Below are 56,459 nucleotides of genomic sequence, written 5' to 3'. Positions count from 1 at the left end.
ACGGCCGATGCCGCAGCACCCGCGCAGGCGGCCCGCATCGGCTTTTTTGAGCGCTACCTCACCTTGTGGGTGGCGCTGTGCATCGTGGCCGGTACGTTGCTTGGTCACGCGATGCCGGGCACGTTCGAGGCGCTGGGCCACATGGAGGTCGCCAAGGTCAACCTGCCGGTGGCAGGCCTGATCTGGCTGATGATTATTCCCATGCTGCTCAAGATCGACTTTGGCGCGATGGCGGGCGTGCGAAAGCAATGGAAGGGCATCGGCGTTACGCTGTTCATCAACTGGGCAGTGAAGCCTTTCTCCATGGCCTTGCTTGGTTGGCTCTTTATTCGCCACGTGTTCGCGGCCTGGCTGCCGGCCGATCAACTCGACTCTTACGTGGCGGGCCTGATTCTGCTCGCTGCGGCGCCATGCACGGCCATGGTGTTTGTGTGGAGCAACCTGTGCGGTGGCGAACCGACGTTTACCCTCAGCCAGGTGGCCGTGAACGACGCCATCATGGTGGTGGCGTTTGCCCCGATTGTGGGGTTGCTGCTGGGCATATCGGCGATCACGGTGCCGTGGAACACGCTGATGCTGTCGGTGGTGCTCTATATCGTGGTGCCGGTGTTGATCAGCGTTGTGCTGCGGCGTTGGGTGCTGGCGCGCGGCGGCCAGGCGGCGCTGCAACGCCTGCTGGGTCAGTTGGGGCCGATTTCGCTGGGCGCGCTTTTGCTTACGCTGGTGTTGCTGTTTGGTTTTCAGGGGCAGCAGATTCTGGCTCAGCCACTGATTATCGCGATGCTCGCCGTGCCGATTCTGATCCAGGTGTATTTCAATGCGGGCCTGGCCTACGTGCTGAATCGCAGGCTCGGCGTGCCGCATTGCGTTGCCGCGCCTTCGGCGCTTATCGGCGCCAGCAATTTCTTTGAGCTGGCCGTGGCGACGGCTGTGGGTTTGTTTGGCGTGCACTCGGGGGCCGCCTTGGCCACGGTGGTCGGCGTTCTGATTGAAGTACCGGTGATGTTGTCGGTGGTTCGCATCGTTACCGTGAGCAAGCACTGGTACGAAACCCGTACAGCCTGATCGGAGGCGCCATGCAAGGTCACTACAACGTTCTGTTCGTATGCACGGGCAATTCGGCGCGAAGTCTGCTGGCCGAGGCGATTACGAACCATGTTGGGCAGGGCCGGTTCCACGGCTACAGCGCGGGAAGCCAGCCCAAGGGCTTCGTTTATCCGCAGACACGGGATGTGCTTCGCGCAGTTGATCTGCCCACGGAGTCGCTACGCAGCAAGGGTTGGGAGGAGTTCACTCGCCCGGGCGCTCCGGTCATGGATTTCGTCATTACCGTGTGCGACCAGGTTGCCGGCGAAGTATGTCCGGCATGGCCCGGCGCCCCTATCACGGCACACTGGAACATTCCTGACCCGGCCAAGGTCACGGGGGAGCCGGAGGTGACGTACAAGGCCTTTGTGCTCGCGCGCAATCTGCTCCAACAACGCATAAGCCTGCTGATGAATCTTCGCATGGAGGCACTCGACCGCCTGGCCATCACCAGCCAGTTGGCAGCGATCGGGCAGGCCGTAGCGCCCCCAAGCATGCCCCTTTGAATAGGCCTGACCCACGTATCTCCGGGCATTCCTTTACACTGCGCGGGACCAAGCGACGTACTCATTTCTTCCATGCAGACCAAACAGGCCATTACCGTTCTCTCCGCGCTCGCCCAAGAGTCGCGTTTGGCTGTGTATCGCCTGCTGGTTGAACACGCCCCCGATGGTTTGGCCGCAAGCGCCATTGCCGAGCGATTGGGGTTGGCCAACGCCACGTTGTCTTTCCACTTGAAAGAGTTGGTGCACGCTGACCTGATCACCAGCCGGCAAGACGGCAGGTTCATCTACTACTCGCCCGTTCTTGAGGTGATGAACGATCTGGTGGGGTTCCTTACCGAAAACTGCTGCTGCGCCACAGGCAAAGCCTGCACTCCGTCCCCCAAGCCCAAAACATTGGCCGCCACGCGTCCACGAAAACGCACGGCGTGATCGGGGCGCTAGGGAAGGTTCGATAAGCTGCATGGTGCTCGTCATTCCTGCGCAGGCAGGAAGCGTTTCTCAACAGCCGACGGGCCGGTCATCCAGCGACTTGACGCTCAACGATTCACAGACAGCCGGTAAGCAGGCCTTAGGCTGTCTAAAAGCACATCCTGCTCTCGCACCCTTTTGGGGGTTCGCTGGGATGACCATCAAGGTGTGAGCATCCCCAGCGCGAGCGCCTTCGGATAACGCATGCCGCTCACAGCAAAACGCCCAGCGATGTCTCGCCGGGCGTTTTGTTTTGCGGGTGAGGGTGGGGCAGGTGAGCCACGGTGCCGCGGCCATGGGGCTCGTAGTACGTCCTACGTGACCCATCGTCGCATCGCGCCCCATCAAATGGCGGTATGCGCGGTGGTTCAGTCGCTGAGGCAACGGAACCATCAGGTATCGATGCGAGGCCCAACCTTTGTCGGTATGCCGCCTACTTGGCTTTGGCAGGTTCCAGCGACTTGCCGTCGATGAAGCGACGGATGGCAGGAATAGTGATATTGGGGGCCTCCTCCATCAACCAGTGGCCGGCGTTGGGTACCACCAGTTCCGTCACGTTAGTGGCGGCATTGCGCATGACGACAGCCTCGTTGGCGCCGAAGGATTTCTCACCGCCGATGGCGAGTACCGGCATGGTGAGCTTGGTTGTCATGGCGGCTTTGTTGTCTTCGGCGTCTTTCCTTATGGCGCGAAACTGCGCGAATGCGTCGTGCATGGCGCCGGGACGAGCATAGAGCTCGGCATAGTGTTGGCGAGTGGCTTCGTCCACCTTGGTGGGGTCGCCAGCGAACTCGTTCCAGAAGCGATCGAGGTAGATGCGCTCACGGCCAGCGACAAGGCGCTCCATATCGGGGCCGCCGAAATCGAAATGCCAAAGGGCGGGCAGGCGCACGATTTGATCCCACGGCGGAATGCCAGGTACGGGAGCATCCATGACCACCAAGCGATCCGTTTTGTCGGGGTAGCGCGTGGCATAGGCATACGCCACCATGGTGCCAATGTCATGCCCAACCACCGCCGCGTGGTCGATATGTAGCTGGGTAAGCACGCTGCGAATATCCGCCGCTTGGGTCCGCTTGTCGTACCCGTCTTCAGGGTGGGAGGACAAACCCATGCCTCGCAGGTCGGGCACCACGACGGTGTGGTTGCGCGCGAGGTCGGCAGCTAGGGGCGCCCACATGTCGCCGGTGTCACCAAAGCCATGCAGCAGCACGACGGCCGGGCCTTTGCCGCCCACGCGAACATGGATCGTCGCGCCATCGGTTTGAATATCCTGGACGCGAAAGGAGGAAGGAAAGGGTTGAACGCCGGCCACAGCGATGGCGCTGAAGCCTGCAAGCAGGCACGCCAGGAGAAACGAGCGAATCATGGTTATGACTCCCTGCAAGGGTGAAAAATGGAGTGAAGCCCCTGGAGCAAATGGGCGGCGACGGCCCTTTTCATCGCGTAGTTCAATGCAGCAGCCGTCATGTGCGCGTGATCGAGACATGGTCGTGCGCGCGTCATACCGTGCCTGGTGGCAAGGCGAAGTGGTCCGGCGCGTCGGGAAGTGACGTGGTGCTGGCAGGCACCAGGCTAAGGCTTGCGCCCATACTCAGCACAACCTTGTGGTTCGAGCACGACATATCGTTGCTCCAGAGGGTGGATGGCTGACGCCGGGCGGCGCCGCTGGAGAGACATTGCGCTATCGCCAGGGCGATGACTTACCAGTTGCGCGATGGACACGTGCGATTTCGTCGAACGTCTTAGGGCAGCGGCGCGTGTGGGTGGCCTCGTGCCAAGTGGCGGGCGCCCTGGCCGCGAGGAACGGCGATGCCAAGCGCATTTGCCGAGCAGGCTGCTTGGCTCAGCGCCGCCCGGCGGGGCTTACCTCACCGTGGATAGGCTTGCGACATAAAAGCGCCTCAGTAAGGCGTAACCATTGAACCCGGAGTTGGCGCATCAGTTCCCAACCTCCACCACCGACTGGAGGGATGAGCCCATGAAGCGTTGCAATCTGTTGAAGGGTGCTTTGATCAACGCTTGCGCAAGACGGTGAGCGGTACGAGCACGTACTTCGCGCCGAGTGAAGCAGGAGCACTTCTCGCAGAAAACCCCGGCGCCTGGACGGACTACGTGTGGCTCAATGGACGCTTGATTGGGCGTATCACTGGGGGGCAATTCCAGTCGATCCACGATGATCAAGTGGGGCGCCCCGAAGCCATCACCGACGGCGGTGGCATGTTGGTATGGCGGGCGAAGAACTTCGCATTTGATCGCACGGTGACGGTAACCAACACGGTGCCGCTCAATCTAGGCTTCCCCGGCCAGTATTACGACGCAGAATCGGGGCTGTGGAACAACGGGTTTCGTGACTACAGTCCAGCCCTTGGGCGGTATGTAGAAAGTGATCCCTTGGGGCAGGCGGCTGGTGTGAATACATATGCCTATGTGCTGGGCAACCCACTGAGCGGAGTCGATCCTAAAGGGTTGGCAGTGGGCACTTTCGGGGTGAGCGGCGTCCTAGCAAATTTGACAGGTCTCACTCCCGGGGTCGGTTACTATATTGACAGCTATGGAAACTATGGGACGTACAAGACCTTTGGTGGCGGCTTCTCAACGCTTGGGAACCTAAGCTTAGGCATAAGCGCTTCTTATTTTGGATCGACAGGTCATGGCGACCCGGTGAGTTACGAGGATTTTGTAGGCGCCTTCCTAAACGCAAGTGCTGGTGGAAATGCTGATGGCCTGGGCGGGTCCATTGACGCATATATTGATCCGCTGAACCCCAGTCACTTTGGCGTCGGAGGCACACTTAGCGTCGGGCGCCCTGGCATCTCTGCTACCGCTGGTGCAACCAATACAGAGGTATGCCCGGGCGGAAACGTTAAGGTCGACATCATGTCCGCCATCTCAAACAGAATAAACATGATGATGATGGGTGCACCTTGGTAGGAGGGCCGATGTTTTCCCCTATTCGATTTGTCTTCACAACCATAATTCTCGCCGGGTCCGTGCTTTTGATTAGCATCCCTGGGACTAGAATTGTGCGATTTTTCGTACTGACCGACGAGTTTCGGGTCGATGGTTCGCGCCTCGTTTGTGAGCAACCGCGAAACAATAGATGTGTCATGCACTACACGATAGATCGCCCCGGAATTGGTGCTGATGACTTCGTGCCTTTCGGCGAGCAATTCAGTTTCTACCCGTTGGAGAGTGGCCTTTCATTCAAAAAGAATCGGCGCGGGTTCACATACGAACTGAATGGTCGGACTGAGCGCTGGCCGGCGCTCTGGGAGCAACTGAGGATGCTAGCGCTCGGCTCCCTTGGGCTGCTGGTTTGGTACGCCATAGGAGGGCTCGGTGTTCTCAGGAGCTGGTTGAATCTCGCCTCAACTAGCCGGGTCAAACGCTCAATATAAAGCCTTGGAGTACATTGACTCTGAATTGCGCACCGAAGGCCCACCCGCAAACAAAAAGCCCGGCGATTGCTCGCCGGGCTTTTTGCTTTATTGGGGTGGGCTCTATTTAATTGACCGCCAAGATCCTTATGGAGCAAGGCTTTTAAAGCTGCGCCAGTTCAAAATGCCCCCAAAAATGCCCCCGGTGAATGCTGGCTGATTTAGGTATATTGCGCCGAGTGTGCATAGGGTGTATGCCGACCGGGGTTGACCGGTAGATTCGCGGGGGAGTTTCAGTGGCACTAATCAAATGCCCGGACTGTAGTGCGGACATCAGTGATGTTGCGCCTACGTGTATTCGATGCGGGCGTCCGCTGAGAAGCGACGGATCGTCGGGGATCAGCGGTGAACTACCGAATATGCACGCCACACAGCGGCGGGCCACCTCGCAAGCGCGATCAAGTAAGGAATTGTCGGGAGGCTTTGTTGTTTTGGTATTCGTGGCACTGGGCTTCTGGCTTTATCACCATACCGCTCCGTCTGACAGCCCCGCCCAGTCGCAACATGCGGCGACTCAGCAAGAGTCATTTGAATCGATACGCGGTAGCCGCCTAAGTGCATACGAAGCTGCCACAAACGAGATCCAAAAATCGGCCATTTTTAACGAGGCCTGTTCGTTGCTGACTTGCCGACAATCTGTGAAAGACGGAGATAGCCGGTTTCTGGCAGAGCATGCATTGCGGTGTCTTCCTGTGCATTTGTGTACAGGACGCAATGTTGGGGATGGCGGCAAGATCAAAGAATTGCCTGAAATCCTCCCGAAGCGGAGATTTGGCTACATGCGGCGTTGACGTCTTCTCAGGGTGCTAGTTTGGCTACCACGGAAGCGTCAATTTCCCCACCATACAGGCAGCGGGTGATGGCAGCGACCTGCTCACGTAGGGGCAAGTTGTACCTACTTCGAAAGTGCCTAGTCATCACATGCACGAAGAACTCCCTACCTGCTCCGATAGAGTCCGGCCTGTATACGTCAGGTTTCGTCCTGCTCCAGGCTTTGGCCCCTTCCTCCAGTGACGTCAACACGTTTGCTTCCTTTCCAAGGAAAACTTTCGACGAGATTGCGCCTAGGAACAGCGCGTCGCAGTTATCGCTACCAGGAAGCTTTCCAAGCTTCGCCTTGGCATCGTCAAGAAGATATTTTTCGAAGTCTTCATTGCTGCCAGATTGGAGTGCGTTTGATAGAGGGGTGGTTAGCGCTTGCCTAATCTGCATGGGCACTCCGCCGACCTCATCGAGAGCAAAAATTGCATCACGCAGTTGTGCGGATAGCTTTGCAATTTTTGCTCCGCGTTTCTTTCTTTCACTACTCGAGACGGCGACCAGTGCAGGCGCCCCCCGAAACCCAAGGGCAGCCGCATTGAGCAATGAAAAGCAATCGCCATCAGTGGAAGGCTCTTTGTCCTTGCTCCTGCGGCGATTAATGGCTTTCCATACAGTTGAGCAGTCTTTGTCGAAAATTATTCGGCGTGAAACCTGCTCGCACTCGCTTTCCCCAGGGGGGGGCTTTCGCGGGCCGTAGAAGGTCGCTCTGCAACAAGTGCTTGCCGATTTGGCCATAGGCTAAATACTCCTCCCAAGCCCAATCCGGCACCCATTTTGGTTTGCTATCCACGCGTGTGCCCTCGCACCTTTAAGAGTAGCCATACCGACCGGGAAAAGTGCCAAGTGTTGGAATCATTGCCCTAAGTATGGCAATTCCGGCTTTCATCTGGCCTTTCGCGTGATTGCCACCACGTTGCTTCCGGCCTTCAGTGTGTCCAAATAATCCGCCCATGCGTTCATCATCTTGCAGCGTTCTGCAAGGTGCGCGGTGCGGTTATATGCCCGGCCATTTGGGTCCTTGACCGCATGTGCCAGCTGGTGCTCGATGTAGTCGGGACGAAAATGCAGTACCTCATCCAGCACTGTACGTGCCATTGCGCGGAAGCCGTGTCCACTCATTTCATCGGTTCCATAGCCCATGCGGCGTAAGGCCGATAAGACAGCGTTGTTGCTCATCGGGCGTTGCGGACTTCGCGCGCTGGGGAAGACAAAGCGACCACGCCCAGTCAGTGCGTGCAGCTCGCGCAGGATCGCAACGGCTTGCGGTGCCAGCGGGACTAGATGAGGCTCTCGCATTTTCATCTTCTCGGCTGGAATGTTCCATTGACCGCCATCTAGATCAAATTCCGCCCATTCGGCTCGCCGCAACTCGCCCGGGCGTACGAATAGCATGGGGGCCAGTCGCAACGCGCATTTCGTCACCAGCGAGCCCTGATATGCGTCCATCGCGCGCAACAGGCCACCAATTGCGCCTGGTTCTGTGATGGCGGCGAGATGCGTTTGTTTGACTGGGGGGAGGGCACCCTTTAGGTCCGCAACTGGGTTGCGTTCCGCACGGCCAGTGGCGATGGCGTAGCGCAATATTTGTCCGCAATTTTGCAGTACGCGGTGGGCGGACTCGACCGCACCTCGGTCGACGATCCGGTTGACGGTCGCCAGCAGTTCTTTTGCGGTTATGTCCGCAATCGGTCTGTCCCCTAGCCACGGAAATACATCATTCTCCAACCGCAGCATGACCCGGCTGGCGTGCAGCTCCACCCACGTTGCTGATTGCTTTGCGTGCCATTCGCGCGCTACGACTTCAAAGCTGTTGGCGGCACGTTCCTCGCCAGCCGCTTTGGCAGCTTTGCGCTGCTCAGAGGGATCGATTCCTGCCGCCAGCAACTTTCGTGCTGCATCGCGTTTGTCGCGGGCGTCTTTTAGCCCGGTATCTGGATACGACCCCAGAGCTAGTCGTTTCTCTTTGCCCCCGTGGCGATACTTCAGGCGCCAGAGTTTTCCCCCAGCAGGCGAAACTTCGAGGTACAGGCCACCACCATCAAAAAGCCGCCGTGGCTTGTCGGCAGGTTTTGCCGAGCGGATCGCCGTATCACTCAAGGGCATGGGGGCATCGCCTATGCGATAGAAGGGGCATGCCCCCGATCATGCCCCCGTCTGGGGGCAGATTTCAACGCATGCGGTTGGACGCTATTGGACACAAAAAAGGCCGGAACCGTTGCTATAGCTAGGGTTTCCGGCCTTCGTTGTACGTCGTTGGACGCTGTATTGGTGGAGGTGGGCGGAGTCGAACCGCCGTCCGAAGGCGTTTGACGCCCGGTACTACATGCTTAGCTCACCGTTAGATCTCGTCCCGCGACAGCACAGTGTGCAAAGCGCATCGAAGGACCAGCCTGCTTGATTTAACCCTTACCGACAGGCGGCAGCTTTGGGCGATCTCGTGATAATGACCCTACATCCACGAGCACGAGCACAAGTGGGTTCGGGGCTAGGCCTTAAGCGGCCAGAGCGTAGTTGTCGTCGTTGGCAACTATAAGTTTGCGGCTGGATTAACGAGGAAAGCTGCCCCCTCGGCATGCACCAAGCCATCTCACTACCCCCGTCGAAGCCAGGACACCCCCGGGGAAAGCTGAAGCTGGTCAGGCAGTATATGGAGGCCGGTGGCCTTTCTACAAGGCCGCGCGTCAAAGGTAAGGTGTGCGCGGTCCACCAACGGAACGGATGAGCCATGGTGCGGATACGTCAGGCGGGTGTGCCCGATGCGGGCGTGATGACCGAGTTGCGTTGTGCGTTTCTGGAGGAGGAGCTGGGGCATACCCTGCCCGATGGCTTTGCCGACCAGCTACGCAGCTGGATCGAGGAGGCCGCGCTGGATGGCCGCCTGTTGTTCTGGCTGGCCGAGTTGGAGGGGCGGGTGGCCGGCTGCGTGGCGGTGAACCCGTACCCGCATATGCCCTCGACCTACTTCCCATCGGGCGTGGGTTGGTATTTGCTCAATATGTACGTGAAGCCGGCCTATCGACGGCAGGGCGTGGCGAGTGCCTTGCTCACGGCGGTGGGCGCGTCGGCGCGCGAGTACGGCGTGGATGCGGTGAACCTCCATGCAACGGCCATGGCGCATGACTTGTACGAGCGCTTCGGCTTTATCACCTCGGTGGATGCCATGAACTTGTCGCTGGCGGTGCGCGAGGCGGTACCGGCGCAACGGGTGGCGGCGGGTGAGGGCGGGTGAGGGCTGGGCTGAGTGTTTCTGGCCGCTGATGGGTAGGTTGTCGGGCGCGGAGGTCGCTGGATCCCCGCGTTCGCGGGGATGACGATCAAAGGAGTTCGCGGCGTATTTGAGCGTGGCCGTCAACGGCGCAAGCGGTGCGTTCGCGGCGATGGCGGTCCAAAAGGGCCAGTGGTGTGTTTGCGGGACGGCGGCCAGAGGCCCAGGCGATGCGACCGCGGGGATGACGATCGACGGCGCGCGGCGTGTTCGCGGGATAGCCGTCAACGGCACAGGCGAGGCCCTCGTGCCGGAGGATGGCCCAAAGCGCAGGCGGCGCGTTCGCGTGACGGGAGGGGCGAACACGTGGCCGGCTTGTTTGTGCCGATGGCCGCTGCGGGCGCGGCGGCATGTGCGTAGCGAGGGTGGCGTGCGCAGGGTAGGCCGCTGAGGTGTGACCTCAGCGGTTGTGCGCGCGCATGGTGCGCTGCTTCTCGCGCTGCCAGTCGCGTTCCTTTTCGGTTTCGCGCTTGTCGTGGGCTTGCTTGCCCTTGGCCAGGCCAATTTCCACCTTCACCTTGTTGCCTTTCCAGTACATGGCCATGGGGATGAGGGTGTAGCCCTTGCGTTCGACGGCGCCGATGAGGGTGTCGATCTCCTCTCGGTGCAGCAGCAGCTTGCGCGTGCGGCGGTCGTTGGCGATCACATGGGTGGAGGCGCTGATCAGCGGCGGGATGGATGTGCCCACCAGCTGGATTTCGTTGCGAATCACCATGGCGTAGCTGTCGCCAAAGTTGATGCGCCCGGCGCGCAGCGATTTGACCTCCCAGCCTTGCAGCTCGATGCCGGCCTCGAAGCGCTGGTCGATGTGGTACTCGTGGCGCGCGCGCTTGTTGAGCGCGATGGTGCCGCCAGCTTGTTTGTCTTTGTCCTTAGGCTTGGCCATGTCCGTTAAACTTCGGGCTGTTTGCCCTGATGAGGGTTCGGCCAACGGGGCCGTTACCCAGAGATTTTGAGAAGAGGCTGAAGTGATCGAGATCCGCCGCAGCGCCCTGGTGCGATATTCGCCGGCCCAGATGTTCGACCTCGTCAATGAGGTTGAAGCATACCCAAAGCGTTTCCCTTGGTGTGTCGCCGCGCAAGTTCTGGAGCGAAGCGATGATGTGCTGGTGGCCCGGCTGGATCTCAAGTACGCCGGGTTCCGCCAGAGCTTTACTACCCGCAATACCACGGTGCGTCCGCAGCGCCTGCACATGAGCCTGGTGGATGGCCCGTTCCGCAGCCTGGATGGGCTGTGGGAGTTCATCGCGCTGGGCGACGCTGGCTGCAAGATCAGTTTTGCGCTGGATTTCGATTACGCCGGCAAGCTGGGCGGCACGGCACTCAAGCTGGGCTTCCAGGGGCTGGCGGGCCGCATGGTGGACGATTTCTGCCGCGAGGCGGAGCGTGCCTATGGCTGAGTCCATCACGGTGGAGGTGGTGTACGCCGAGCCCGCGGGGCAAGTGGTTCGCCGTGTGTCGTTGCCGGCGGGCAGCACGGTGATGCAGGCGGTGGAGGCTTCGGGCGTGCTGCAAGCCGTGCCCGGGCTGACCATCGACCCGTCGCGGCTGGGCATTTTTTCCCGTAAGGCGACGCCGGATCAGGTGTTGGCGGAGGGCGACCGGGTGGAAATCTACCGGCCGCTTACACTGGACCCCAAGGAAGCTCGCCGGCGTCGCGCCCACGAAGGCTGACGCCGGCCAGTGGCGAAGGCTTAGTGGCCTTCGTCGCCGCTGCCGTCCTTCTTCTCGGGCGTGCCGCTGGTGTTCTTGTCACCCTGGGTTTCGTCCACCGGGTAGCTGGCGTGGTACTTCTTGGTGTCCTTGACCAGCTGCTGGGCGTCTTCGGCAAAGAAGTCGCCCTCGGTGCGCACCAGCACGTCGTTGTTGAAGGTGAGCTTGAGGCTGCGGACCTTGATGGGGCCGCCGCGATGCTGCTGGGTGGACACGTAGTTCCACTCGTTCTGATTGAACGGCGAGTTCACCGAGGGCGAACCCATGAGAACCAGCACCTGGCGCTTGGTCATGCCGGGCTGCAGCTGATCCACGTTCTTCTTGTCGAGCAGGTTGCCCTGCTGCACGTCGGGGGTATAGATGAGGCGGCAGCTGGCCAGCGAGAGGGCCAACATGGCAAAACCCAGCGTGCGAATCAGCTTGTGCATGCGTGTTGCGTCCGGATCGTAAAGGTGTCGGATGATACACTAACGGCCTTGTGGCGCCGTGTGCGTGGAGCTTGATATGGAACAGGAAACCAAAGAACTGCGCAAAGCCGGGCTGAAAGTCACCCACCCCCGTATGCGTATCCTGCAGATCTTCGAGGATGAAGAGGCGCACCACCTCACCGCCGAAGATATCTACAAGCGCCTGCTGGCCGACCAGGAAGACATCGGCCTGGCCACGGTGTACCGCGTGCTGACCCAGTTCGAGGCCGCCGGTATCGTCGTCAAGCACAATTTCGAGGGCGGCCAGGCCGTCTACGAGCTGGACCGCGGCAAGCATCATGACCACATGATCGATGTGGACAGCGGAAAGGTCATTGAGTTCGTGAGCGAGGAGATCGAGCGTCTCCAGCACGAAATCGCCGCCCGCCACGGCTACGTCATCGAAGATCACAGCCTGGTGCTGTACGTGCGCCCCAAGAAGGGCGGCAAATAAGCCATTACGCCCGTAGGGGCGACCAGGGCCGGTAGCGCCAAGCGCTGCCGGCCTTTTTGTTTGCTTGGCAGGAGGGTGCGATGCCGAGAGCCCGTGGTACCCAGGGATGCGACACCGAGGTTGGCGAGCGCGCAAAAAAAAAGCCGCGGGAGGACTCCTGTCCGCCCTGCGGCTGATCCGTTACCGGATGGCTCCATGAATAGGCGAGTTGCTCGCGCTACCCGGTACACCACCGATTCCGGCGGAACGGCATCCTGCCGTTCTTCATGCCCACCGTCCCCACGGTTGGCATGGCTCACCATCTTGCGATGGTGGCTCCCCCACATCGATGGATTGAGACTAACGAAGCCTTCACAGCCCGGCTATTGGAAAATTTCCTATGTAACCGTTGTTCATGAGCGCGCCGGATCGGCGACGTTCGTGCTGCTTCGCAGCAAAATGCGCAAATGCACGCCCTGGGCCTCGGGGCGTACGCGGAACAGACCGCCCAGCGAGGTCACCCGATCGCGCATGCCTTGCATGCCGCGGCCGCCCCGAGGAATGCGGGCCGGCAGGCCGATGCCGTTGTCGCGGATGTCCAGCAGGGCCAAGGCCGTGCCCTGGCGCTCGCCGATGCGCAGACGCAGCTGGAACAGGTCGGCGTGGGCGTGTTTGACGGCATTGGTGGCGCTTTCCTGCACCAGACGGTAGATCACGGTGCGGGTGTCGTCGTCGAGCAGGCGGGGGTCGCCGTGCAGGTCGGTGCGGTAGGCCACCCCGGCGGCGGAGAGCAGGTCGCGAATGGGGCCTTCGTCCAGGGCGCGCAAGAGGCCGAATTCGTCGAGCACGGCGGGGCGCAGGTCGTCCAGCAGGCGGTGCAGGGCGCGGCGCATGTGGCCAAGGATGGTGTTGATGGACACCCCAATGTCGTCCATGCCGGCCTGTGCCAGTCGGGATTGGGCCAGCTTGAGGTGGGTCTGGATGGCGGTAAGGTTTTGGCCCAGCTCGTCGTGCAGTTCGGCGGCCATGTGGCGGCGCTGGTTTTCCTCGGTTTGCAGGTTGCCGCGGGCGGCGTCGCGCAATTGGCGAGCAAGGTGGTCCAGGCGGCGGTTCACGGCGGCCAAGTACACGTTCTGCTCGGCCACGCGCTCGCTGCTACGACGCAGGGCGTCAGTGGCCGAGCCCAGCATCAATGCGCCAGTGCCCGCCACGGCTAGGAACAGTTCACCGGCGGCGCCGGGCGCGCCGTGGCCGGCGTAATGGTCCACCAGGGTCATGCCCATGCTGGAGATGAGCATGGCCAGGCTGGCGCCGCGCCAACCGTGGCGGAAGGCGAAGTACAGCACCGGTGCCAGCGACAGCACGCGGGCGAACTGCGGTTGCGGCGCGGCATGGGAGGACAACACCAGCAGAATCGCCATGGAGGGCAATAGCACCAGCAAGCCATCCATGAGCAGGCGCCCCAGTGCACTGCGGTTGAGTCGAGCGCGCAGCAGCATGATCAGCAGGGGCACCACCAGCAGCACGCCCACGTAGTTGCCGAGCAGATCCTGGCCCAGCGCTTGCACCATCATGTCGGGGCTGGGGCTGGCGTGGATCAGGGCCAGCAAAACGGCGTCGGTGGCCGTGGTGGCGGCGACGGTGAAGGCCGCGGACAACAGCAGGCGGGCGACGTCTTCGGGGTCGCGCAGGCTGGCGTGCAGGTTGGTGCGACGCATAAGCGTGAGGCAGATGGCCACCACCACCGGCTCGGGCAGCTCGCCCAGAATGAAGCCGCTCCAGCCCATCGGAAAGCCGTGTACCAGTGCGATCAGCCCGGTGGCGGCGAACTCCGCACCCAGCAGCCATGGCCACATGCGCCACGGCGCCAGCAGCAGAGCGCCAAAGCGCAGGCCATAGGGCAGCATCCAGTACGGTTGCTCGGTGGGCCAGAGCAAAAGCCAGAGCAGGAAGTAGGCTGCGCCAAGCAGCATGTCGGCGCCAGGGAGCGCAAAGGTCTTCGATCGCATGCGCGGGATGTTACATGGCAGACCCGGCGCGGCAGGAGGTGCCCGGGTCCGTTCGGCACGCGCGTGGCGGCCGCGGCCTAACGTGTGCGGCTAAAGGGAGCAGATGGCTCTCTCGTGTGGCGTATGGGTTGCGCGTTCACTCACTGGGGGTGCGTGGCACGGTGCGCTCTGTGAACATCGCGGCATCCGAGGCAAAGGGCCGCCAAAATCCCTATGCGGCCCCTGTCGGGACTGCTATACATACAGCCCATGTACAGCATTGTTCTGGTCGATGACCATGCCATCGTCCGCGAGGGGTTCAAGCGGCTGATCGAACTGGAACCGGATCTGGAGGTGGTTGCGGAGTGCCGCAGCGCCGACGATGCGGTGGAGGCGGTTGGCTCGCGGCGGCCCGATCTCGTGGCCCTCGATCTCTCGCTGCCCGACGGCAGCGGGCTGCCGTTGATTGAGCACCTGCGCAGCGTGGCGCCGGATACCCGCATTGTGGTGCTGAGCATGCACGACGGGGAGCCTTACGTGTCCGAGGCGTTGCGCCGTGGCGCCAGCGGTTACGTGACCAAGGGCGTGGCGCCGGAAGAACTGGTGGCCGGCCTGCGCACGGTGATGCAGGGCGAGTGTTTCTTAAGCTCGGATTTGCGCAAGCGCCGCGCCGAGCGGCCCAATGAATCGCGCGACCCCATCCATCGCCTGACGGCACGCGAGCGCGAGGTGTTTCTGCTGCTCGCCGCCGGCCGCGCGCCCAAGCAGGTGGCGGGCGAACTGGGGATCGGCCAGAAGACCGTCTACATCCACCGCGCCAGCCTGATGGGCAAGCTGGGCGCCGGTTCGGAACTGGATCTCTACCGCATGGCGGCCGAACGCGGCCTGTTGCCCCAGCGCGGCTGAGCCTGGCGGTCACTACGTAGCCCCGTCATGGGGCTGGCTGTTGTCGTGACGCGCGCGCACCACGCGATGCGCCCGTCAGGCGCATCGCGTGGGTTGGCTCAAACCTGCGCCCGCTCCAGCATTTGCTTGGCGTGTGCGCGGGTTTCGCGGGTGATTTCCACGCCGCCCAGCATGCGTGCCAGTTCGTCGCGGCGGCCGTTGGCATCCAGCTTTTCGATGCGGGTGCGGGTGGATTCGCCATCGCTGGCCTTGCTCACGCGCAGATGCGCGTGGCCTTGCGCGGCCACCTGGGGCAGGTGGGTGACACACAGCACCTGACGCTGGCCGCCCAGGGCGCGCAGCTTCTGGCCGACCACTTCGGCCACGGCGCCGCCGATGCCGGTGTCCACTTCGTCGAACACCATGGTGCCGATGGTGTCCTTGCCCAGCGTGGCCACTTCGATGGCCAGGCTGATGCGCGCCAGTTCACCACCGGACGCCACCTTGCGCAGGGCGCGCGGTGGCTGGCCGGGGTTGGCGCTGACCAGCAGCTCGCAACGCTCGCGGCCTTGCGGGTCGGGCTCGCCATCGGCGGTGGCTTCCAGCTCCACCACCAGGCGGCCGCCGCTCATGCCCAGTTCGCTCATCAGTGCGCTTACCTCGCCGCCGAGGCGGCCGGCGGCGTCTTGGCGGGCGCTGCTGAGCTTGCTGGCCTGTTCGTCGTAGTGCTGTTGCAGGCGGTTGCGCTGGCTGGCGAGTTTCTCCAGTGCATCGCCGGCGCCTTCGAGTTCGTCGAGCTCGGCGCGCAGCGTGCCGGCCTTGTCGTGCAGTTCGGCCACTGTCACGCGGTGGCGGCGCGAGAGTTCGTGCAGGCGGGTGAGATGGGTGTCCACCTCGGCGTAGCGGTCCGGGTCCAGGTCGACGTCCAGCGCGTAGCGGCCCAGGCCGTCGGCGGCTTCGCTGAGCTGGATGGAGGCATTGTCCAGCAGCTCCAGCATGGGCGCGAGGCGGTCATCGAGCGCGGCCAGCTTGCTCATTTCCAGTTGGGCGCGGCCCAGCGCGCGGCGCAGGGCGAATTCGCTCTCGCCATCGAGCAGTTCGACCACGTTGCCTGCGCCTTCGGCCAGGCGACCGGCGTTGGCGAGGCGCTTGTGGTTGGCTTCCAGTTCGGTGAGCTCGGCGGCGGGCAGGGCCCATTTTTCCAGCTCGGCCAATTCGTGGCTGAGCAATTCGATGCGCTGCTCGCGATCGTCGCCGCCGCTGAGCTTGCGGATGCGCTGGCCCAGGTCACGCCATTGCTGCGCCAGTTCGCGCACCTGGGCAACCAGCGCCTCGTTGCCGGCGTAGGCGTCAAGCAGCTCCATCTGGTGGGCGCGTGACAGCAGGGCCTGATGCTCGTGCTGGCCGTGGATCTCCACCAGCAGCGTGGCCAGTTCGCCGAGCTGGCTGGCGTTGGCCGGGCGCCCGTTGATCCAGGCGCGCGAGCTGCCCTCGGCGCGGATCACGCGACGCAGCTGGCAGCTGTCCTCCTCGTCCAGCTCCTCGCGTTGCAGCCAGGCGCGGGCCTCGGGCAGGTGGGTCAGGTCGAACTCGGCGGTGAGCTCGGCGCGGTCGCTGCCGGCGCGCACCATGCCGCTGTCGGCGCGGGCGCCGGCCAGCAGCATGAGGGCGTCGACCAGCAGGGACTTGCCGGCGCCGGTTTCGCCGCTGACCACGGTGAGCCCGGGGCCGAAAGCGATCTCGGCTTCTTCGACGACGGCGAAATGACGAACGTAGAGCGAGGTGAGCATGGGCGCTGGTGTGGTGAAGTCGGGCGATTGTAAGGGGCGGGGGCTAGGGGACGGATAGAGGGGAGTCTCCCGGGGCGGTTTGAACCCGCTCCCCGACGCCCTCCCCCAGGCCGTTTCCAGACGGTTTCTTGCAAACTTTTTCCCGAGACCTTATTTCTTTGCTGTCTCACGGATTGCTACAGCATGCCCGCCGCCGATCTCGATGCCCGCGCACGACGCCTCTTGCGCACATTGATTGCCCAATACCTTGCCGACGGCGAGCCGGTAGGGTCGCGCACGCTTTCCCGCTCCTCGGGGCTGGACGTGAGCCCGGCCACCATCCGCAACATCATGGCCGACCTGGAAGACGCCGGGCTGGTGGCCTCGCCGCATACCTCGGCCGGCCGCGTGCCCACGCCGCGCGGGTTGCGCCTGTTCGTGGACAGCCTGATCGAGCTGCAGCCGCTGCCCATCGAGGAGATGGCCCGCTTGCGCCGCGAGCTGCCCCCGGGGCTCACCACCACGCGCGACCTGCTGGGCAATGTGTCGACCCTGCTGTCGGCCATGACCCGCTTTGCCGGCGTGGTGACGGTGCCGCGCCAGGCGGATTTCCCGCTGCGCCATATCGATTTCGTGCCGCTGCCCGACGCCCGCGTGCTGGTGATCCTGGTGTTTTCGGACAACCAGGTGCAGAACCGCATCGTGCAGCTGGACAAGCCGCTGGACAGCCGGGAGCTGGAGCAGGCGGCCAACTACCTCAACAGCCAGTTCGCCGGCCTGCGCCTGGACGACATCCGCGCCCACCTGCTGCGCGAGCTGCGCGAAGCGGGCAGCGAGCTCAACCGCCTGCTGTCCAGCGCGGTGGAACTGGCGGCGGCCTCGTTCGCGCCACCGAGCCAGGGTGGCAGCGACGACGTGCTGGTGAGCGGCCAGACCAACCTCATGGGGTATTCGGAACTGGCCAACGTGGATCGCTTGCGCGAGCTGTTCGAGGCGTTCCAGCAGAAAAACGAGCTGCTGCAGCTGATGGAGGTCTGTGCCAAGGCTCCTGGCGTGCGGCTGTTTATCGGTGAAGAATCAGGGTTTGCCGCGCTGGACGGCTGCAGTGTGGTCACTGCCAGCTACGGCGCCCAGGGGCGCGTATTGGGGGCGGTAGGGGTCATCGGCCCCACCCGTATGGCCTATGAGCGGGTGATCCCGGTGGTGCAGGCCACGGCCGGATTGCTCAGCGACGCCTTGAATCGCGTCGCAACGACCTTATAACGCGCCCGGGAGGCGGGTTTGCCCGCAGGTTTTTGACGGTTGGCGCCAGGCGGCGCCAGCCACGGACAAGGCTTGGAGTCTTTCATGCAGAGCAACGATCCTACGACCTCGAACGAGGCGCATGGCGCGGGCGATACGCCCAACACGGACCTGGAAGCGCTGAAGGCGCGCATCGCAGAGCTGGAGGCCAGCAACACCGAGCTGCGCGATACCGTGCTGCGCGAAAAGGCCGAGATCGAGAACCAGCGCCGCCGCCTGCACCGCGACGTGGAGCAGGCTCGCCGCTTCGCCAATGAAAAGCTGCTCAACGAGCTGCTGCCGGTGTACGACGGCCTGGAGCGCGGCCTGCAGATCGAAGGTGGCGACGTGGCCAGCATGCGCGAGGGCATGGCGCTCACGCTCAAGTCGCTGCTCAAAGTGGCCGAGAACAACGGTCTGGTCCAGGTCGACCCCGTCGGCCAGCCGCTGGACCCGGAAAAGCATCACGCCGTGAGCATGGTGGAGGCCCCGGGCGCGGCCCCCAACACGGTGGTGAGCGTGTTGCAGAAGGGCTATGTGTTGAACGATCGGCTGTTGCGCCCCGCGTTGGTGGCGGTCGCCAAGGAATGACGCCTCCGCCGGCGCGGCTGGACGCCTGAACGGCGTCCCCCGCTGGCGAACGTGGCGAGGCATAGGGCGTCTTGCCGGCATTGAGTTGCAAAGCGGCAAGCCCCATCTGAAAACCAGTCGCGGCCGAGGGGTCGCTTAAAGCATTCGGGAGTAGACAAACATGGGCAAGATCATTGGTATCGACCTGGGCACGACCAACTCGTGCGTCGCCGTGATGGACGGCAGCAGCGCCAAGGTCATCGAGAATTCGGAAGGCGATCGCACCACCCCGTCGATCGTCGCTTTCACCAAGGACGGCGAAGTCCTGGTGGGCGCGCCGGCCAAGCGCCAGAGCGTGACCAACCCCAAGAACACCTTCTACGCGGTGAAGCGCCTGATCGGCCGCAAGTTCACCGACGCGGAGGTCCAGAAGGACCTGCACATCGTGCCCTACGGCATCGTGGCGCATGACAACGGCGACGCCTGGGTGCAGACGGCCGACGGCAAGAAGATGGCTCCGCAGGAGATCTCGGCCAAGGTCCTCATGAAGATGAAGAAGACCGCCGAAGACTACCTCGGCGAGACCATCACCGAGGCCGTGATCACGGTGCCGGCGTACTTCAACGACAGCCAGCGCCAGGCCACCAAGGACGCCGGCCGCATCGCGGGCCTGGACGTCAAGCGCATCATCAACGAGCCGACCGCGGCCGCGCTGGCCTACGGCCTGGACAAGAAGGGCGGTGACCGCAAGGTGGCCGTGTACGACCTCGGCGGCGGCACGTTCGACGTGTCCATCATCGAGATCGCCGAAGTGGACGGCGAGAAGCAGTTCGAAGTGCTGGCCACCAATGGCGACACCTTCCTGGGTGGCGAAGACTTCGACATGCGCGTCATCGACTACCTCGTGGAGGAGTTCAAGAAGGACCAGGGCATGGACCTGCGCAAGGATCCGCTCGCCCTGCAGCGCCTGAAGGACGCCGCCGAGCGCGCCAAGATCGAGCTGTCCTCCAGCCACCAGACCGAAGTGAACCTGCCGTACATCACGGCCGACGCCTCCGGTCCCAAGCACCTCAACATCAAGCTGACCCGCGCCAAGCTCGAAGCGCTGGTGGAAGACCTCGTCAAGCGCACCATCGAGCCGTGCCGCACCGCGTTGAATGACGCCGGCCTGCGCGTGTCCGACATCAACGAGGTGATCCTCGTCGGTGGCCAGACCCGCATGCCCAAGGTGCAGGAGTCGGTGAAGGACTTCTTCGGCAAGGAGCCGCGCAAGGACGTCAACCCGGACGAAGCCGTCGCCGTGGGCGCGGCCATCCAGGGTGGCGTGCTGGGCGGTTCGGTGAAGGACGTGCTGCTGCTGGACGTGACCCCGCTGTCGCTGGGTATCGAAACCATGGGCGGCGTGATGACCAAGCTGATCGAAAAGAACACCACGGTGCCGACCAAGGCCTCGCAGGTGTTCTCCACCGCCGACGACAACCAGACTGCCGTGACCGTGCATGTGCTGCAGGGTGAGCGCGAGCGCGCCAGCGCCAACAAGTCGCTGGGCAAGTTCGACCTGCAGGGCATCGAGCCGGCGCCGCGCGGCATGCCGCAGATCGAAGTGACCTTTGACATCGACGCCAACGGCATCCTGCACGTGTCGGCCAAGGACAAGAAGACTGGCAAGGAACAGAAGATCGAGATCAAGGCCGGTTCGGGTCTGTCCGAGGAAGAGATCAACCGCATGGTGGCCGACGCCGAGGCCAACAAGGAAGAAGACCGCAAGTTCCACGAGCTCGTTGGCGCCCGCAACAAGGCCGACCAGCTGGTGCACGCCACCCGTAGCGCCCTGAAGGAGCACGGCGGCAAGGTGCCGGCCGATCAGCTCAGCACCATCGAGGGTGCGCTGGCCGACCTGGAAAAGGTCAAGGAAGGCGACGACAAGGCGGCCATCGAGGCGAAGGTCGAGAAGCTCGAGCAGGTGGCGCAGGCGCTGTACGCCGCGGCCCAGGGCGGTGCCCAGGCCGATGCGGGTGCGCAGGCCCAGCATCAGGGCTCGGCAGCCCAGGACGACGTGGTCGATGCTGAGTTCACTGAAGTCAAGGACGACAAGAAGTAATATAGGCCGGTCGGCGCTGCCGATCTGACGCAGCCCGCGCCGGGGTATTTGCCTTGGCGCGGGCTGTTTGTTGAGTGGGCATGGATCGCGCGATTCATGTGATGCGCGATCCGAGTCGGGTTAACCAATGAGCAAGCGTGATTACTACGAAATCCTCGGTGTGGAACGCACCGTCACCGAGGTGGAACTGAAAAAGTCCTTTCGCCGCCTGGCGATGAAATTCCATCCGGACCGCTGTCCGGACGATCCGCATGCGCAGGAGAAGTTCAAGGAGGCCAAGGAGGCCTACGAAGTGCTCTCCGATGCGCAGAAGCGCGCCATGTACGACCAGCACGGCCATGCGGCGTTCGAGCACGGCATGGGCGGTCGCGGCGCCGGTGGCTTCGGCGACATGGGCGATATCTTCGGTGACATCTTCGGCGACATCTTCGGCATGGGTGGCGGCGGTCGTAGCCGTTCGCGCCGTGGTTCGGACCTGCGCTACATCATGGAGCTCGACCTGGAAGAGGCCGTGTTCGGCGTCGAACGGAAAATCGAGATTCCCACCCAGGTGAACTGCCACCACTGCAACGGCAGCGGCTCGGCGGACGGCAAAACCGTCACCTGCAAAACCTGCGCAGGCCACGGTCGCGTGCGCATGCAGAACGGCATCTTCTCGATTCAGCAGGCATGCCCGCATTGCGGCGGCAGCGGCCAGAGCATCGAGAAGCCGTGCAAGTCCTGCCATGGTGAGGGCCGCCTGGAAGAAACCCGCGCGCTGTCGGTGAACATTCCCGCGGGCGTGGACAACGGCGATCGCATTCGTCTGGCCGGGCAGGGCGAGGCAGGCCCCGCGGGCGGCGAGGCGGGCGACCTGTATGTGGAAGTGCGCGTGCGCGAGCACAACATTTTCCAGCGCGACGGCAACGACCTGCATTGCGAGCTGCCGATCCGCTTTTCGCACGCGGCCCTGGGCGCGGAGCTCAAGGTGCCGACGCTGGAAGGCGAGGTTTCCATCAATATTCCGCCGGAAACGCAAACCGGCCAGCTGTTCCGTCTGCGCGGGCGCGGTGTGAAATCGGTGCGCAGCACGCGCACGGGCGATCTGATTTGCCGCGTGGTGGTGGAAACGCCGGTGCGCCTGACCAAGCAGCAGCGCGACTTGTTTGAGCAGTTGGAAGCCACCTTTGCCAACGCCGAGGCCGATACGCACACCCCGCGCGCAAAGAGCTGGGTGGATGGCGTGAAGCAGTTCTGGTCCCGCGTGACCTCCTGACGCGCCATCCGCGACGGAAAGACCGGCCCGCCTCGAAAGAGGCGGGCTTTTTTTACGCCCCGGTTGGTGTACGCCGGGGCGCGCTGCCGCTAGCATCGCGTGTCCCCTGTTGTTGCCCGTTTCGGGCCGGAGTCCGCGCATGAGCCACCCTGTTCGCCTCGCTATCAATGGCGCTACCGGCCGCATGGGCCAGGCGCTGTTGCAACTGGTGAAGGGCGATGCCCGCTTCACCCTGGTGGCCGCCACGTGCTCGGCAAGTTCCGCTTCGCTGGACCAGCCGGTCTATGCCGGTGAACCGGGCCTGCGCTACACGCACGGCTGGCCCGATTCCACGGGGCTGGACGTGGTCATCGATTTCAGCGGCCCGGCTGGACTGGCCGAGGCGCTGACCTATTGCGAGGCGCATGGCGTGGCCCTGGTCACCGGCACCACCGGACTCGACCCTACGTTTGCCCAGCGTCTCGCGGCGTCGTCCCAGCGCATCGCGCTGCTGCGCGCGGCCAATTTCAGCCTGGGCGTGGCGGTGCTCACGCGCTTGCTGCGGCAAGCGGCGGCGGCCTTGCCCGATTGGGACCTGGACATCATCGAAGCGCATCACAACCGCAAGGCCGATGCGCCTTCTGGCACGGCGCTGGCGCTCGGCGAAGCGGCTGCGGCAGCGCGTGGCACCTCGCTGGCGGAGAGCGCGGTGTACGCGCGCGAGGGGCTCACCGGCCCCCGCGAGCTTGGCACCATTGGTTTTGCCGTGGTGCGCGGCGGTGACATCGTCGGCGAGCACGAGGCCTTGTTGATGGGTAAGGGTGAACGCATCGAGTTGGTACACCGCGCCACTGACCGCTCCATCTTTGCGCGCGGTGCGTTGGAGGCGGCCCGCTGGCTCAGCGGTCGCTCCGCCGGTGATTACGATCTCGACACCATGTTGAGCGAACGCGCCGCACACTAATGCCTGGCGTGCTTAGAGGCACGCCATGACGCACGAGGGAACGCCATGAATCAGCCATTGGAAGACCACTTGGTCCACGGTCGCCGCCAACGCCCGGAAGGGCCCGCGCCGGTGGACATCATCTCGGTGCAATCTCAGCTCGTCTACGGTTACGCGGGCAACAGCGCAGCGGTGCCTCCACTGCGGCAGTGCGGGTTGCGCGTGGCCGAAGTGCCTACCACCTTGCTCAGCAATACGCCGTTCTACGCCACCATGCGCGGCAAAGTGTTGCCGGCCGACTGGTTCGCCGACCTGCTGCAAGGCGTTCGCGAGCGGCAGCTTCACACGCGCGCTCAGGTGTTGTTGTCTGGCTATCTGGGCAGCGTGGACAACGGTCACGCATTCGCCGATTGGGTGGAGCAGGCGCTGCAGGAGGCACCGCAACTGCGGTTCTGCCTGGACCCGGTGATCGGCGACACCCATACCGGCGCTTATGTGGAACCGGGCCTGGAGGTGGTGTTCCGCGAGCGGTTGCTGCCCAGCGCGTGGCTGGTGAGCCCTAATGCATTCGAGCTGGAACGCCTGAGCGGTTTGCCGGCGGTGACCGAGCGCGAAGGGCTCAAGGCTGCCCGTGCGCTGCTGGTGCGGGGGCCGGAGTGGGTGGTGACGCACAGCGTGCGCAATCACGACGGCGACCTGGTCACGCTGGCGGTCAGCGAGGGCGAAGCCTGGAAGGTCGTGTCGAACGAGCTGCCGATCGATGTGGCCGGCACGGGCGACGTATTGACGGCACTGATCATCGCCAGTCTGCTGGAGGGTGAGGCCATGTCGCGTGCCTTGGAGCGCGCGGTGGCCGGCGTGCATGCCGCGCTGGAGGCGACCCTCGCTCATCAGCATGAGGAGCTGGACATCATGGTGGCAGCGCCAGCGGCACGTTTCGACGGCGCGCCGCGCTTTATCGCCCAGCGGGTCTGAAAAGCCAACGTTAGCTCGAACGACGGCCGGCATCGCCGCGAAGGGGCGATGCCGTGCCGCCATGCTCGTGAACACCACGACACGCGGTGAGTGCCTCGGCGGAAATGGGCAGGCAGCCTGGGTGCTTTCCTGCGCGGCGGGCACGCTTGTCCGTACTCCAGGCCAACGGCTAAAATAGCCAGGTTGTCATTGGGGAGTAGCCATCCTCACCCCCTTCGCCCGCCTGCCGGGCGACTTCAGAGGAATCCGCGTCAACAGACTTGAAGCCTCGGCTTCATGGCGTGGATGGTTATCGGCAGCGCCTGTTGTCGATTGCCCGGCGAGACCTTTGGCCACGACGCGCTCACCTTTGCCGGGCGAGCTCGCGTCCGTGCGCCATGGGTTATCCGCTCGCCCGGCTATGGAAATTGCATGCTTACCGTCTTGTTGTTCCTGCTGTCGGCCGGTGCGATCTATCTCGCCTGCGAGTACTTCGTAAACGGCGTGGAGTGGTTCGGGCAGAAGCTCAACCTGGGCGCCACGGCGACGGGCACCATCCTCGCTGCCTTCGGCACGGCCTTGCCGGAGAGCGCGGTGACCTTCGTGGCGGTGATCCTTGGGCGCACGCCCGAGCAGAAAGACATTGGCGTGGGCGCTGCGCTCGGCGGCCCGCTGGTGCTCGCGACTATCGCCTATGCCGTGGTGGGCGTGGCGTTATGGATGAATCGCCATCGCCTGCAACGCGGCGACCATCTGGTGCGTGTGGCGCATGGGCGGCTGGCGCGCGATCAATCCTGGTTCCTGGCTATTTTCGTGGTGAAGTGCGGCCTTGGCCTCGTGGCGTTTGCCTTCAAGCCATGGCTGGGCGTGTTGTTCCTCGCCGCCTATGGACTTTACGTGTGGCGTGAGCTCAAGCACGACGACACGGCCCCTGAAGAAGAGGACCTGGAGCCCCTGAAGTTTCAACCCAAGGCCGCCAACCCTTCGTTGAGCTGGGTGTTTGCCCAGACAGTGCTGGCGCTACTGGTGATTGCCTTCGCTTCGCACGTATTCGTCAAGCAGATCGAGGCCATCGGTGTGGCCCTGCAGCTGTCGCCGCACCTGGTGGCCCTGGTGTTGAGCCCAGTGGCTACGGAGCTGCCGGAAACGATGAATGCGCTGATCTGGGTGCGTCAGGGTAAGGAGCGCCTGGCACTGGCCAATATCTCGGGCGCCATGATGATTCAGGCGACCATTCCTAGTTCGCTCGCGCTGTTCGCCACGCCTTGGTTGTTCGATGCGCCGTTGATGGTGGCGGGCGTGCTCACCGGCGTGGCGGTGATCTACCTGTGGTGGCTGTTCCGCCGTGGTCGCGTGGATGCGCGCTGGCTGCTGCCGGTGGGTCTGCTGTATGGCGTGTTCGCGGCCTACATTGCCTGGCATTTCGGCAGCCGCATCTAACGAAGGTCACATTGAACGGCCTTTGTTCGTTGGTCCTGCGAGCCCTCGAAAACGGGGCGAGCGCAGGAATCCAGGGCTTGTAGGTTCACCGATTTACCGGCGCTGGATCTCCAGCGCTTCGGCTGTTGAGAGGCACCTTCAGTGTTCGCCAGGATGACGATCAACATCAGGGTGTCGCCAACACATGGGTATGCCAGGCTTGGCCGACACCAGTGCCTGGCTCTCTGCGATCAATCCGGATGCGAAGCGTTGCGGTCGCGCCCGGCACCCAGCTTGCGGTCCAGTGAGCCGAACAGCTTCTTGAAGGCGCGGGAGAACTTGCCGCGCTTGGTCTTGCGCAGTTTCTCCTCTTCGCTGGTGAGCCAGGCCACCTGAATCACGCGGCGCTCGCCCTCGAACGGCAGGTGCCCGTGGAACGAGTTCTCGCAGCGCTTGAATACCGCGAATTCGCCGTACAGCGGCTTGAGTTCGGGCGCCACCATATCGTCGATGTTGTCGATGCTGCCCAGAAAGCGCAGGCAGCCATCGCTGGTGTCGGGCCACTGGTTGTTGAGATAGAGCAGGGCGGTGGCGATCTTGGAGCGACTGTCGGTGTGGATGGTGCCGTGGCGCTTGTTGAGCGAGCGGCAGATGGTGATCAGCGTGGGGTACTGGCCCAGGTTGTCGATGCCCAGCCGGTGGCCGATGGCGCTGGCGAACTCCGGCGAGGTCAGGCGCTGTACCAGCGCGTTGACGGCCGGGCCGCAGTCGGACTCGTCGTAAGGAAAGAAGCCGGCGCTGGCATACCGCGGGAAATCGCGCTCCAGCTCCCCTCGTGCCTCGTCCGGCAACTGGCCGTGGGCGATCATGAAGGGGAAGGGATCCAGCCGTACGTCCGTGTCCGGTCGGTCGAGGCGGGCAGGATCGAGAAGCGCGGCTGTGTTCATGGAGACCCCTGGCTGGCGAGACGCTGCCTAGTGTAACGCTCGCGGGGCTTCGTGTTAGATCGGTCGAAACGGTGCATGTTCAGCTGTTTTTGGTGGACACCAGGGGGTCTCTCACCTATCATTGCCACCCGCCCTGAAACGTTCCTCGACCAAGGTCCACAAGCTGCTTTTGCAGCGGCTTGCGGACTTTGCTGCACCTAAAAAGGCGGTCTCCCATGCCTATCCCTGCTCTGCTTGCCCTCGAAGACGGCAGCGTGTTCCACGGTCATGCCGTGGGCGCGACTGGTGAAACCGTCGGCGAGGTGGTTTTCAACACCGCCATGACCGGCTACCAGGAGATCCTTACCGATCCCTCGTACGCCAAACAGATCGTCACGCTGACGTATCCCCACATCGGCAATACCGGCGTCAACGTCGAAGATGCCGAGTCCGACAGCGTCCATGCCGCCGGCCTGATCGTACGCGACGTGCCGCGTCGCCCGAGCAATTGGCGCAGCACCGAAAGCCTCCCCGATTACCTCAAGCGTCACGGCATCGTGGCGATTGCCGGCATTGATACCCGTCGCCTCACCCGCATCCTGCGTGACAAGGGTGCGCTGGCCGGCTGCATCGTGGCCGGTGAGACGGTGGATGCCGAAGCAGCCCTGGCCAAGGCGCGCGCCTTCCCGGGCCTCAACGGCATGGATCTGGCCAAGGAAGTGAGCGTCGGCCAGTCCTATACCTGGACCGAAGGCACCTACGACCTGGACGAGACGTCGTTCAGCCAGCCGGCCAAGCGCTTCAAGGTCGTGGCCTACGACTTCGGCGTGAAGCACAACATCCTGCGCCTGCTCGCCGAGCAGGGTTGCGACATCACGGTGGTGCCCGCGCAGACGCCGGCCGCCAACGTGCTCGCGATGAAGCCCGATGGCGTGTTCCTTTCCAACGGCCCCGGCGACCCGGCGGCCTGCGATTACGCCATCGTTGCCGCGCGCACCTTCCTGGACGCCAAAATTCCGCTGTTCGGCATCTGCCTGGGTCACCAGATCATGGGCCTGGCGCTGGGCGCCAAGACGCTCAAGATGAAGTTCGGCCACCACGGCGCCAACCACCCCGTGAAGGACCAGGACGACGGCCGCGTGCTGATCACCTCGCAGAACCACGGTTTTGCGGTGGACCCGGCCACGCTGCCGGCCAACGTGCGCGTCACCCACGTTTCGCTGTTCGATGGCTCGCTGCAGGGCTTCGCGCTCACCGACCGCCCGGCGTTCTGCTTCCAGGGTCACCCGGAAGCCAGCCCCGGCCCGCACGACATCGGCTACCTGTTTGATCGTTTTGCCGCCCTGATGCAGGAGGCCCGCAAGAATGGCTAAGCGCACCGATATCAAGAGCATCCTCATCATCGGCGCCGGCCCGATCGTCATCGGTCAGGCCTGCGAGTTCGACTACTCCGGCGCGCAGGCTTGCAAGGCGCTGAAGGAAGAGGGCTACCGCGTCATCCTGGTGAACTCCAACCCCGCCACCATCATGACCGACCCGGAGACGGCCGACGCCGTCTACATCGAGCCGATCAACTGGCAGACGGTGGAGCGCATCATCGCCAAGGAGCGCCCGGACGCCGTGCTGCCCACCATGGGCGGCCAGACCGGCCTCAACTGCGCGCTGGACCTCGCCGACAACGGCGTGCTCGAGAAGTACAACGTCGAGCTGATCGGCGCATCGCGCGAAGCCATCCGCATGGCCGAAGACCGCGAGCTGTTCCGCGTGGCCATGAAGGACATCGGCCTGGAGTGTCCCAAGGCCGAAGTGGCCAGGACCTTCGAGCAGGCGCTGGAGATCCAGACCAAGGTGGGTTTCCCGACCATCATCCGCCCGAGCTTCACGCTGGGTGGCTCCGGTGGCGGCATCGCCTACAACAAGGAAGAGTTCGAGGAAATCGCCAAGCGCGGCCTCGACCTCTCGCCCGTTCACGAAATCCTCGTGGAGGAATCGGTGCTGGGCTGGAAGGAGTTCGAGATGGAAGTGGTCCGCGACAAGGCGGACAACTGCATCATCGTGTGCTCCATCGAAAACCTCGACCCGATGGGCGTGCACACCGGTGACTCCATCACCGTGGCGCCGGCTCAGACGCTCACCGACAAGGAATACCAGCGCCTGCGCGATGCCTCCATCGCGGTGCTGCGCAAGATTGGTGTGGATACCGGCGGCTCCAACGTGCAGTTCGGCATCAATGCCGAAAACGGTCGCGTGGTGGTCATCGAAATGAACCCGCGCGTGTCGCGCTCGTCCGCGCTCGCTTCCAAGGCCACCGGCTTCCCGATCGCCAAGATCGCCGCCAAGCTGGCCGTGGGCTACACGCTCGATGAGCTCAAGAACGACATCACCGGCGGCCTCACGCCGGCTTCGTTCGAGCCGTCCATCGACTACGTGGTCACCAAGATTCCGCGCTTCGCGTTCGAGAAGTTCCCGGCTGCCGACGCCCGCCTCACCACCCAGATGAAGTCGGTGGGCGAAGTGATGGCGATGGGCCGCACCTTCCACGAATCGCTGCAGAAGGCGCTGCGTGGCCTGGAAATCGGCAAGACCGGCCTGAACCCGACCGGCCTGGATCTCACGACCGAAGACGGTCTGGCCGTGCTCAAGCGCGAACTGCGCGAGCCGCGTCCGGATCGCGTGTTCCACCTGGCCGATGCCTTCCGCGCCGGCCTGTCGCTGGAAGAGGTCTACGCCCTTAGCCGCGTCGACCCCTGGTTCCTCGCGGCGTTCGAGGACATCGTGCTCACCGAGAAGGACGTGCAGGCGCAGGGCATCACCGCCGTCGACGCCGGCCGCATGCGCGAACTCAAGCGCATGGGCTTCTCCGACGCGCGCCTGGCCGAGCTGCTCGATACCAACGAGGCGGCCATGCGCCACCTGCGTCGTACGCTGGGCGTGCGCCCGGTGTACAAGCGCGTGGACTCCTGTGCGGCCGAATTCGCCACCACCACGGCGTACATGTACTCGACCTACGAGGAAGAGTGCGAGGCCAACCCGACTAACCGCGACAAGATCATCGTGCTGGGCGGCGGTCCGAACCGCATCGGCCAGGGCATCGAGTTCGACTACTGCTGCGTGCATGCCGCGCTGGCGCTGCGTGAAGATGGGTTCGAGACCATCATGGTCAACTGCAACCCGGAAACCGTCTCCACCGATTACGACACCTCCGACCGCCTGTACTTCGAGCCGCTCACGCTCGAGGACGTGCTGGAAATCGTCGACCTGGAGAAGCCCAAGGGCGTGATCGTGCAGTACGGCGGCCAGACCCCGCTGAAGCTGGCGCGTGCGCTGGAAGCGGCAGGCGCGCCGATCATCGGCACCTCGCCGGACTCCATCGACCTGGCGGAAGATCGCGAGCGCTTCCAGCAGATGATCGAAAAGATCGGCCTGAAGCAGCCGCCGAACCGCACCGCGCGCAACGCCGACGAGGCGCTGGCGCTGGCTCGCGAGATCGGCTACCCGCTGGTGGTGCGTCCGAGCTACGTGCTGGGTGGTCGCGCCATGGAAATCGTCTACGGTGACGCCGACCTTTCGCGCTACATCCGCGAAGCGGTGCAGGTGTCCAACGACTCCCCGGTGCTGCTGGATCGCTTCCTCGACCATGCGGTCGAGGTGGACGTGGACATCATCGCCGACGCCGAAGGCAACGTGCTGGTCGGCGGCATCATGGAGCACATCGAGGAAGCCGGCGTGCACTCGGGCGACTCCTCGTGCTCGCTGCCGCCGTATTCGCTCAGCGCCGACGTGCAGGACGAGCTGCGTCGCCAGGTGGCCGCCATGGCCAAGGAGCTCAAGGTCATCGGCCTGATGAACACGCAGTTCGCCATCCAGGGCGACACCGTGTTCATCCTGGAAGTGAACCCGCGCGCCTCGCGTACCGTGCCGTTCGTGTCCAAGGCCACCGGCGTGCCGCTGGCCAAGATCGCTGCGCGCGCCATGGCGGGCCGCACGCTCAAGGCACAGGGCACCACCAAGGAAGTGATCCCGGGCTACTACTCGGTGAAGGAAGCGATCTTCCCGTTCCTGAAGTTCCAGAACGTGGACCCGATCCTCGGCCCCGAAATGCGCTCCACCGGCGAGGTGATGGGCGTGGGTCGCAGCTTCGGCGCCGCCTTTGCGCGCGGTCACGATGCCGCCGGCATCAAGACGCCGCCCAAGGGCAAGGTGTTCGTGTCGGTGCGTGACGCCGACAAGGATCGCCTGCTGCCGATCGCGCGCGAAGTGCTGGAGCGCGGCTTCAGCCTGGTCGCCACCGAAGGCACGGCCAAGTACCTGGCCGAGCACGGCGTGACCTGCGAGCGCATCAACAAGGTGGCTGACGGTCGTCCGCATATCGTCGACCTGATCAAGAACGGCGAGATCGTCTATATCGTCAACACCACCGAGGGCAAGGCAGCCATCGCTGACTCGTTCTCGATCCGGCGCGAAGCCTTGCAGCAGCGTGTCACGTACTCCACCACGGTGGCAGGTGCGCGTGCGCTGGTGCATTCGCTCGACTTCCACGGCGATGGCCAGGTGCACAGCCTGCAGGAACTTCATAAGGAATTGAACGCATGAGTCGTGCGCCCATCACCAAGGTTGGGTCGGAGCGCCTGCGCGGTGAGCTGGAAAAGCTGAAGTCCGTCGATCGGCCGAACATCATTGCGGCCATCGCCGAGGCACGCGCGCACGGCGACCTCAAGGAGAACGCGGAGTATCACGCCGCACGCGAACAGCAGAGCTTCATCGAGGGGCGCATTGGCGCCCTGGAAGCACTGCTGTCCACCGCGGAAGTGATCGACGTGAGCCGCCTTGCGGCCGGCACGCGCGTGGTGTTCGGCGCCACCGTGGATCTGGAAGACGAGGACAGCGGCGAAGCCGTGACCTACCAGATCGTGGGTGACCTGGAGGCCGACATCAAACTGCGCTTGATCGCCGTATCCTCCCCGATTGCGCGCGCGCTGATCGGCAAGAACGAAGGCGACAGTTTCGAGTTCAACGCGCCCAACGGCGTGAAGCGCTACGAAATCACGGGCGTGCGTTACGACTGAGGATCGCCACCGCCGGGCATTTGCCTGGCGGCTGCGTGATCTGTCCAAGAACCGGCGGTGGTGTCACGATGATGTGGCGCCGCCGTCGTTTTTTTTATGGGTGGCATGGGTGATTGAGCTCTTAGTCGCCATGGTACTCACGGCCGTGTCGTACGATTTTTCATGTCGCGCCAACGACGCCCCTTCTGCAAGACCCGCTGGCTTGATTGCCCAGGGCTCCCTGACTTCGATCGTCATTCCTGCGAAAGCAGGAATCCAGTGCCATGGCGCTCACTGATTCGCTGATGGTCGATGACCCGCATTTCGGTAGCTGAAGGGCGCCTCCAGCGTTCGCTGGGATGGCGATTCATATGTCGTCCAATCAGACTTTCGATGATGGCGCACCGCTTTTCGCGGAGCGGGTGCCCCTCGCTTACGCATCACTCGCCGGATGTCCCCGCGATCAAGGTTTGCGCTAGCGCGGGGTCGTCACGGCTGGGCCAGTACATGGCCAGCACCTGAAGATCCATCAGCACGTGCAGCAGCATCGGCAGGGCGAGGCTGCCGGTCATCCAGGCCAGGAGGCCGAAGAACAAGCCGCCGATGCCGGTGCTCAGCATGCCGCGCTTTCCCTGGTACAGATGGCCAAGCCCGAATACGACCGAACTGGCGACGACGGCGCCGAGTGGTCCCAGCGAGGGGCCGTCATGCCAGCGCCCCGCCAGGTACTGCATGAGAAAGCCGCGATAGAGCCATTCTTCGCAGATGCCGGCGGTGAGGCTGGCCCATGCCCACCAGGTACGTTCGCGCGGCGATACGGGCAGTACGAACTGCAATCGAGCCAGCGCGCGCAGATAGCGAGGGCGGGCGCCAGTAACGAGCAGGGAATGCACGCCCGGCCATAGTGCCAGTGCGGCGTAGATCGTCAGCACGGCAGCCCCTGCCGGCCTCAACCAGGGCAGGTCAGGCGACCCGGGGCCAGCGGCAGGCAACCGGATGCTCCAAGGGGCACCCCATGGCGCAATGACCGCCACCACCAGGGCGCTCAGCCACAGCCAGGCTATGCCGTGGCGGTAGAACCGTAGCCGGCCGCGACTATCGCTATGGCGCTGCAGCCGCCGGGTGGTCGCGAGATCCAGCCACGGCGCCACGCACACCAGCCATGCGGCGCACAGCGCCAACAGCACTCCCGTCGTCTGCATGGTCAACCCTTAAAGTAAATGTAAATTTACATTCGCATTTGTATAAGGCATTGTCCAGTGCATGACGAACAAGAAGATTTCAGGGGTGCGCGAGCCCAGGCAGCAGCGCAGCCGGGAAACGCTCGACCGCCTGCTGGCCGCCACCGTCAAAGCATTGGACGCGGACGGCCTGGAAGGGGCGGTGGTGCCACGAATCGCAGCGCTGGCAGGTGTGGCGCCGGCCAGCATCTATCGTCGCTTTCCCGACAAGGATGCGCTGCTGCGCGAGGCGTTCCTGCACATGTTGCGGGCGAGCAACACAGGAAACCGCGAGCATCTGAGAACGATGCTCCTGCGTGACACGCTGGAGGCGTCGGCGGCCCAGTTGATGGAGCTGCTGTTTGCGCAATATCGCCGCCATCCACGCCTGATGCGGGCGTTGATGCGCTTTCTGGAAGGCGAAGGTGCCTCCGAGTTCGCCACTGAAGTGCGGCTGCACATCGCGGAGAACATCGAGCAGGTGGTGGAGTTGCTGCAGGTCTTTCGCGCCGAGGTGCGCCACCGCTCTCCGCGGCGTGCCATGCAATTCGCCGTGCTTTCCGCGGCCGGCGCCATCGAGAGCTTTGCGCTCGAGCCGGTGTCGCTGTGGCAGACGGTGCTGCCCATGTCCGACCGCCAGTTTCAGGCCGAGCAGGCGAGGGCGTTGGTAGCCTATTTGCGCCAAGCCTGATCGCAAGCCATTAAAAAAGGCCGCTTTCGCGGCCTTTTTTCAACTCATCGCAGCTAGCAATTAGCGCTGACGAGCCTTGAAACGCGGGTTGCTCTTGCAGATCACGAACACCTTGCCGCGACGACGCACAACCTTGCAGTCACGGTGCCGCGCCTTGGCGGACTTCAAAGAGGAAAGCACCTTCACGGCCAGCTCCTGAAACTAACGAATGAAAAATACAAGAAAGAAACTATAAACAGTTTGTTGATGTTGCGCAAGTCCTTGGATGCCTTGAGCAAAAAGGCGCCAAACGGGCAAAAAGCCGGGTTTTGCGCGTTATCGGGGGGATTTGTCTCACCGTAGATGAACGGCGCGCTCATTCGGGCTCGGTCATGGCACTCAAAAAGCGCCTCACCACCGGCGAGGGATCATCCACGCGGCTTGCCAGGGCCAGCAGCATATAGGCATCGGGGTCTTCTAGCCGCAGATATTTCACGCCGGCCAGGTTTACCGAGCGCATGGACGCCGGTACCAGGGCCAGCCCCATGCCTGCCGCCACCAGTACCAGCAGGCCATTGATCTGCTGGGCGTGCTGGCGAATGAGCGGATGGAAGTTGGCCTTGGCGGCGATCTGGGTGAGGCGGTCGTACAGGGTGGCGGCCAGTTCGCGCGGCTGCACGATAAAGGCCTCCATCGCCACCTCGCGCAGCCACAGGCTCTCCCGGTCGGCCAGCGGGTGGTTGGCGGGCAGGGCGAGTACCAGCGGTTCGCGGTCGATCACATCCAGCCGCAGGTTGCGCGCCATGCCGGGGTGCTCGGGCTCGTCACGCACGAAGCCCACGTCCAACTCGCCCGCCAGCAGGGCCGCGTACTGCTGCTCGGTATACATCTCACTGAGGATCAGCCGCACCTGTGGGGCAAAGCTGCGATAGCGGAGCAGGGTGTGGGGCAGTGCGGGATGGAACGTGACCGACACGGTGTAGGCCAGGCGCAGCTTGCCGCTGAACCCGGTGGCGGCATCCGCCATCTGGATACGGGCTTCTTCCGCCTTGGCGAGAATTTGCCGCGCTTGTTCCAGAAAAAGCTTGCCAGGCTCGGTCAGCGACACGTTTCGCTTGTTTCGCTCCAGCAGACGCACCCCGAGATCGTTCTCAAGTGCTTGTATCTGTTGAGAAAGAGGGGGTTGCGAAATGTACAGGCGCTGCGCCGCGCGGGTGAAGCTCAGCTCCTCTGCGACTGTTACAAAGTAACGAAGCTGACGGAAGTCAAACATGGGAGGGGCTTTAATATGGATTTCGACTAAGTGGACAACAAAATATATATTTGTGTCTATAAGTCGACGAGCCTAAGATTGCTCCTGTCCCGCCACCGTCCCCTCCCCCCAGGTGGCGGCGACCCTCGCCCCGCTGCGACGCTACCCCCGCGATATCTGGCCTCCTCCCCCCTGGCCCATATCGACGCGTCGCCCAGCGGGGCGCTTTCTTTTTCGCGCAACGCCCGGCCAATTGGCCGGGCGTTGTCGTTTCGACGTCCGTGAATTGACCCGGCGTTCGGCGCGGCGCGGCCCGGGGCGGGCTGCGCCAGAGTGGATCGCCGCAGGCTTAGAGGGTCGCCGCCAGGCGGGTACCCTGGTCGATGGCGCGCTTGGCATCCAGTTCGGCCGCCACGTCGGCGCCACCAATCACGTGCGTCTTTACACCGGCGGCGAGCAGGGCGTCGGCCAGTGCGCGATTGGGCTCCTGGCCCGCGCAGACAATCACATTGTCCACGGGCAGTAGCTGGGGCTTGCCGTCCACGCTGATGTGCAGGCCCTGTTCGTCGAAGCGGTTATAGGTGACGCCGCCGAGCATGGTGACCCGCTTGGCCTTGAGCGTGGCCCGATGCACCCAGCCCGTGGTCTTGTTGAGGCGTGCGCCGGGGCGGCCTTCGCTGCGCTGGAGCAGCCACACCTGACGTGCGGGGGCTTCCGGTTGGGCGGGAGCCAGGCCGCCACGCGTTTCGAGCTGGCGATCCACGCCCCATTCGCGCGTCCAGCGCGTGACGTCGAGCGTGGGTGAGGGCGCATGCTCCACCAGGAACTCGGCCACATCAAAGCCAATGCCGCCGGCGCCGATGATGGCTACGCGCTCGCCGACGGGAGCATTGCGCGCCAGCACATCGAGATAGCTGAGTACGCGCGGATGATCGCTGCCGGGGAAGCTCACCTTGCGAGGTGTGATGCCCGTGGCCACCACCACCTCGTCGTAGCCCTGCCCGGCGAGCGCGGTAGCCTCCGTGCGCTCGCCCAGACGCAACGACACGCCAGTGTCTTCCAGGCGGTGACGGAAGTAACGCAGCGTCTCGTGGAATTCCTCCTTGCCGGGGATGCGCTTGGCGTAGTTGAACTGCCCGCCGATGTCGCTGGCTTGATCGTGCAGCGTCACGGCGTGACCGCGCTCGGCGAGCGTGCTGGCGCAGGCGAGGCCGGCCGGGCCTGCGCCGACGACGGCGATGCGCTTGCGGGTGGCGGTCGGCGCGATGGTCAGCTCGGTTTCGTGGCAGGCGCGCGGATTGAGCAGGCAGCTGGCACGGCGGTTCTGGAACACGTGATCCAGGCAGGCCTGATTGCAGGCGATGCAGGTGTTGATGCGTTCGCTGCGTCCCGCTTGCGCCTTCTTCGCCCACTCCGGATCGGCCAGCAGCGGGCGCGCCATCGACACCATGTCCGCTTCACCGCTCGCCAGGATCTGCTCGGCCACCTCGGGCATGTTGATGCGATTGGTGGTGATCAGCGGGATGGCGACCTCACCCTTCAGCTTCTTGGTGACCCAGGCAAAGCCCGCGCGGGGCACGCTGGTAACGATGGTGGGGACACGCGCCTCATGCCAGCCGATGCCGGTGTTGATGATGCTGGCGCCGGCCGCTTCGATAGCCTTGGCGAGCGTGACGATTTCGCTCCAATCCTGGCCACCTTCCACCAGGTCGAGCATCGACAAGCGGTAAATGATGATGAAGTCGCGGCCCACGGCTTCGCGCGTGCGCCGCACGATCTCGATGGCAAAGCGCATGCGGCGGTTGGCGTCGCCACCCCAGGCGTCGTTGCGCTGGTTGCTGCGCGCGGCCAGGAACTGGTTAATCAAATAGCCTTCCGAACCCATGATTTCCACGCCGTCGTAGCCGGCGTCCTGCGCGAGCCGGGCGCAGCGCACGAAGTCTGCGATGGTGCGCTCGACGCCGCGCGCGGAAAGCGCTTTGGGCGTAAACGGCGTAATGGGTGACTTGATTTTGGACGGGGCGACCGACAGCGGGTGGTAGCCATAGCGCCCGGCATGCAGGATCTGCATGCACAGCTTGCCGCCCTCGGTGTGCACCGCACGGGTGAGCTTGCGATGCCGGGCGACATGCCACGGCATGGAGAGGCGTCCGCCAAAGGGCTTCAGCCACCCCTGGATGCTGGGCGCAATGCCGCCAGTCACCATCAGGCCCACGCCGCCGCGCGCCCGCTCGGCGAAGTAAGCGGCCAGCTTGTCGTAGTCACTGGCCTTGTCTTCCAGGCCGGTGTGCATGGAGCCCATCAAAATGCGGTTGGGCAGGGTGGTGTGCCCAAGATCGAGCGGGGAGAACAGGCGAGAGAAGGACATGGCGACCGTCGATCAGTTCAAACGATCGTATGAATGTGCCTGCGGGAGGCGTTTGAAAGCAAGTGGCTGAGGCGTTGGGCTTGCGCGAACGCGAGATCGCCCCCCCTTGTTCGTCATCCCAGCGAATGTTGGGAACCAGTGCCATTCCGATCGTCATGCAGGTGACACGCCGCTGGATCCCGGCGTCCGTCGGGATGACGATGGGGCTTGGGTCGTTCAGGTTTCGACCCGTCAAGCGAGTGCTTGCTCAGGCCGCGCCAGTGGCTGATGTGCTGGAGTTGTGCGCCGCGAAATCCCCTCCCTGTTCGTCATCCCAGCTGATGTTGGGATCCAGTGCCATTCCGGTCTTCATGCAGGTGACACGTCGCTGGATCCCGGCGTCCGCCGGGATGACGATGGGGCTTGGGTCGCTCAGGTTTTGACCGGTCAAGCGAGTGCTCGCCCAGGCCGCGCCAGTGGCTGACGTGCTGGCGTTGTGTACCGCGACATCGCCCCTTTGTTCGTCATCCCAGCGGACGCTGGGATCCAGGGCCATTCCGGTCGTCAGGCAAGTGACACGTCTCTGGGTCCCGGCATCCGCCGGGATGACGATGACGGGGCGAATGCGTTTGGATGGTGCCGGCTTCGGCCGGCCAAGCGAGTGCTAGCTCAAGCCGCTGCTATCCATGGTTGCTTGTGCGTTGGGTGCGCGCCGAAGGCGGAGCCTGACTTAAGCGAGGCCGGCCCTCAGGCCAATAGCTCCTGCACCAGCTCGATATAGCCCTGCATGGCGTCGTCTTCCGACATGCCGCGCAATTGCGCCCAGGCCTCGTACTTGGCGGTGCCGATAAAGTCGAAAAAGCCCGGCTGCTCGCCGTGGACGTCGCCTTCCGAGCCTTGTTTGTAGAGCGCGTAGAGACGCAGGAGCGTGTCGTTATCCGGCCGCTGTTCAAGCCCTTGTACATCTTCGGCGGCTTGTTCGAATTCGCGGCGCAGATCATTCATGGTATGGACGTGCATGGGCCTGACGGACTGGCAAAGGGCAAAAGGACATCCCGCGTTCCGTGCGAGGGGCAACGCGATAGCATATGCGTTTTCCCTTGCCGCCGTCAGGAGCCCCCATGAGTGCATCGTCCGTCCCCGTATTGACCATTGACGGACCTTCGGGATCGGGCAAGGGCACCATCAGCCGCCGCGTGGCGGAGGCATTGGGTTGGCGCCTGCTCGATTCGGGGGCGTTGTACCGAGCCGTGGGCTATGCCGCGGGCGCTGAGGGCCTGGACCTGTCCGACGCCGAAGCCGTGACCCGGTGCGCCCAGACCACCAAGATCCGCTTCCAGGCCGCCACCGATGGCAGCGACACCCGGGTCCTGGTCAATGGGCACGACGCCACCGACGAATTGCGCACGGAAACCGCGGGCGCGGCGGCCTCGGCGATTGCATCGATTCCTTCGGTGCGTCAAGCACTTGTGGACATGCAGTTGGCTTTTAGGAAGGGGGCCGGCCTGGTTGCCGATGGTCGCGATATGGGCACCGTCATCTTCCCGGACGCCCCGTTCAAGGTGTTTCTTACCGCCAGTGCCGCCGAGCGCGCCAAAAGGCGCTATAAGCAGTTGAAGGAAAAGGGTCTGAGCGTTACACTTACCACCCTTCAGCGCGAGATCGAAGCGCGCGACGCCCGTGATGCCTCACGAACGGTCGCGCCGCTCAAGCCGGCCGCCGATGCGGTGTTCATCGACACCACTGGCATGGGTATCGACGATGTCGTGGCGAAAGTATTGGCTGTCGTGCGGCCCTGATCGGGTCGTCGACGGCTTTTGGTGCCCCTGGCTGCGGCCAGGGGTTGTGGTTCAACGGTGCCAAGGGCGAGTCCCGCGACACCCATAACCGGTGGGCCGACGGTCCGTGCGACGAGCCTTTTGACGGCCCGCACAGGGCTCAAGGCCTTTTATCATTTCTGGAATCAACATGACTGAAAGTTTTGCCGAGCTGTTTGAACAGAGCCAACAGGCCATCTCCAAGCTGAAGCCGGGCGCCATCGTCACGGGTATCGTTGTGGAAATCCGCAACGACGTCGTCGTGATCAACGCTGGCCTCAAGAGCGAAGGCATCGTCCCGATCGAGCAGTTCAAGGACGAGAGCGGAGAGCTGGAAGTGCAGGTTGGCGACGAGGTGAAGGTTGCCCTCGACGCCCTGGAAGACGGCTTCGGCGAGACCAAGCTCTCCCGTGAGAAGGCCAAGCGTTCCATGGTGTGGGACGACCTCGAGCAGGCCTTCGACAAGGAAGAGACCATCACCGGCAAGATCTCCGGCAAGGTCAAGGGCGGTTTCACCGTCGACATCAAGGACGTCCGTGCGTTCCTGCCGGGCTCGCTGGTGGACGTGCGTCCGGTCCGCGATCCGGTTTACCTGGAAGGCAAGGACCTCGAGTTCAAGATCATCAAGCTCGACCGCAAGCGCAACAACGTTGTGGTCAGCCGCCGCGCCGTCGTCGAGACCGAGTTCTCCGAGGAGCGCGAGAAGCTGCTTGAGCGCCTGACCGAAGGCGCAGTGGTCAAGGGCACGGTCAAGAACCTCACCGACTACGGCGCGTTCGTGGACCTGGGCGGTATCGACGGCCTGCTGCACATCACCGACATGGCGTGGAAGCGCGTGCGTCACCCGTCCGAAGTCGTCAACGTGGGCGACGAGCTGGATGTGCGCGTGCTCAAGTACGACCGCGAGCGCAACCGCGTTTCGCTGGGCCTCAAGCAGCTGGGCGATGACCCGTGGGTCGCCATTGCCCGCCGCTACCCGGTCGGCAGCCGCCTGTTCGGCAAGGTCTCCAACGTCACCGATTACGGCTGCTTCGTTGAGATCGAGCCGGGCGTGGAAGGCCTGGTCCACGTGTCCGAAATGGACTGGACCAACAAGAACGTCAACCCGGCCAAGGTGGTGCAGGTCGGCGACGAGACCGAAGTGATGGTGTTGGACGTGGATGAAGAGCGTCGCCGCATCTCGCTGGGTATCAAGCAGACCCGCTCGAACCCGTGGGAAGCTTTCGCCGCCATGCACAAGAAGGGCGACAAGGTGTCCGGTCAGATCAAGTCGATCACCGACTTCGGCATCTTCATCGGCCTGGACGGCGGCATCGACGGTCTGGTCCACCTGTCCGACATCTCCTGGCAGGCCTCGGGCGAAGACCTCGTTCGCAACTTCAAGAAGGGCGACGAGATCGAAGCCGTTGTGCTCGCCGTGGATCCGGAGCGCGAGCGCATCTCCCTCGGCATCAAGCAGATGGAGCAGGATCCGTTCGGTCAGTTCATGGCCACCAACCCGCGCGGCACCATCGTCAATGGCACCGTGAAGGAAGTGGACGCCAAGGGCGCAGTGATCGACCTGGGCGAGGGCGTGGAGGGTTACCTGCGCGCCAACGACATCGCCAAGGAGCGCATCGACGACGCCACCCAGCACCTGAAGGTGGGCGACAAGGTCGAAGCCAAGTTCACCGGCATGGACCGTAAGGGCCGCCAGCTGCAGCTGTCGATCCGCGCGAAGGACGAAGAAGAACTGCACGATGCCATGGCCGAGTACTCGAACGCCTCCGGCGGCACGACGAAGCTCGGTGCGCTGCTCAAAGAGCAGCTCAACAAGGCTGACTAAGCAGTAGTAGCAGGAATGCGGGGCGACGCCCAGTCGCCCCGCGGTTTCACGTCACGGACATTGGGGACCCATGACCAAATCCGAATTGATTGAGGCGCTGGCACGGCGCCAGACCCACCTCGCGTTCGCCGATGTGGAGTTGGCCGTCAAAAGCGTCATCGAGCAGATGAGCCAGGCCCTGTCCAATGGCGAGCGTATCGAAGTCCGCGGTTTTGGCAGCTTTGCACTGCACTACCGTCCGCCGCGCATGGGGCGCAACCCCAAGACCGGCGATGCGGTAGCGCTTCCGGGCAAGCATGTCCCGCACTTCAAGCCGGGCAAGGAACTGCGCGAACGCGTCAATATGAATCTTGAGTAATGCCTCTCACGAGGTAGGGCTGCAGAGTCTTCGGAAGGCAGGCGACGGTATGTCGATCCTGCCTTCTTTTTATGCGGTGGCGTGCGGCCCCAGTGTTTGGGCGGTACCTCTTGGCAATTTCTGAAACTAAGCCAAACGTGTGCCTGTGCCGCATAGCGGCAATGGGTTAAAGTCGCGCCATGCGATTGATCGTCACGCTGATTCTCCTGCTATTCGTGGCTGCCGGCATCGTGCTGGGGGCGCTCAATGCCGATCTGGTCGGTTACGACCTCGGCTTTGCGCGCATGGAGCTACCCAAAGGCGCGGCACTTCTGGCGGCGCTGGTTATCGGCTGGCTGCTGGGTGGCCTCACAGCCTGGCTCGGGGTCAGCACGCGGCACCGCCGTTTGCGTCGCCAAGCGACGGCCGAGGCGCGAGGCAAGGCCAAGACGTCCGCGGCTGGTGCATGAGCGCGCTGCTTTACGTCCTTGTCCTGCTTGTACCCGCAGCCTTCGCCAGTGGTTGGTGGACGGCTAAACGAGCGGGTGCGCGCCGCTCCGGTGCGCAAGTCAGTGAGCTTTCCTCCGATTATTTCCGTGGCTTGAACTACCTGCTCAACGAGGAGCAGGACAAGGCCATCGAGGTATTCCTCAAGCTCGCCGAATACAACCGCGACACCGTGGAAACCCACCTGGCGCTGGGCAACCTGTTCCGTCGACGCGGTGAGGTGGATCGGGCCATTCGACTGCATCAGCACCTAGTGTCGCGACCGGGCTTGTCCGAAGCCATGAAGACCGTCGCACTGCTCGAGCTGGGCGAGGACTATATGCGCGCCGGCCTGCTGGATCGCGCTGAAACCTTGTTCTCCGACTTGGTGGCCATGGATGCCCATGCGCCCTCCGCCTTGCGCCACCTCATTGCCATCTACCAGCACGAACGCGATTGGCACAAAGCCATCGAGCATGCGCGTCGCTTGGAGGCCATGACCGGTGAGGACGAGTCGGGCATGATCGCCCAGTTCTATTGCGAGCTCGCCGAACAGTCGCGCCAACACGGCGCACGGCAAGAAGCACGCGAGTATCTGCGCCAGGCGTTTGCCTGTCAGTCCGATTGCGTGCGTGCTTTCATGCTTACTGGTCGTCTTTACGCCGAAGAAGGGCTGCACACGGAGGCAGCCAAGGTCTACGAACAGGCCGTCGAAGCGGATATCGCCTTCGTGCCCGAGATCCTGCCGCCGTTGCTCAACAGCTATGCCCGCTCTCAGCAGATGGAGCATGCCGAGCATTTCCTGCGCGACATTCTGGAGCGCTACCACGGCATATCGCCGGTGCTGGCACTCACCCGGTTGTACCAGCAGCGCGACGGTGATCGTACGGCCATCGACTTCCTCACCTCCCAGTTGCGCCAGCGACCGTCAGTGCGTGGGCTGATGGCCTTGATCGACGCCACCATGGACAAAGTGGAAGGTGAAGCGCGAGAGAACTTCCTGATTCTGCGCGACCTCACCAAGAAACTGCTGGAAGGGCAGGCCATGTATCGCTGCAGCCGCTGCGGTTTCGGCGCCAAGGCGCACCACTGGCAGTGCCCCAGTTGCAAGAGCTGGAGCACGATCCGTCCGATTCACGGTGTGGCCAACGAATGAGGCGCGGATGAGTTTCAATGCGCTGGCGTTAGGGATGGTGCTGGCATCGCTGTTGATCGCCACCGTAGTTGTTCGCGGTGCGATTGCCTATGCACTCCGCCGCAACATCATGGATCTGCCCGGGCAGCGTCGCTCCCACACCATTCCCACGCCACGCGGCGGTGGCATCGGCATCGTGGTCGCGGCTGTGCTGACGGTGCCTCCCAGTCTTTGTACATTCGCCGCGCCATGGCCCTTATCCATGGTTGTGGGGCTCGCCTTGGCCACCCTGCTGGTGGCGGCTGTGGGCTGGTGGGATGACCACCGCCCATTGCCCGTACTACCCCGCTTCTCCGTGCAACTGCTGTCGGCCGGGCTCATTGCCGCGGCGTTGTCACTGGATGGATTGTCCTGGTGGTGGCTGCCCATCTTGGTCCTGGCCGGCGGGTGGAGCATCAACCTGCACAACTTCATGGACGGCATCGATGGCCTGCTGGCTCAGCAGGTGATCTTCGTCAGCACCGGGCTTGGACTGCTCGCCCTGTCGACCGGGCAGCAGTCCTTGGCAGTGGCGGCGGTGTGCCTGGCGGCGGCGGCCCTGGGGTTTTGGTTCTTTAATCGCCCGCGAGCCCGCATTTTCATGGGCGATGTGGGTAGCGGCACCATGGGGCTGCTTTTGTTTGCCATGACAGCTATGTTGTGGCGAGTCGATACCCGGTTGCTGTGGCCGGCCTTGATCCTCAGTTCATCTTTTGTAGCGGACGCTACCCTTACGCTGTTAAGTCGTATGGCAAGCGGTCGCCGTTGGTACACTGCGCATCGCGAACACCTTTACCAGTGGTTGGTTCGCAGTGGGTTCACGCATGCCACGGGAGGGGCGTGCTATCTGGCATGGAACCTGGTGGTCGCGGCGCCTCTGGCCGTGGTTGCCTGGAACTGGCCGGCGGGGGCGGTACCTGTATTCGCAGGCACCTACCTGATAGCGATTGCCGCCTGGATATTCATGAAGCGCCAATGCTTGAGGCGCGTTTTGCACAAGGGCCGACATGTCGCTTCGTAAACTCATCGGCGTCATCCATCCTCGCATGGCCGTGGTGCTCCACGACCTGCTGATGGCGGCGCTTGCCTGGTGGGTGGCCAAGGCCCTGCGCTATGCCTTGATCGACACCGCAGGCATCAGCTTCCATGTGCTCGAGTTTCCCCTGGTGCTGCTGGTACAGGGCGCCGTGCTCAGCTGGACAGGGCTGTACAAAGGCGTCTGGCGTTTCGCCAGCCTGCCAGACTTGTGGAACATTCTGCGCGCTGCCGTACTCGGCGCGCTCGCCATCGCCGCTGCGCTGATGCTCTACAACCGCCTGGACGATGTGCCGCGCTCGGTACTGCTGTTGTATCCGGTGGTGTTGTCGGTGCTGCTGGGTACGCCGCGGCTTACCTATCGCTTCTGGAAGGACAGTCGCGTCGACCTGTTCAAGGCCAAGCCGATGCAGCGGGTGCTCATTGTCGGCGCCGATCGCGCCGGCGAGGCACTGTCGCGCGATTTGCAGCGCGATAACGGCTACACCGTGGTGGGTTTCGTCGACGACAAGGAAAGCCTGCGCGGCGCCAGCATCAACGGCCGCCCCGTGCTGGGGCGCGTGGACCAAATCCCCGAGCTGGCGCGCGAAGTGGCCGCTCAAATGCTGCTGATCGCCATGCCTGCGGCCAGCACGCAGGAAATGCGCCGCGTGGTCGAGCTGTGCGACCGCAGTGGCCTGCCATACCGCACGGTGCCCAAGCTTGAGGATGTCGTCTCCGGTCGTGCGCACTTCAACGAGATCAAAGAGGTCGCCATCGAGGACTTGCTCGGTCGCGACACAGTGGAGCTGGATTGGACGGCCATCCGCGTCACGCTCACCGGCCGCCGCGTGTTGGTGACCGGCGGCGGCGGTTCCATCGGCTCCGAGCTGTGCCGGCAAGTCGCACGGCTGGGCGCCCAGTCGCTGTGCGTGGTGGATAACAGCGAATTCAATCTCTACAAGATCTCGCAGGAGCTTCGCTCGGAATACCCCGAGCTGATCTATGAAGCCATCCTCGCCGATTGCGGCGACCCGGCGGCCATGCGCAAGCTGTTCGGCGAGTACAAGCCGCAGGTAGTGTTCCATGCGGCCGCCTACAAACACGTGCCCATGCTGCAGGGGCAGCTGCGTTCGGCGTTCCGCAACAACGTGCTCGCCACGCGCAATGTGGCCGACCTGGCCGACCGCCATAACGTGGAGTGCTTCGTGCTCATCTCCACCGACAAGGCGGTCAACCCCACCAGCGTCATGGGCGCCTGCAAGCGCCTGGCCGAGATCTGGTGTCAGAACCTCAACGAGCGTTCGCAGACCCACTTCATCACCGTGCGGTTTGGCAATGTGCTCGATTCGGCTGGTTCCGTGGTGCCGTTGTTCCGCCAGCAGATTCGCAATGGCGGGCCAGTCACCATCACGCACCCGGAAATCTCGCGTTACTTCATGACCATTCCCGAGGCCTGCCAGCTCATCCTGCAGGCGGCCAGCCTGGGCAAGGGTGGCGAGATCTTCGCGTTGGACATGGGTGAACCCATCAAGATTCGCGACCTGGCCGAGCAGATGATCCGCCTGGCCGGTCGCAAGCCCGGCACCGAAGTGCCTATCGTCTACACCGGGCTGCGTTCGGGCGAGAAGCTTTTCGAAGAATTGTTCCACCCGCTGGAAAACTACATCGAGACCACGCACGCGAAAATATTCCTCGCACAGTACCGCCCAGTGAAGTGGGATCAGCTGAACATCCAGATGGCCAAGGCCGCGGACGCCGTAGCCGTCTACGATGAAGACATGCTGCGCCATTGCGTTTCCCAGCTGCTTCCCTCGTTCCGTTGGAGCGAGGCGCCGCAGCCGGACAACGTGGTGGCCTTGCGCCGCAATGAATCAGGAGACAAGTAAGTGAGCAAGCCGTTGCGCAAAGTGGTTTTCCCGGTCGCTGGCCTGGGTACGCGCTTTCTTCCGGCCACCAAGGTGGTGGCCAAGGAAATGTTGCCGGTGCTGGATCGTCCGCTCATTCAGTACGCCGTGGACGAAGCCGTGGACGCCGGTGCGGACACGCTGATCTTCGTGACCAATCGCTACAAGCACGCCATTGCCGACTATTTCGACAAGGCCTACGAACTGGAAGCCAAGCTCCAGGAGAAGGGCAAGGACGAGCTGCTGGCACTGGTGCAGGGCACGCTGCCCAGGCACGTGCGTGCCATCTTCGTTACCCAGCCCGAAGCACTGGGCCTGGGTCATGCCGTGCTGTGCGCCAAGCCGGTGGTGGGTGACGAGCCTTTCGGTGTGGTGCTGCCGGACGACCTGATCTGGAACAAGGGCAAGGGCGCGCTGCGGCAGATGGCGGAGCTTTCTGCCGCACAGGATGCCGGCGTCATCGCCGTGGAAGAGGTTCCGCCGAGCGACACCGACAAGTACGGCATCGTGGATGCCACTCCGGTGGACGAGCGCAGTGCGCTGATCCGTCACATGGTCGAAAAGCCCAAGCCCGCCGACGCGCCATCCAACCTCGCGGTGGTGGGTCGTTATGTGCTGCCTGGCCGTATCTTCCCATTGCTGGAAGCCACCAAGCCCGGCGCAGGCGGTGAAATTCAACTCACCGATGCCATCGATGCGCTGCTCAAGGAGCAGGGCAAGGTGCTGGCCTATCGCTTCGAGGGCACCCGTTTCGATTGCGGCAACAAGGCTGGCCTGGTGCGCGCCACGATGCACATGGCCTTGCAAGATCCCAAGCTGGCGCCCGTGGTGCGCGAACTAATGGCCGGCCTGTAGCTTACGGGCAGCCCTATGCGGTCTACCGCACTGTGCCGAAACGGGCAGTGCGGCAGGCCCTCGGAATGCGCTGACGTTTCCTTCACGCACGCAGGACCGGTGTTATTTCGCGGGCGCCGTAGGGCGGCAATCCCGATCGCCAGGGGCGCAATGCGGCCATGTGAGGCGCACTGGCCATCGAGATGTCATTTCGTCCGTGCAGATGGCCCGGCTCCCGGGCATGCCTGCATATCTGCCGAGTCCCCTTTGGCGTCGACTCGGGCTGAGTCGGCTTGACGTCCCGCGGGCTCCGCTTTTCCACTTCATGCGCGAATCACTAAGTGAGCCTTGCAGCAGCCTTGAATTGGCATCGCGGCAAGGCCCGCGCAGATACGGCTCGTGTGCCCCGACGCGAGTCGACGATCGCCGGTGACGTGTGGGGGGGGCGGAGTGCCCCTGCATCGTGACGACCTACCTTCTAGGGGAGCGCCCTGCTCTGCCGGGCACCAGAATCACACCGGAGCCATTGTCTTTGATCGCTCCGATGACATTACCTATGCCAACGTGATCAGCGGAACCGGCAGTTTGACGCAGTTGGGGTCGGGAGCTTTGGTGTTACAGGGTGATCAAACCTACACCGGCCACACTAACGCGCTGGCTGGAACGCTGATCATCAACGGCTCCATTCAATCGGATACGGCGAATGTAGCCAGTGGCGCGACGTTGGCGGGCTTTGCCAACCTGTATGCGGATCTCTACAACCAAGGCACGGTGTGGCCAGGCAATCCCGTAGCTGGAGACACTCAATACGGCAGCTTCACTGTCCATGGAAACTACATTGGCCAGGGTGGCGTGCTGGCCTTGAATACCTACCTTGGTGGCGATGGCTCGCCGAGCGATCAACTCATCATAAGCGGCGGCCGCGCGAGTGGTACCACCAGTGTCCTGGTTTACAACACCGCTGCCGAAAGCAAGCCAACCAGTGGCGATGGTATTTTGGTGGTGGCGGCGGTGAATGGTGCTACCACTGACCCGGGCGCATTCAAATTGGCAGGTGAGGTGCGCAGCGGGGTGCTGGATTACCGTTTGTTCCGTGGCGATATGGATGGCTCCGCACCTGACAACTGGTATCTGCGCAATGAGTTCGTGGTGCCGCCTGAGCCGGGGCAGCCACCACCGGAGCCGGAGCTGCCCGGCACGCCTGAGCCGGAATTGCCAGTGGATCCGCCGCCGGAGGTTTTGCCGCCTGGGATTTACCCGATCATCGGGCCGGAGGTGGCAACCTATGGCCTAGTGCAGCCGGTCGCTCGCGAACTGGGCATGCTGACGCTTGGCACCATGGATCAGCGCATTGGCGACAGCGCGCTGCTGGCCTCTCGCTTGGGCAGCGGCGACAACGGGCCGTCTGCCTGGGGACGCGTGTTCGGCAAGAACATCGACAACACCTATCTGGCCTTTGCCGCGCCGAATGCCAAGGGCACCTTATCGGGTATCCAGGTAGGCGCGGACGTGTGGCAGGGCGAGCTTTGGCCCGGCCACGTGGATCGTGCAGGCGCCTACCTGGTTTACGCACACGCCAATGTGCGCGCTTATGGCTTGGTGACGAATGCCGATGCCACCGGCTACGAGATGCAGAGAACAGGCCAGATCAATCTCAACCAAACGGGGGCCGGCATCTACTGGACGCATTACGGCCCCGGCGATTGGTACCTGGATGCCGTAGCGCAGGCCAGCTCCGAACACGGAGCCACCAGCACAGATAACGCCAGGCTAAGTACCAAGGGCGTGGGCTACATGGGCTCGCTCGAATTCGGTTATCCGTTCTCGATTCCGCAACTAGGGTCCAGTTTCATTCTTGAGCCGCAGGCACAGGTGGTGTGGCAGCGAGTCCGTTTCCTCGATGCACCAGACGGCTTGGGGGAGGTGTCGCTAGGCACGACCGATGGCACGAGCGGCAGGCTGGGTGTGCGTGGCCGCTGGAATGTGGAGACAACGAAGGGCGATCTTTGGATGCCTTACGTATCTCTGGATCTTTGGCGTGACGCGGGAGGCAATTCGGTGAGTGCCTATAACGGCGTTGGCTCAGCGCCGTTACATGCGCAGGCTACGCGGCTAGCGCTCGGTGGGGGCGTCACTGGTCGATTGTTCCAGCGACTGGCCGTGTATGGCTCGCTGGGATATCAGAAGAGCGTCGGCACGACCGACAACGCCCAGCGAAAGGGCTTCAACGGTGCCGTTGGCTTGCGATATACCTGGTGAACGGTTGGTAGGTATTGGACACGAGGGCCGTGCTTGTCACCGCCCTCGTGTTCTTGCGATCACGGGCGTCAGACGTTTCTCTGCTCGGTGGCGCATTGTTTCCTCTGGCGTCCTATTTTGGGGCATGTCCCATAGCTGCGCTTGCCATCCGTTTGATTAGATGGCGTTCGGTATGTTCCCGTTCTCCATCGCACTGGATAAAGATCGAAGGTGCGGGAGAGTGTCGAAACCAATGTATGGATCAATGCGGGTAGTCGCCGCCGACGTGTGGCAGGCATCGGCGATGGAAGGTAGATAAAGAATGAATGTCATAAACGAGGCAAAGATTGCCCCATTGCTGATGGGCTTTGCGATGCTGAGCAAAACCCAGCAGGATCGGTTCATGGATGGTCTCAACCGATACGTCATGGCTTCGCCACGTCAGCGCCTAGTTCTGCGTACCCATTGGAAGACAGTGCACGAAGGGAGCCCCGTTGATATGGAGGGCACGTCGTCGCTATCGCCTGCGCGCGCAGCAGAGCGAGCCAGTGGCGCGTAAATCGAGGCGTGTGGCGTGCCGTAGCGCCAAGCACGACGCCTTCCAATAGCCGCTTGAAATGCAAGCGGCGTGTGCCGCTCGATCTTCCTGTTCGTCAAGCCATCGAACGGGCCTCCGTCGAGGTGTTGGGCGCGCGGCACGCAGGGTCGCCCTAGACGTCGAACGAGATGCATCATTCTAGGGGGTGTGGGTAACGGCAGCCAGATGGAAAGCCGCCCACGTTGCCGCGCGACGTTCAGCAGTGCCAAGCGTCCGCCCCTCTGGAGTATGCTTGCGGGCCACACCACGACCTGAGCACGCTCCTGGCATGACCTTGTCCTCGGTTGCCTCTTATTACCGCGCCACGGCTACGGCCTACGAGGCGTTCGAGCCGCTGCAGGGCATCAACGATGCCAAGGTGGTGATCATCGGCGGGGGCTTTGCCGGATTGCACACTGCGCTTGAGCTGGCGGAGCAAGGCATACGCGACGTGGTGCTGGTGGAGTGCGAGCAGATTGGGTTCGGTGCGTCGGGGCGCAATGGCGGGTTTGTATTTGCAGGCTACTCGCTGGGCGAACAGGCGCTGCTTGATCAGCGCGGTGCCGATCATGCGCGTGCGTTGTTCCAATTGACCACGGACGGTGTGCAGCGTATTCGCCACCTAGCCTCTCATTACCGCATTCCCTGCGACGTCGTGGACGAGGGTGTGATCTGGGCCAACTGGTTTCGAGATCCGGCCGTCTTGCGCGGGCGGCAAACGCTATTGGCCGAACGCTATGGCGTGGCATGGGAGTGGTTACCTCAGGCGCAATTGCGGCAACGCATTCATACCACGCGCTACTTCGACGGCCTTTATGAGCGCAACGCGCTGCATTTGCATCCACTCAACTTCGCCATTGGACTGGCGAAGGCCGCTGCCTCACAAGGTGTTCGTGTGCACGAGCAATCCCGTGTCACCGGTTTGCAGCGTGATGCAGGAGGTTGGCGCGTGGAAACGAGCCAAGGTAGCGTGCGAGCGGAGCAGGTGGTGCTCGCTTGTGGTGGCTACCTGGCTGGATTGCGCAAAGAAGTCGATCGAGCGATTTTACCCATCGCCACCTACATCATGGTGACCGAACCGCTGGGTGATCGTTTGCACGAATGCCTGGAAACCCAATCGGCTGTCTACGATACGCGCTTCGCTTTCGACTACTACCGCCCATTGCCAGATACGCGCCTGCTTTGGGGTGGGCGCATCTCCGTGCGTGACCGCTCGCCCGCAGGCGTGCAAGCGCTACTGCGCGACGATCTTGCCAAGGTGTTTCCGCAACTCAAGGGTGTACAGGTCGACTACGCATGGTCGGGCCTGATGAGTTACGCCCGCCACCAGATGCCGCAGATCGGCAGCAGTGGCGATGGCCTGTGGTGGGCGCAGGCGTTTGGTGGCCATGGTCTTGCGCCCACGTGCGCGGCGGGCGGCTTGCTGGCGTCCGCTATCGCGCAGGGTGACCAGCGCTGGAAGCAATTTGCGGACTATGGCCTCGACCGCACATATCGCCCGTTTGGCTACCTGGGTGCACAGGCAAGTTATTGGTGGCAGCAAGGCAAGGACTGGTTCAAGACGAGGCTGGAAGGATGAGCGAATCCATCGAACCCATTACCTGGGCGGATTTTGAAAAGGTGCTGATGGTGGTCGGCACGGTGACGCGCGTGGAGCCGTTTCCCGAAGCCCGCAAGCCCGCGTGGAAAGTATGGGCGGATTTCGGACCCTACGGCGAAAAGAAAACCAGCGCCCAAATCGCCACGCTCTACCAGGCCGATGACCTGCTTGGGCGTCAGATCGTTGGCGTGATCAACTTTCCCGAAAAGCAGATTGGACCGTTTCGATCACAGTTTCTGCTTACCGGGTTTCCCACCGACGATGGCGTGGTGCTGACAGCTGTGGAGCGACGCGTGCCCAATGGCACGCGCCTGGCGTGATCAGCGCGCCGCTACCGCGATGGTGGCTGTCGCGCCGTTTCGCCGGATCAGCATGGCCAGCGCGGCGGCGATGAGTCCACTGACGCCCGCCATGACGAAGGGTTGCAGGTAGTCACCATTCTGCGTGCGTAGAAAGCCCGCCATGAACGCGGCGCTTGCGGCACCGATCTGATGGCCGGCGGCCACCCAGCCGAATACCACCGGAGCATCGCGGTCGCCAAAGGTCTCGGTAGCCAGCTTCAGTGTGGGTGGCACCGTGGCGATCCAGTCCAGGCCATAGAACATGCCGAACAGCGACAGGCTGGCGAGTGAGAAATCGGAGTAGGGCAGCCAGATCAGCGATAGGCCACGAAGCCCGTAATAGACAAAGAGCAACTTGCGCGGGTCGTAACGATCCGTCAGCCAGCCGGAGAGCGTGGTGCCCACCAGGTCGAATGCGCCCATCATGGCCAGCAGGCCGGCGGCGCGTACCTCGGGAATACCGTGGTCGCCGCACATGGCGATGAAGTGGGTGCCGATCAGCCCGTTGGTGGTGAGGCCGCAAATGAAGAAGGTGGCAAACAGGAACCAGAACGTACGCTGCCGCGAGGCGCTGGCTAGCGTGCCCAGGGCGATGCCCAATAGATTGCGGCGCGGAGCTTCTGGCGCGTGTTCCTCGGTGGCGCCATAGGGGCGCAGGCCGATATCCGCCGGACGCTCGGGCAGCAACCACCAGGCGAGGGGGATCAGCGCGGCGCAGGCGCCGGCCACGGTCCACACCACCGGCCGCCAACCGCCGTGTTCAGCGATGGCGGCGAGCGCGGGGAGGAACGCCAACGTGCCGGTGGCGGTACTGGCCGTGAGCAGTCCCATCATCAAGCCGCGATGCGTGACGAACCACCGATTGACCACCGTGGCGCCAAGCACCACCGCCACACAACCCGAGCCCAGGCCGGATAACAAGCCCCAAGTGACCAGCAAGTGCCACGGTTGAGTCATCCAGGCGCTGGCGGCAATGGCGACCGTCATCAGGGCCAGCGCACCGATCAAGGTGCGGCGAATGCCGACCGCCTGCATGAGCGCCGCGGCGAACGGCCCGACCAAGCCGTACAGAAAGATGCCCAGCGCGGCAGAGAGCGAGATGGTGTCGCGGCTCCAGCCGAAGGCCTTGCCCAAGGGCAGGATCAGCACGCCGGGTGCGGCGCGTACGCCGGCGGCGGCAAGCAGGGCGAGAAAGATCACGCCGGCAACGACGAAGGCGTACTTCTGGCCGAAGGGGCGGGTGCGCGGTATAGTCATGTTACCGACCGGTACGTGGTGTCGGCAGATCATACGTACCGATCGGTAACATCGTCAACCGTGTGCCGTCATGACCCGCAAACAACCTGTCAGCCCGCCATCGTCCGCACCATCCGCAACCGCGCCCAAGGCGGCCGAGCGTATCCGCCAGAGCGCGCGCGAGCTGTTCTATCAGGAGGGCATCCGCGCCATTGGCGTGGAGGAAATCGTCAGTCGTGCCGGCGTGACCAAGCCCAGCCTCTATCGCAGCTATGCCTCCAAGGACGAACTTGCGGCTGAATACCTGCGGGATTACGAAGAAGCGTTCTGGGCCTGCTTCGAGGCCGGCAAGGCCGATCATCCGCAGGATGTGCGCGCCCAGTTGCTGAGTTACCTGCAGGGCCTGGCGGCGCGCGCGACGCGCACGGGCTATCGTGGCTGCGGCCTCACCAATGCGGTGGTGGAATACCCCGGTGACGAACACCCTGCCCGCAAGGTGGCCGAGACGCACAAGCGCAAGTTGCGCGCGCGTCTGGTGGAGATGTCCAAGGCGATGGGCGCCAAGGACCCGGCGACCCTCGCCGATGGCCTGCTGTTGTTGCTGGAGGGCACGTATGCCTCGGGCCAGCTGTTTGGGCGGCAAGGGCCTGCACGCTCACTGGTGACGGTGGCCGAGCAGTTGATCGACGCTGCTTGCCGCTAGTCGATATTCAGCGCGGTGCACGCTGCTGGCTGTCCAGCCACACGCTCAGGCCCTGGGCGTTCAGCTCGATATCCATGCCAAGAAGTTCCAGCAAGGTGTCACGGCCACCAGACCAACCGTGCGCGGTAGCGCGGGCGGCATAGAGTTCGGCGAGGTCGCGCTTCATGGCGTCGTGCCGTGCCGCGGATTCGTCATGCGCGCGCATGGCGGCTTGTGCGATGTCCACCATCGCATCGATCTGCACGTGCAGGTCATCAGCGAGCTTGGCCACGCCTTCCACGCGACCGTAGTGCGTCAGGTACATGGCTTGTGGGGCCAGCGCGACAAGGCGCCGAATCGAGGCATGCAGTGCCGGCGGATCAAATTGCACCGGCGTGCTGGTGGGCACGATGAACGGCCCTTGCGCCGTGTCGAATTCGCGATAGGACAAACCGAACGTGTCGCCCGTAAAGCAAACGGCGCTGCGCGGATCGTGGATCGCCATGTGATGTCGCGCATGACCTGGTGTGTCCAGACATTGCAGGGCGCGCCCGGCAAGGTCCACGACATGGCCGTCTGGCGCCTCCACCACGCGCGATGGATCGACGGGCCGCAGGCGACCGTAGCTGCGCTGCATCACTTCTTCACCGTAGACGGCGGTGGCGCCTGCCCAGAGTTGGCTGGGATCGATCATGTGGCGCGCGCCGCGTGGATGCACCACCAGTCGCGCGCTTGGCAAGTGCGCCATCAACTCACCGGCGCCGCCGGCGTGATCCAGGTGTACGTGGGTGAGAATGAGCCAGTCGACGTCAGCCGGACTCAAGCCGTTCTGTGTGAGCGCGTCAAGCATGCGCGGCACGGAGTGGTTGGTGCCGCAATCGATGAAAGCGCCGCGTCCGTTCTCCACCAGCAAATACGCCGCATCGAAATGGGGCCGTACAAAACCGGTATCGATCGTGTGGATGCCATCGTTCATGAGCCAACTCCCGACCAGGACTGGCGGAAGATTAGCAAGTACGGTGGCGCCGGGCTTTCCCGTGCCGTGAATGGGACACGCGACGCCTATCGCGTGCCCCGTTGCTGTTACGGTTCGGCATCCACCAGCACGAGTTCGGCGTCTTCGAGCGCCGTTACCTTCACGCTGGTTTCGTTGCGAATAGCCACGCCATCACGCGCATCGACCTCCACGCCATTCACCGTCACCTTGCCCTTGGCGGGCACGAGATAGGCAAAGCGGTCGGCGCCTAGCGTGTACTCGGCCGATTCGCCCGCCTTGAGCGACGCGCCGAGCACGCGCGCATCGGTGCGCAAGGGCAGGGCGTCGGTGTCCTCCGCGTAGCCGCTGGCGAGGGCCACGAAGCGCCCCGAACGATCGCCGACCGGGAACGGCTTGGTGCCCCATGACGGCGGATTGCCGTGCTGGTTGGGGATGATCCAGATCTGAAAGATGCGGGTGGTGTCCTGCTCCAGGTTGTACTCCGCGTGGGTGATGCCGGTGCCGGCGCTCATCACCTGCACATCGCCGGCCACGGTGCGGCCCTTGTTGCCCAGGCTGTCCTGATGGGTGATCGCACCCTCGCGCACATAGGTGATGATCTCCATGTCGCCATGGGGATGCGGCGGAAAGCCGGTCTGCGGGGCGATGGTGTCGTCGTTCCATACGCGCAGCGCACCCCAGCCCATGCGGCCGCCGTCGTGGTAGTTGGCAAAGGAAAAGTGATGCTTGGCATCGAGCCAGCCGTGGTTGGCTCCACCCAGCGAAGCGAAAGGACGACGTTCGATCATGAGGCTCTCCTTCTAAGCGTTCGCGCCGTTTGGCGCCTTGCACCAATGTATGGCGGCGCGCGGGCGACTCCAATCACCGCGCAAGGAACGGACTGTTGCGTTAACGGCCCTGATCGACGCCACCGTGGCGGGTCGCCCGCGATGCGCCCGTGAAGGCTGCTGCGGTGCCATTTCCCCCTACTAACCCCTGGGATTACGTCGAGTTGCAAAAAATTCTTCCCAGACTCTTCACAAATGGAAATGTTCTGCTATTATTTCTTGCTCCAGCGCGGGAATAGCTCAGTTGGTAGAGCACGACCTTGCCAAGGTCGGGGTCGCGAGTTCGAGTCTCGTTTCCCGCTCCAAGTTCGATGTGCAAGTCCAACCTTGCACGAAAAAAAGAGGCCTTCAGGCCTCTTTTTTTATGTCCGTTTTTTGTGTGCATGCTTGGGCCCCGGGCCCGAAAGGCCGTTGCGCCGCCTGGCGACGCAACGGTGCGTTCTCAGTGGGTTTCCTTGCGGTGCTCGATGGCCTGCTTGCGATAGAACGGGTAGCAGGCCGCCAGGGCAAGGAACCACGCGGGCGCATAAATCAGGCCGGTGAGCGTGTCTTCCTTCTGCGCGAACACCCAGAGCACAAACGCGAAGAAGGCCAGCACCAGCCAGCACATCACTACGCCGCCCGGCATCTTGAAAATGGAACGGGCGTGGCGTTCCGGATGCAATTTCCGGTAGCGCATGTAGGCAATCATGATCAGCGACCACACGAAGATGAAGCAGATGCTGGAGATCGTGGTGACGATGGTGAAGGCCTTCATGATGTCGCCTTCCTGGTAGAGCAGGAACACGCCGATGAAGAGCAGCAGGCAGGAGTAGCCCAGGCCGTTGGCCGGCACATTGTTGCGGCTGAGCTTGGCGAAGGGGCGCGGGCCAAGCTTGCCGGCCGAGAGGCCATAGAGCATACGGCCGGTCGAATAGATGCCGCTGTTGGCCGAGGACGTCGCCGAGGTGAGCACCACGAAGTTGATCAGTGTGGCCGCGATCGGAATGCCGATCAGCATGAACAGGTTCACGAACGGACTCTTGTCCGGCGCCACCTGGCTCCACGGCGTCACGGTCATGATCACCAGCAAGGCCAGGATATAGAACACGATCACGCGTATGGGGATGGAGTTGATCGCCTTGGGCAAGGTGCGCTCCGGGTCCTTGGCCTCGGCCGAGGCGGTGCCTACCAGCTCGATGCCCACGAAGGCGAAAACGGCGATCTGGAAAGCAGCGAGGAACCCGGCGCCGCCGTGCGGGAACCAGCCGCCATCGGCCCACAGGTTGGACACGGCCGCCTTGGCACCCGAGGGCGAGGTAAAGCCGATGCCGATCAGCACCAGGCCCACAGCGATCAGGGACACGATGGCGACGATCTTGATCAGCGCAAACCAGAATTCCAGTTCGCCGAACAGCTTCACCGTCAGCAGGTTCAAGCCCAGCAGCAACGAAATGCACAGCGTGCCGGGCAGCCACAAGGGCACCCCGGGCACCCAGAACTGGATATAACCGGTGATGGCGACGACGTCCGCAATGCCGGTGACCACCCAGCAGAACCAATAGGTCCAGCCGGTAAAGAAGCCGGCACAGGGGCCGAGCAGGTCGTAGTTGAAGTCGACGAACGACTTGTAGTGCAGGTTGGAGAGCAGCAGCTCGCCCATGGCGCGCATCATGAAGAAGAGCACGCTGCCGATGATGGCGTAGGCGAAGATGACGGATGGGCCGGCCAGGCTGATGGTCTTGCCCGAGCCCATGAACAGGCCGGTGCCGATGGCGCCACCA

49 protein-coding genes, 1 tRNA gene, 1 other RNA gene and 1 riboswitch (2 of these 52 running past the window's edge) are annotated in these 56,459 nt (G+C 63.3%); of the genes, 33 read left to right on the top strand and 18 right to left on the bottom strand.

Annotated elements, in window-relative coordinates:
• From arsB to AC3G2C_RS11365, 3 genes are all read left to right on the top strand, one after another.
• Positions 1–1,065, top strand: partial view of an ACR3 family arsenite efflux transporter gene (arsB, locus tag AC3G2C_RS11375; protein WP_488384715.1) — the 3' portion only. The gene continues 15 nt to the left of window position 1, outside the view; 1,065 of the gene's 1,080 nt are visible here — the last part of the coding sequence; its start codon lies off the left edge, out of view; it ends in the stop codon at positions 1,063–1,065.
• A gap of 11 nt (positions 1,066–1,076) precedes the next feature.
• Positions 1,077–1,592, top strand: a complete 516-nt coding sequence (locus AC3G2C_RS11370) for an arsenate reductase ArsC (protein ID WP_488384714.1) — start codon at positions 1,077–1,079, stop codon at positions 1,590–1,592.
• A gap of 72 nt (positions 1,593–1,664) precedes the next feature.
• Positions 1,665–2,021 (top strand): ArsR/SmtB family transcription factor, encoded by a 357-nt coding sequence (locus AC3G2C_RS11365; protein WP_488384713.1) that lies wholly within the window; start codon positions 1,665–1,667, stop codon positions 2,019–2,021.
• Positions 2,022–2,493: 472 nt separating this feature from the next.
• On the opposite strand, the gene AC3G2C_RS11360 is transcribed toward AC3G2C_RS11365, so the two are convergent.
• A complete protein-coding gene (locus AC3G2C_RS11360; protein WP_488384712.1) occupies positions 2,494–3,429 on the bottom strand; it encodes an alpha/beta fold hydrolase in 936 nt (311 codons plus the stop codon).
• A 653-nt stretch (positions 3,430–4,082) separates the two neighbouring features.
• Between AC3G2C_RS11360 and AC3G2C_RS11355 the strand changes: the two genes are divergently transcribed.
• Complete coding sequence (locus AC3G2C_RS11355; RefSeq protein ID WP_488384711.1) at positions 4,083–4,994, top strand: RHS repeat-associated core domain-containing protein; 912 nt, start codon at positions 4,083–4,085, stop codon at positions 4,992–4,994.
• Positions 4,995–6,298: 1,304 nt separating this feature from the next.
• On the opposite strand, the gene AC3G2C_RS11350 is transcribed toward AC3G2C_RS11355, so the two are convergent.
• The 3 genes from AC3G2C_RS11350 to ssrA form a co-directional block, all read right to left on the bottom strand.
• Entirely contained in the window at positions 6,299–7,057 is a 759-nt protein-coding gene (locus AC3G2C_RS11350) for a hypothetical protein (RefSeq protein ID WP_488384710.1), read from the bottom strand.
• 147 nt (positions 7,058–7,204) lie between these two features.
• Positions 7,205–8,425, bottom strand: coding sequence for a tyrosine-type recombinase/integrase (locus AC3G2C_RS11345; RefSeq protein WP_488384709.1), 1,221 nt, complete (start codon positions 8,423–8,425; stop codon positions 7,205–7,207).
• Positions 8,426–8,588: 163 nt separating this feature from the next.
• Positions 8,589–8,940, bottom strand: a transfer-messenger RNA (tmRNA) gene (gene ssrA, locus AC3G2C_RS11340).
• Positions 8,941–9,047: 107 nt separating this feature from the next.
• On the opposite strand from ssrA, the gene AC3G2C_RS11335 reads away from it, so the two are divergent.
• The gene (locus tag AC3G2C_RS11335; RefSeq protein WP_488384708.1) at positions 9,048–9,551 is read left to right on the top strand and encodes a GNAT family N-acetyltransferase; all 504 of its coding nucleotides are present in this window, start codon (positions 9,048–9,050) and stop codon (positions 9,549–9,551) included.
• A 436-nt stretch (positions 9,552–9,987) separates the two neighbouring features.
• Here the strand turns inward: AC3G2C_RS11335 and smpB are convergent, their stop codons facing one another.
• Positions 9,988–10,473, bottom strand: a complete 486-nt coding sequence (gene smpB / locus AC3G2C_RS11330; protein WP_488384707.1) for an SsrA-binding protein SmpB — start codon at positions 10,471–10,473, stop codon at positions 9,988–9,990.
• An 82-nt stretch (positions 10,474–10,555) separates the two neighbouring features.
• On the opposite strand from smpB, the gene AC3G2C_RS11325 reads away from it, so the two are divergent.
• On the top strand, positions 10,556–10,987 hold the full coding sequence (locus AC3G2C_RS11325; RefSeq protein WP_488384706.1) for a type II toxin-antitoxin system RatA family toxin: 432 nt from the start codon (positions 10,556–10,558) through the stop codon (positions 10,985–10,987).
• A complete protein-coding gene (locus AC3G2C_RS11320) occupies positions 10,980–11,261 on the top strand; it encodes an RnfH family protein (RefSeq protein WP_488384705.1) in 282 nt (93 codons plus the stop codon). The genes AC3G2C_RS11325 and AC3G2C_RS11320 overlap by 8 nt, the downstream gene beginning before the upstream one ends.
• Positions 11,262–11,281: 20 nt before the next feature.
• On the opposite strand, the gene AC3G2C_RS11315 is transcribed toward AC3G2C_RS11320, so the two are convergent.
• On the bottom strand, positions 11,282–11,728 hold the full coding sequence (locus AC3G2C_RS11315) for an outer membrane protein assembly factor BamE (RefSeq protein ID WP_488384704.1): 447 nt from the start codon (positions 11,726–11,728) through the stop codon (positions 11,282–11,284).
• Positions 11,729–11,804: 76 nt separating this feature from the next.
• On the opposite strand from AC3G2C_RS11315, the gene fur reads away from it, so the two are divergent.
• Positions 11,805–12,221, top strand: a complete 417-nt coding sequence (gene fur, locus AC3G2C_RS11310; protein ID WP_488384703.1) for a ferric iron uptake transcriptional regulator — start codon at positions 11,805–11,807, stop codon at positions 12,219–12,221.
• A gap of 392 nt (positions 12,222–12,613) precedes the next feature.
• On the opposite strand, the gene AC3G2C_RS11305 is transcribed toward fur, so the two are convergent.
• Positions 12,614–14,209: an MASE1 domain-containing sensor histidine kinase gene (locus AC3G2C_RS11305; protein WP_488384702.1), complete on the bottom strand. Its 1,596-nt coding sequence runs from the start codon at positions 14,207–14,209 to the stop codon at positions 12,614–12,616.
• Between the two features lie 249 nt (positions 14,210–14,458).
• Between AC3G2C_RS11305 and AC3G2C_RS11300 the strand changes: the two genes are divergently transcribed.
• Complete coding sequence (locus AC3G2C_RS11300) at positions 14,459–15,094, top strand: response regulator (protein ID WP_488384701.1); 636 nt, start codon at positions 14,459–14,461, stop codon at positions 15,092–15,094.
• A 98-nt stretch (positions 15,095–15,192) separates the two neighbouring features.
• Here the strand turns inward: AC3G2C_RS11300 and recN are convergent, their stop codons facing one another.
• The gene (gene recN, locus AC3G2C_RS11295; RefSeq protein ID WP_488384700.1) at positions 15,193–16,863 is read right to left on the bottom strand and encodes a DNA repair protein RecN; all 1,671 of its coding nucleotides are present in this window, start codon (positions 16,861–16,863) and stop codon (positions 15,193–15,195) included.
• 183 nt (positions 16,864–17,046) lie between these two features.
• On the opposite strand from recN, the gene hrcA reads away from it, so the two are divergent.
• From hrcA to AC3G2C_RS11260, 7 genes are all read left to right on the top strand, one after another.
• A complete protein-coding gene (hrcA, locus tag AC3G2C_RS11290; protein WP_488384699.1) occupies positions 17,047–18,105 on the top strand; it encodes a heat-inducible transcriptional repressor HrcA in 1,059 nt (352 codons plus the stop codon).
• Between the two features lie 84 nt (positions 18,106–18,189).
• On the top strand, positions 18,190–18,714 hold the full coding sequence (gene grpE, locus AC3G2C_RS11285; RefSeq protein WP_488384698.1) for a nucleotide exchange factor GrpE: 525 nt from the start codon (positions 18,190–18,192) through the stop codon (positions 18,712–18,714).
• 160 nt (positions 18,715–18,874) lie between these two features.
• Positions 18,875–20,794 (top strand): molecular chaperone DnaK, encoded by a 1,920-nt coding sequence (gene dnaK / locus AC3G2C_RS11280; RefSeq protein WP_488384697.1) that lies wholly within the window; start codon positions 18,875–18,877, stop codon positions 20,792–20,794.
• A 127-nt stretch (positions 20,795–20,921) separates the two neighbouring features.
• The gene (dnaJ, locus tag AC3G2C_RS11275; RefSeq protein WP_488384696.1) at positions 20,922–22,049 is read left to right on the top strand and encodes a molecular chaperone DnaJ; all 1,128 of its coding nucleotides are present in this window, start codon (positions 20,922–20,924) and stop codon (positions 22,047–22,049) included.
• A gap of 139 nt (positions 22,050–22,188) precedes the next feature.
• Positions 22,189–22,992 (top strand): 4-hydroxy-tetrahydrodipicolinate reductase, encoded by an 804-nt coding sequence (gene dapB / locus AC3G2C_RS11270; protein ID WP_488384695.1) that lies wholly within the window; start codon positions 22,189–22,191, stop codon positions 22,990–22,992.
• Between the two features lie 45 nt (positions 22,993–23,037).
• On the top strand, positions 23,038–23,946 hold the full coding sequence (gene pdxY, locus AC3G2C_RS11265) for a pyridoxal kinase (RefSeq protein WP_488384694.1): 909 nt from the start codon (positions 23,038–23,040) through the stop codon (positions 23,944–23,946).
• A 179-nt stretch (positions 23,947–24,125) separates the two neighbouring features.
• Positions 24,126–24,264, top strand: a riboswitch (yybP-ykoY riboswitch).
• A gap of 93 nt (positions 24,265–24,357) precedes the next feature.
• Positions 24,358–25,365 carry a sodium:calcium antiporter gene (locus AC3G2C_RS11260; protein ID WP_488384693.1) on the top strand — a complete coding sequence of 336 codons (1,008 nt, stop codon included), beginning with the start codon at positions 24,358–24,360 and terminating at the stop codon, positions 25,363–25,365.
• A 230-nt stretch (positions 25,366–25,595) separates the two neighbouring features.
• Here the strand turns inward: AC3G2C_RS11260 and AC3G2C_RS11255 are convergent, their stop codons facing one another.
• Complete coding sequence (locus AC3G2C_RS11255) at positions 25,596–26,291, bottom strand: 2OG-Fe(II) oxygenase (protein ID WP_488384692.1); 696 nt, start codon at positions 26,289–26,291, stop codon at positions 25,596–25,598.
• A 215-nt stretch (positions 26,292–26,506) separates the two neighbouring features.
• Between AC3G2C_RS11255 and carA the strand changes: the two genes are divergently transcribed.
• From carA to greA, 3 genes are read left to right on the top strand one after another with little or no spacing between them, the layout of a single operon-like run.
• Positions 26,507–27,643 (top strand): glutamine-hydrolyzing carbamoyl-phosphate synthase small subunit, encoded by a 1,137-nt coding sequence (gene carA / locus AC3G2C_RS11250; RefSeq protein ID WP_488384691.1) that lies wholly within the window; start codon positions 26,507–26,509, stop codon positions 27,641–27,643.
• Positions 27,636–30,863, top strand: coding sequence for a carbamoyl-phosphate synthase large subunit (gene carB, locus AC3G2C_RS11245; RefSeq protein ID WP_488384690.1), 3,228 nt, complete (start codon positions 27,636–27,638; stop codon positions 30,861–30,863). Before carA ends, carB begins: the two co-directional genes overlap by 8 nt.
• Positions 30,860–31,336, top strand: coding sequence for a transcription elongation factor GreA (gene greA / locus AC3G2C_RS11240; protein WP_488384689.1), 477 nt, complete (start codon positions 30,860–30,862; stop codon positions 31,334–31,336). The genes carB and greA overlap by 4 nt, the downstream gene beginning before the upstream one ends.
• 419 nt (positions 31,337–31,755) lie before the next feature.
• Here the strand turns inward: greA and AC3G2C_RS11235 are convergent, their stop codons facing one another.
• Positions 31,756–32,517 carry a CPBP family intramembrane glutamic endopeptidase gene (locus AC3G2C_RS11235; protein ID WP_488384688.1) on the bottom strand — a complete coding sequence of 254 codons (762 nt, stop codon included), beginning with the start codon at positions 32,515–32,517 and terminating at the stop codon, positions 31,756–31,758.
• Positions 32,518–32,578: 61 nt separating this feature from the next.
• Here AC3G2C_RS11235 and AC3G2C_RS11230 point away from each other — a divergent pair, with 61 nt between their 5' ends.
• The gene (locus AC3G2C_RS11230; RefSeq protein ID WP_488384687.1) at positions 32,579–33,226 is read left to right on the top strand and encodes a TetR/AcrR family transcriptional regulator; all 648 of its coding nucleotides are present in this window, start codon (positions 32,579–32,581) and stop codon (positions 33,224–33,226) included.
• Between the two features lie 60 nt (positions 33,227–33,286).
• Here AC3G2C_RS11230 and ykgO read toward each other — a convergent pair whose 3' ends face one another.
• The 4 genes from ykgO to AC3G2C_RS11210 form a co-directional block, all read right to left on the bottom strand.
• On the bottom strand, positions 33,287–33,412 hold the full coding sequence (gene ykgO, locus AC3G2C_RS11225) for a type B 50S ribosomal protein L36 (protein WP_010342887.1): 126 nt from the start codon (positions 33,410–33,412) through the stop codon (positions 33,287–33,289).
• Positions 33,413–33,581: 169 nt separating this feature from the next.
• On the bottom strand, positions 33,582–34,478 hold the full coding sequence (locus tag AC3G2C_RS11220; RefSeq protein ID WP_488384686.1) for a LysR substrate-binding domain-containing protein: 897 nt from the start codon (positions 34,476–34,478) through the stop codon (positions 33,582–33,584).
• A 328-nt stretch (positions 34,479–34,806) separates the two neighbouring features.
• Positions 34,807–36,825 (bottom strand): oxidoreductase, encoded by a 2,019-nt coding sequence (locus AC3G2C_RS11215; RefSeq protein ID WP_488384685.1) that lies wholly within the window; start codon positions 36,823–36,825, stop codon positions 34,807–34,809.
• A gap of 726 nt (positions 36,826–37,551) precedes the next feature.
• Positions 37,552–37,809, bottom strand: a complete 258-nt coding sequence (locus AC3G2C_RS11210) for an acyl-CoA-binding protein (protein ID WP_488384684.1) — start codon at positions 37,807–37,809, stop codon at positions 37,552–37,554.
• 83 nt (positions 37,810–37,892) lie between these two features.
• Here AC3G2C_RS11210 and cmk point away from each other — a divergent pair, with 83 nt between their 5' ends.
• From cmk to AC3G2C_RS11155, 11 genes are all read left to right on the top strand, one after another.
• On the top strand, positions 37,893–38,603 hold the full coding sequence (gene cmk / locus AC3G2C_RS11205) for a (d)CMP kinase (RefSeq protein ID WP_488384683.1): 711 nt from the start codon (positions 37,893–37,895) through the stop codon (positions 38,601–38,603).
• A 169-nt stretch (positions 38,604–38,772) separates the two neighbouring features.
• Positions 38,773–40,446, top strand: coding sequence for a 30S ribosomal protein S1 (gene rpsA / locus AC3G2C_RS11200; protein WP_038617080.1), 1,674 nt, complete (start codon positions 38,773–38,775; stop codon positions 40,444–40,446).
• 70 nt (positions 40,447–40,516) lie between these two features.
• Entirely contained in the window at positions 40,517–40,804 is a 288-nt protein-coding gene (locus tag AC3G2C_RS11195) for an integration host factor subunit beta (protein WP_488384682.1), read from the top strand.
• Between the two features lie 179 nt (positions 40,805–40,983).
• Positions 40,984–41,253, top strand: coding sequence for a LapA family protein (locus tag AC3G2C_RS11190; RefSeq protein ID WP_488384681.1), 270 nt, complete (start codon positions 40,984–40,986; stop codon positions 41,251–41,253).
• Positions 41,250–42,425, top strand: coding sequence for a lipopolysaccharide assembly protein LapB (gene lapB, locus AC3G2C_RS11185; RefSeq protein WP_488384680.1), 1,176 nt, complete (start codon positions 41,250–41,252; stop codon positions 42,423–42,425). Before AC3G2C_RS11190 ends, lapB begins: the two co-directional genes overlap by 4 nt.
• Positions 42,426–42,432: 7 nt before the next feature.
• Positions 42,433–43,464, top strand: coding sequence for an MraY family glycosyltransferase (locus tag AC3G2C_RS11180; RefSeq protein ID WP_488384679.1), 1,032 nt, complete (start codon positions 42,433–42,435; stop codon positions 43,462–43,464).
• On the top strand, positions 43,451–45,346 hold the full coding sequence (locus AC3G2C_RS11175; protein ID WP_488384678.1) for a polysaccharide biosynthesis protein: 1,896 nt from the start codon (positions 43,451–43,453) through the stop codon (positions 45,344–45,346). Before AC3G2C_RS11180 ends, AC3G2C_RS11175 begins: the two co-directional genes overlap by 14 nt.
• On the top strand, positions 45,347–46,219 hold the full coding sequence (gene galU, locus AC3G2C_RS11170) for a UTP--glucose-1-phosphate uridylyltransferase GalU (protein WP_488384677.1): 873 nt from the start codon (positions 45,347–45,349) through the stop codon (positions 46,217–46,219).
• 378 nt (positions 46,220–46,597) lie between these two features.
• Positions 46,598–48,457 (top strand): autotransporter family protein, encoded by a 1,860-nt coding sequence (locus tag AC3G2C_RS11165; RefSeq protein ID WP_488384676.1) that lies wholly within the window; start codon positions 46,598–46,600, stop codon positions 48,455–48,457.
• A gap of 845 nt (positions 48,458–49,302) precedes the next feature.
• A complete protein-coding gene (locus AC3G2C_RS11160; RefSeq protein ID WP_488384675.1) occupies positions 49,303–50,592 on the top strand; it encodes an NAD(P)/FAD-dependent oxidoreductase in 1,290 nt (429 codons plus the stop codon).
• Positions 50,589–50,933: a tRNA-binding protein gene (locus tag AC3G2C_RS11155; RefSeq protein ID WP_488384674.1), complete on the top strand. Its 345-nt coding sequence runs from the start codon at positions 50,589–50,591 to the stop codon at positions 50,931–50,933. The genes AC3G2C_RS11160 and AC3G2C_RS11155 overlap by 4 nt, the downstream gene beginning before the upstream one ends.
• Here AC3G2C_RS11155 and AC3G2C_RS11150 read toward each other — a convergent pair whose 3' ends face one another.
• Positions 50,934–52,211, bottom strand: coding sequence for an MFS transporter (locus AC3G2C_RS11150; protein ID WP_488384673.1), 1,278 nt, complete (start codon positions 52,209–52,211; stop codon positions 50,934–50,936). It lies immediately after the preceding gene.
• 70 nt (positions 52,212–52,281) lie between these two features.
• Between AC3G2C_RS11150 and AC3G2C_RS11145 the strand changes: the two genes are divergently transcribed.
• Complete coding sequence (locus tag AC3G2C_RS11145; RefSeq protein ID WP_488384672.1) at positions 52,282–52,893, top strand: TetR/AcrR family transcriptional regulator; 612 nt, start codon at positions 52,282–52,284, stop codon at positions 52,891–52,893.
• A gap of 7 nt (positions 52,894–52,900) precedes the next feature.
• On the opposite strand, the gene AC3G2C_RS11140 is transcribed toward AC3G2C_RS11145, so the two are convergent.
• Both AC3G2C_RS11140 and AC3G2C_RS11135 read right to left on the bottom strand, forming a co-directional pair.
• Positions 52,901–53,848 carry an MBL fold metallo-hydrolase gene (locus AC3G2C_RS11140; protein WP_488384671.1) on the bottom strand — a complete coding sequence of 316 codons (948 nt, stop codon included), beginning with the start codon at positions 53,846–53,848 and terminating at the stop codon, positions 52,901–52,903.
• A gap of 107 nt (positions 53,849–53,955) precedes the next feature.
• Entirely contained in the window at positions 53,956–54,657 is a 702-nt protein-coding gene (locus tag AC3G2C_RS11135; protein ID WP_488384670.1) for a pirin family protein, read from the bottom strand.
• Between the two features lie 268 nt (positions 54,658–54,925).
• Here AC3G2C_RS11135 and AC3G2C_RS11130 point away from each other — a divergent pair.
• Positions 54,926–55,001, top strand: a tRNA-Gly gene (locus AC3G2C_RS11130).
• 137 nt (positions 55,002–55,138) lie between these two features.
• Here the strand turns inward: AC3G2C_RS11130 and cycA are convergent.
• On the bottom strand, positions 55,139–56,459 hold the 3' portion of the coding sequence (cycA, locus tag AC3G2C_RS11125; protein WP_488384669.1) for a D-serine/D-alanine/glycine transporter. 92 nt of this gene lie beyond the right edge of the window; 1,321 of the gene's 1,413 nt are visible here — the last part of the coding sequence; the start codon falls outside the window, past its right edge; its stop codon occupies positions 55,139–55,141.

The organism is Frateuria sp. sgz306004 (genome assembly GCF_057750885.1).
Note: the sequence above shows the minus strand (reverse complement) of the source record. Positions and strands in the feature narration are given on the sequence as shown.

Excerpts from the sequence above, each read along its gene's own strand:
- AC3G2C_RS11370 (WP_488384714.1), top strand. The coding sequence starts at position 1,077 with ATGCAAGGTCACTACAACGTTCTGTTCGTATGCACGGGCAATTCGGCG.
- AC3G2C_RS11365 (WP_488384713.1), top strand. The coding sequence starts at position 1,665 with ATGCAGACCAAACAGGCCATTACCGTTCTCTCCGCGCTCGCCCAAGAG.
- AC3G2C_RS11360 (WP_488384712.1), bottom strand. The coding sequence starts at position 3,429 with ATGATTCGCTCGTTTCTCCTGGCGTGCCTGCTTGCAGGCTTCAGCGCC.
- AC3G2C_RS11350 (WP_488384710.1), bottom strand. The coding sequence starts at position 7,057 with ATGGCCAAATCGGCAAGCACTTGTTGCAGAGCGACCTTCTACGGCCCG.
- AC3G2C_RS11345 (WP_488384709.1), bottom strand. The coding sequence starts at position 8,425 with ATGCCCTTGAGTGATACGGCGATCCGCTCGGCAAAACCTGCCGACAAG.
- AC3G2C_RS11335 (WP_488384708.1), top strand. The coding sequence starts at position 9,048 with ATGGTGCGGATACGTCAGGCGGGTGTGCCCGATGCGGGCGTGATGACC.
- smpB (WP_488384707.1), bottom strand. The coding sequence starts at position 10,473 with ATGGCCAAGCCTAAGGACAAAGACAAACAAGCTGGCGGCACCATCGCG.
- AC3G2C_RS11320 (WP_488384705.1), top strand. The coding sequence starts at position 10,980 with ATGGCTGAGTCCATCACGGTGGAGGTGGTGTACGCCGAGCCCGCGGGG.
- AC3G2C_RS11315 (WP_488384704.1), bottom strand. The coding sequence starts at position 11,728 with ATGCACAAGCTGATTCGCACGCTGGGTTTTGCCATGTTGGCCCTCTCG.
- fur (WP_488384703.1), top strand. The coding sequence starts at position 11,805 with ATGGAACAGGAAACCAAAGAACTGCGCAAAGCCGGGCTGAAAGTCACC.
- AC3G2C_RS11305 (WP_488384702.1), bottom strand. The coding sequence starts at position 14,209 with ATGCGATCGAAGACCTTTGCGCTCCCTGGCGCCGACATGCTGCTTGGC.
- AC3G2C_RS11300 (WP_488384701.1), top strand. The coding sequence starts at position 14,459 with ATGTACAGCATTGTTCTGGTCGATGACCATGCCATCGTCCGCGAGGGG.
- recN (WP_488384700.1), bottom strand. The coding sequence starts at position 16,863 with ATGCTCACCTCGCTCTACGTTCGTCATTTCGCCGTCGTCGAAGAAGCC.
- hrcA (WP_488384699.1), top strand. The coding sequence starts at position 17,047 with ATGCCCGCCGCCGATCTCGATGCCCGCGCACGACGCCTCTTGCGCACA.
- grpE (WP_488384698.1), top strand. The coding sequence starts at position 18,190 with ATGCAGAGCAACGATCCTACGACCTCGAACGAGGCGCATGGCGCGGGC.
- dnaK (WP_488384697.1), top strand. The coding sequence starts at position 18,875 with ATGGGCAAGATCATTGGTATCGACCTGGGCACGACCAACTCGTGCGTC.
- dnaJ (WP_488384696.1), top strand. The coding sequence starts at position 20,922 with ATGAGCAAGCGTGATTACTACGAAATCCTCGGTGTGGAACGCACCGTC.
- dapB (WP_488384695.1), top strand. The coding sequence starts at position 22,189 with ATGAGCCACCCTGTTCGCCTCGCTATCAATGGCGCTACCGGCCGCATG.
- pdxY (WP_488384694.1), top strand. The coding sequence starts at position 23,038 with ATGAATCAGCCATTGGAAGACCACTTGGTCCACGGTCGCCGCCAACGC.
- AC3G2C_RS11260 (WP_488384693.1), top strand. The coding sequence starts at position 24,358 with ATGCTTACCGTCTTGTTGTTCCTGCTGTCGGCCGGTGCGATCTATCTC.
- AC3G2C_RS11255 (WP_488384692.1), bottom strand. The coding sequence starts at position 26,291 with ATGAACACAGCCGCGCTTCTCGATCCTGCCCGCCTCGACCGACCGGAC.
- carA (WP_488384691.1), top strand. The coding sequence starts at position 26,507 with ATGCCTATCCCTGCTCTGCTTGCCCTCGAAGACGGCAGCGTGTTCCAC.
- carB (WP_488384690.1), top strand. The coding sequence starts at position 27,636 with ATGGCTAAGCGCACCGATATCAAGAGCATCCTCATCATCGGCGCCGGC.
- greA (WP_488384689.1), top strand. The coding sequence starts at position 30,860 with ATGAGTCGTGCGCCCATCACCAAGGTTGGGTCGGAGCGCCTGCGCGGT.
- AC3G2C_RS11235 (WP_488384688.1), bottom strand. The coding sequence starts at position 32,517 with ATGCAGACGACGGGAGTGCTGTTGGCGCTGTGCGCCGCATGGCTGGTG.
- AC3G2C_RS11230 (WP_488384687.1), top strand. The coding sequence starts at position 32,579 with ATGACGAACAAGAAGATTTCAGGGGTGCGCGAGCCCAGGCAGCAGCGC.
- AC3G2C_RS11220 (WP_488384686.1), bottom strand. The coding sequence starts at position 34,478 with ATGTTTGACTTCCGTCAGCTTCGTTACTTTGTAACAGTCGCAGAGGAG.
- AC3G2C_RS11215 (WP_488384685.1), bottom strand. The coding sequence starts at position 36,825 with ATGTCCTTCTCTCGCCTGTTCTCCCCGCTCGATCTTGGGCACACCACC.
- AC3G2C_RS11210 (WP_488384684.1), bottom strand. The coding sequence starts at position 37,809 with ATGAATGATCTGCGCCGCGAATTCGAACAAGCCGCCGAAGATGTACAA.
- cmk (WP_488384683.1), top strand. The coding sequence starts at position 37,893 with ATGCGTTTTCCCTTGCCGCCGTCAGGAGCCCCCATGAGTGCATCGTCC.
- rpsA (WP_038617080.1), top strand. The coding sequence starts at position 38,773 with ATGACTGAAAGTTTTGCCGAGCTGTTTGAACAGAGCCAACAGGCCATC.
- AC3G2C_RS11195 (WP_488384682.1), top strand. The coding sequence starts at position 40,517 with ATGACCAAATCCGAATTGATTGAGGCGCTGGCACGGCGCCAGACCCAC.
- AC3G2C_RS11190 (WP_488384681.1), top strand. The coding sequence starts at position 40,984 with ATGCGATTGATCGTCACGCTGATTCTCCTGCTATTCGTGGCTGCCGGC.
- lapB (WP_488384680.1), top strand. The coding sequence starts at position 41,250 with ATGAGCGCGCTGCTTTACGTCCTTGTCCTGCTTGTACCCGCAGCCTTC.
- AC3G2C_RS11180 (WP_488384679.1), top strand. The coding sequence starts at position 42,433 with ATGAGTTTCAATGCGCTGGCGTTAGGGATGGTGCTGGCATCGCTGTTG.
- AC3G2C_RS11175 (WP_488384678.1), top strand. The coding sequence starts at position 43,451 with ATGTCGCTTCGTAAACTCATCGGCGTCATCCATCCTCGCATGGCCGTG.
- AC3G2C_RS11160 (WP_488384675.1), top strand. The coding sequence starts at position 49,303 with ATGACCTTGTCCTCGGTTGCCTCTTATTACCGCGCCACGGCTACGGCC.
- AC3G2C_RS11155 (WP_488384674.1), top strand. The coding sequence starts at position 50,589 with ATGAGCGAATCCATCGAACCCATTACCTGGGCGGATTTTGAAAAGGTG.
- AC3G2C_RS11150 (WP_488384673.1), bottom strand. The coding sequence starts at position 52,211 with ATGACTATACCGCGCACCCGCCCCTTCGGCCAGAAGTACGCCTTCGTC.
- AC3G2C_RS11145 (WP_488384672.1), top strand. The coding sequence starts at position 52,282 with ATGACCCGCAAACAACCTGTCAGCCCGCCATCGTCCGCACCATCCGCA.
- AC3G2C_RS11140 (WP_488384671.1), bottom strand. The coding sequence starts at position 53,848 with ATGAACGATGGCATCCACACGATCGATACCGGTTTTGTACGGCCCCAT.
- AC3G2C_RS11135 (WP_488384670.1), bottom strand. The coding sequence starts at position 54,657 with ATGATCGAACGTCGTCCTTTCGCTTCGCTGGGTGGAGCCAACCACGGC.